The organism is Dactylosporangium sp. NPDC048998 (assembly GCF_043197855.1).
Classification (GTDB): Bacteria; Actinomycetota; Actinomycetes; order Mycobacteriales; family Micromonosporaceae; genus Dactylosporangium.
Window position 1 is genome coordinate 1 of the sequence record NZ_JBICTV010000026.1, and the last position, 56,345, is coordinate 56,345.

Here is a 56,345-nt window from a genome sequence, read left to right on the forward strand (position 1 = left end):
TCCTCGGCCGCGTCGCGCTGCCACCGCCGCGACGACTCACGCTCCTGGAAATCCGCGGTCGACACCCGCCCGTAGAACGCGAACCGCAGGCCGCCTACGCCGTCCGGAGGCCGCCGACGCATCCGCCCAGCGGGACGCGCCTCGCTCATCCATCGCGTCAGCAGATCATCGCCGTCTACATCGGAGTCGACCGACACCCGCACGCTCCGAACCACGTCAACACCACCAAGAAACGGGGCACACTGAGGGCCGGCGCGCCGCTCGCAGTCGGGCGAGCCCGGATCGCGTCGCGAAGCCGGCCGGGAGCACGCCGATCGTGACTTGCACGAGTGGCACCGCGGCACCCACCACGTACCGCCTCATACGGCATGAGCATGCCGACACCGAACCCGCCCGGACAGGGCCGAACGTCCGCGTCCGGCCGGGACCGCGACGTGGCCACGGCTGATGGTCGTGGTTGAGACAGGTGGCCCGCGCCGATCAGCTGAGGATCTTGGCCTTTCTTCTCTTCGCTCGAACTCTTCCTGACTGAGCGAGTGAGCCTCGACCTCGGCCAGTGGCTTGTGTGCGTCGTCGCCGCGGCGTCGGTGATCGTGCTCACCGAGGCGCGCAAGGCCGTCCTGCGCCGCGCTCGACGCTGACGACGCGACCGGTCCGCCACTGCCCGGCGATCTCGTACCGTTGCTCCACGCGGATGTGGGCGGCATCGACGCGGATGACGTTCCACGAGCGGGGCACCCCCCGCAGCCGTGTGCTCGTCGCGGTCCCGGCCACCACCTCGGCCAGCCGGTGCCCTGACGGCAGGTCGATCGCGCGCATGGCCGGTACGTGCGTGTGCCCGGCCAGGACGACGTCGACGCGCGCGGCGGCGGCCGCACGCATCAGCGCCGCGCGGCCGAGCATCCGGGCCAGGCCGGCGGCCGACGGCGGGTGATGGAGCGCCAGCAGGCGGAGCGCGCCGGCCGGCGCCGACCCGAGGAAAGCCTCGACCAGTGCGGACTGCTCGCCGCTCACCCGCCCGCTCTTCCAGCGCCAGCGGGGCATCGTCTGCAGCCCGAGCGCCCTCACGCCGGGCAGGTCGAGCCGTGGGTCGAGCTCGGCATCGATCCACGTGCGGTAGCGGGCATACGGTGCGACGAGGCGGCCGAGCGCGAGTAGCGGGATGTCGTGATTCCCGGTCACCACGAGGCGGGGCGCCGGAAGCCGCTCGAGGACGGCGCGGGCTTGCGAGAACTGGCTGGTCCGCGCGCGCATCGTGCAGTCGCCGGTGACGACCAGCAGCGCGGGAGCGGTGGCCGAGACGTCGTCCACCAGCGTCTGCACAACTTGGGGCGGGTGTGCCCCGATGTGCAGATCCGACACGTGCGCGATGACCAGCGGCGGCCGGGCCGGGCTGGCGTTCACGGCCGGCCCCGGCTGGCGGGGAAGGCGAGCCGGCCGAGCCGGCGCCAGTCCAGCGGGGGCCGCGGCCGGCGGCCCGGCCGGTTGCGTGGCACTCGGACCCGCAGCGCGCCGGGCCGGATGCGGCATCGGACCGGCGTGGAAAGCCGGGCCGGCTCACCATCGACACCGGCCGGGATCCACGGCGTGTCCGCGTCGACGACGGCCTCGTCGGTCGTGCAACGGGTGAGCCCCTTCGAGCGGTCGCCGCGCATGAGCCGGACCGCGTCGGAGGCGCTGTTCGCGCTGACGGCGAGCACGCCGAGCACACCATCGGTGAGGCGTTCGCGCCGGCCCGTGCCGATGACGTCGTTGACCGCGTACGGGTTGTTGCTCACCAGGATCGCCTGCGGCCCGGACACGAGCGTCTGCCCGGCGCGCAGCCGCAGGGGCGGGTCGTGTCCGGCGGTCAGCAGGTCGGGCAGCAGCTCCAGCGCGGTGCCCGCCTTGTCGTCGCGGTAGGCCGGGCTCTGCACGAGCGCGGCGTAGACGCCGAACGAGGCGTTGTTGACGAACATCCGGTCATTGACCAGCCCGACGTCGGTGCGGATCTCGACGCCGTTGGTGAGTGCGTCCAGGCAGCTCGCCGGGTCGGCGCGGTCCAGCCCGAGGTCCATCGCGAAGTGGTTGCGCGTGCCGGCGGGGATCACCAGGAACGGCAGGTCGTTGTCCACGGCGACCGCGGCGACCGCGGCCTGGGTGCCGTCGCCTCCTGCCACACCGAGCAGGTCGGCGCCGGCGCGCACGGCCCGGCGGGCGAGCGCGGCGACGTCGGCGGTGCCCGCCTCGTCCAGCAGCACGACCTCGGCGCCGAGCGCGCGGGCCTTCCGCGCCAGGTCGCATCGCTGCACCTTCCCGCCTCCCGATCGGGGGTTCATGATGAGGAACGGGTGCCGCGGCGGCGAGACCCCCGACCCACGGGCGTCCTCGGCCCGGCCGGTCCGCCACAGCGCGGCCCCGCCCGCCGCCGCCGCCGCGATGCTCAGCGCACCGCAGGTCAGCACCAGCCACAGCAGCCCGGCCTGCACGTACAGCGTCACCACCGTCACCGGCGCGGCGATCGTGACGGCGGCCGCGGCGAGGCGCCGCAGGCCGCGGCGGGCGAGGAACCACCACAGACCCGCGACTCCGGTCGCCGCGCCGGCGGCTCCGACCGCGAGCAGCCCGATCCCTCGCAGGCCCGCGACGCCGACGAGCAGTCCGATGGCCGCTGCGGCAGCGGCGAACGCCGCTCGTGCCAGCCACGTCGTGGCACGGCCGCCGGTCGTCGAACGACCCTGGTCCATTCGCGTACCGCCTTCCCCAGCCAGTGTCTCTCGCCCTCGCGGCCGGGCCGGTTGGCGTAGCGCGGATGAGGCCCACGGGCGGCGCCGGCCGCGGCTGGCACCGCCGCCGGCTCGCCGCCGTTCACCCGCGGCGGGGGATGAGCCGTGGCCAGTGGTAGCTGATCCTGAGCCTGGAGTGAAGTGTCCACAATCGAAGGGTGTGGCCGATGACCGGCAAAACGGCATGGGCGGGACTGGTGCTCTTCGCCGGTGCGATGCTCATCGTGGTCGGTGCCGTAAACGTCATCGAGGGCATCGTGGCCCTCGCCAACGCCAGGCACGTCGTGGTCACCGAGGACACGCTGTACTTCTTCAACATCTCCGGCTGGGGCTGGACCGTACTCGTGCTCGGCGTGCTGCTGCTCGCCGTCGGCATCGGCGTGCTCACCGCCCAGACGTGGGCCCGGGTTGCGGCCATCGTGGTCGTGGCCGTGCACGCGGTGGTACAGGTGCTGTGGATCGCCGCCTACCCGGTCTGGTCGATCCTCATGCTGGCACTGGACACCGTGATCCTGTACGCCCTCACCGCCCGCTGGGAAGAGGTGCGGCGCATCACCGGCGCCGAGCGGCCCCAGCACTGACAGGGACGGTTCGACCCGACTGTCTCCAGCACCGTCGCCGCCGCCGACGATTTCGACGAGCTGCGCCGCTACTGGTGCGCCGCGAACTACCTCACCGTCGCGCAGATCGACCTGCAGGACAATCCGCTGTCGCGCGAGCCGCCGCGCCCGGAGCGAGGTCAGCCGGAGGCCGCGTACCGCGCCCGGAACGCGAGGAACGTCTCCGCCGCGCCGATCACCAGCGCACTGATGCCGGTCAGCAGCACCAGCGCGTGCGGCGACAAGGCCGGCCGGGCCAGGAACAGCGCACCGACGGCGATCGACGCGACGCCGACCACGAGCAGTCACACCCGGGTCGAGCCGCCGGCGAACACCCCCAGCAACATCTCCTCCATGCCGCTGAGCACCCACGCCAGGCCGACGAGCACCGACACCGCCAGCATGCCGACCGCCACCTCCCGCAGACACACCACGCCCACGACCACCAGCAGCAGCCCGAAGACGCCGTCCACGACCCGGCGGCTCAACACGCCGTGCCCTTCGCCCCGGCCCCGAAACGCGCCGGCGACGCGCATCAGCCCGATCGCCAGCAGCCACACCCCGGCAAGCACACCCAGCAGCCGCAGCGTGGCCTGCGGCCAGGCCAGCACGGCGATCCCGAACGCCACGGTCAGTCACCATGTCGACCGCCAGCAACCGCCAGAACGGCGCCGTCACCGGCCCACGAACGCCAGGTGCGGTCGCCGGACGCCCGGCGCTTCCCGGGACGGTGGTCATCGCCGCGCCCCGGGATCAGGCCCGCTGGCGCATGCCACCGCTCAACCCGAGCTGCGCCGACTTCGCCCGCTGGTACTCCGACTCGCTCAGCACGCCACGCTGCCGCAGATCGGCGAGCTTGGCCATCTCGTCCGCCGCGCTCGGGGCGCCGGCCACCTCGCGCACATACTGCCGCAGCTGCGCCTCCTGCTGCCGGGCCCGCGCGGCGGCCCGCTCGTTCATCGACCGGCCCCGCACGATCATGTACGTCAACGCCCCGATCCACGGCAGGACGATCAGGAACACTGTCCAGGCGGCCTTGCCCCAGCCGGACACCGAGTGATCCCGGAACAGGTCCGTAAGGATCATCACCATCAACCAGATCCAGGCGAACACCAACATGAACCACACGGTTGCCAGCAGGGCTTCGCCGAACGACATGGTTATCGCTACCTTCCCCCTCCAGGCTCGTACATCCCATGCACGTGCCCATCCCCCGCCATGGGTGAGACGCTAACGAATGACGTCGATGTCACGGCAGGGTATGACGAGTCCGAGTGCGGCGGGATATCCGACGAAGCTGCTGGATCTGGATCGCGGTGCCCACACCCCATCAGCGCCGCCGCACGACCACCGTCGCGTAGCCCTGCCGGCCGACCGTGGACACCTCGGCGGCCGGAGCATGTCGCCGGCGGCGGGCAATGCTTGGCGCAGGCGGCGCTCGTCTTTCTACTTGGCCGGCCGCCGCAATCCGACCGGCTGGGCGGCGACAATCTGCCGGTCGCGCCGACGCCTATCGTTGCGACGGCCGGCCGAAGTCGACCCGCACCGTCTCGAAGCCCTTGAATCGCTGCGCGGCCGCGAACGTCGCGTAGATCCGCTGGTCGGCCTCGGTCAGCTCGACGTCGTCGGTGAACGGGGTGAGCAGCGCCCGGGGCCACAGGCGGTGGTTCGCGATCATGTTGATCTCGGCGCAGAGCATCAGCACGAGTGCTTGCAGATAGATCCAGGCAAGCGCGGCGAGCACGAGTCCGAACGTGCCGTAGAGCGCGCTCGCGTGGCTGAGCCGGGCGCCGACGTATCGAGCGCCGACGGTCTGCAACACCATCCAGGCGGTCGCGGCGATGATCCCGCCAGCGAGGACCTGGCGCACACGCAGCGTCCGGGCGGTCAGCAGCTGCATCGCCGCGGTGCACAGGCCGACATTGATCATGAACGTCAACAGGTAGCCGAGGAGCTGCATTCCGGGCCCGGACCGGCCGGTGAGCTCGTTGGCGAAAGCCACGAAGGTCGCCGCCGCCGCCGACAGCAGCACCGCGCCGCCGAGCATCACCAGCAGCCCGAGGCTGCGCAGCCTGGAGCGGATCGGATTGGGCTGTTCGTTGCGCGGGACACCGTAGATGTGGTTGAACCCGGCCTGCGCGGCCTGCATCGCCCCCAGTCCGCCGTACAGTGCACCGAGGATGCTGAGTACCAGACGCGTGCCGCTGCCGCGCAACCCGCTGACGTTGCGCTGCAACTCCGGCCCGATGACCGGCAGATCCCCCAACGCCGTCTGCACCAGTTGCTGGTGCAGGGCAGGGTTGGCCTCCAGGAAGAAGCCCAGCGCAGTGAGGAACAGCAGGGTCAGCGGGAACAGCGAGATGAACCCGTAATAGGTCACCATCGCGGCAAGATATGGACCACGGTCGTCGACGAACTTGTAGACCACCGCCAGCGGGAATCCCAGCCAGGCGTGCCGACGCTGGTAACGATCCAACCACGCGACCACGGGCGACCGACTACCCCGTCGCCCCAGCGTCACGCCCGGCTGTCCGCTCATCGCCGCTCCGTTAGGTACCCATCGGTGCGGGTAGCGGTCCGATCGATGCCGCTCAGACGGTTGGAAGCACTCTTTGGCGGGCCGGCGCGGACCCGGGTCATCCTGTTGTTCGCCGGCGTGTTCGCGATGGGCTCCGCCGATCTCGGCATGCTTGGCGCGCTGGCCCGGGAGCTGGAGGGCGCCTTCCGAATCGGCCACGCGCAGCTCGGCCTGCTGGCGACCATGTCGTCCGGGGTCGGCGCGCTCGCCGCGATCCCGATGGGGGCGCTGGCCGACCAGGTCGTCCGGGTACGGCTGCTGATCTACACGATCGTCCTGTGGAGCGTGGCCCTCCTCGTCGGCGGGGCGGCCCAGTCGTACCTGTGGCTGCTGCTCTCCCGGCTCGCGTTGGGCGGGGCGGTCGCGGCGGGCGGGCCGCTGCTCGCCTCCCTGACCGGTGATCTCATTCCGGCCGACGAACGGGCGAAGGTGTACGGCTGGATCCTGAGCGGCGAGATGATCGGCGCGGGCATCGGGCTGATCATCGGGGCCAACATCGGCGCCGCGGTGTCCTGGCGGTACGGATTCTGGCTGCTCGGCCTCCTCGGTCTCGGGCTGGCCGTCGCCGTGTACCGGTGGCTGCCCGAACCCGCCCGCGGCGGGGCGAGCCGGCTGCCTCCCGGCGCGCGCGAGATCCCGCTGACTGCCCCCGTCCGGATGCGCGGCAACCCCCTGGCAGTACCACATGACACCGGGGGCGCCGACGTCCTGCGGCAGGCCTGGCGGTCGCTCGGCCGGGCAATCGCCTACATCCTGCACATCCCGACGATCCGGATCCTCATCGTCGCGTCGTCGGCCGGGTACTTCTTCTTCGCCGGCCTGCGCACCTTCAGCGTGGTCTTTGTGCAGAGCTGGTCCGGCGTCAGCATGCGCGAGTTGACCGGTCTCGTCGTGGCGGTGGGTGCGGGCGCACTCGCCGGCACGGTGCTCGGCGGGCGGCTGGCCGACCGGCTGCTGCACAGCGGCCACCCGAACGCCAGGATCATGGTTCCGGCCGTGGCGTACACGGCGACGGCGCTGCTGTTCGCGCCCGGCCTGGCGAGCGCGTCGGCGGCATTAGCCCTGCCATTGCTCATCCTGGGCGCGGCGATGCTGGGCGCGGCGAACCCGCCGTTGGACGCGGCCCGGCTCGACATCGTCACGCCCTGGCTGTGGGGCCGCGCGGAGAGCGCACGGACGGTCCTGAGCCTCACCGCGCAGGCGCTCGGTCCCGTGTGCTTCGGCCTCGTCGCGGACGCGCTGGCGGGCCGGGGCGCGACGAGCCGGACGACCAGCCTGCGCGACACCTTCTTGATCATGCTCGTTCCGCTGCTGGCCAACGGGCTGATCATGCTCTCGGCGCGGCACACCTACCTGACGGACAAGGAGGCGGCACACCGAGCCGGCGCCACCGAGTGCGCCCCGGCCGCCGACTGACGACGGCTTCCGACCACTGACTGCGCGGTCCCGTCCAACCTGGATGGAGGTCGTTCCCGAAGGGCAGTCCAGAAGGATTGGACGCGCTCTACGGGGGTATGCCCGGTCCCATCCTTCCCGGGTGGCGTCCCGCATCCGGCGTTGTGGACGCTGACCAGTGCTACGCGCGACGTGACCTGTTGAACGGCGCCCGCTGAGTGGAGGGGGTGCCGAGCATGGCTGAGCAAAGGGCACAGCAGGAGACGGGGGCCGGCCGGGGGGACTCCTCCCCCAGGTGGGCCAGCGGCTTCACCGTCTTCGCAGGTATAATGATGATCATCGTTGGCGTGTTCCACATGGCCGCGGGCCTGGCCGCGATCGTCGAGAACAAATTCTTCGTGGTCACGGCGGACTACTTGTACGCGTTCGACGTGACCGGCTGGGGATGGATTCACCTCATCGTGGGCCTCGTGGTACTTCTGGCCGGCTTCGCGGTGTTCTCCGGACGGCTGTGGGCCCTGGCCCTGGGCATCGTCCTAGCCGGACTGAGCGCCATCGCGAACTTCCTGTTCCTTCCCTACTACCCGCTGTGGTCGCTGCTGATCATCGCGCTGGACGTATTCGTGATCTGGGCACTGGCCGTGCACGGCTGGAAGGTCAAAGCGTGATGGCCGGCCCTGCCGGCATCGGCGCCGACGATGTTGATCCGCCCCGGTCGGGCACCGTAAGGGCGTCGCCGCGTCGAGCGCTACCGCGTAACCGGTCCACCGGTTCACGCGGTGTCGAACGGCGCAGGGCCGGGCGCGGCGTCATGGGTGTGGTAGTCACCCGCGAAGGACACCGGCGACCCGCCGACGGCGGTGAACTCCTTGCCGTAATGTTGCGCGGTCACCGGATCTCCCCTTCTCACGGAGTACGTGACGCGATGCTCTTCGATGTCGACATCGAGCACCGACCCGTGGATGAGGAGCGGGAAGCGTAGGCGACGGGCCCGGGTGGGCAGCATCGGGGAGAACTCCGGGCCGTGCGGCGAGCGCCAGCGGTATCCCGCGAAGCCGTACACGACCGCCATCCAGGTGCCACCGGCCGACGCGACGTGGACGCCGTCGCGGAGATTGCCGGCAGTGTCGGCCGTGTCGACCGCGGCGGCGTCGACGAGATACTCCTCGGCGCTGCGGTACTTGCCCACGTCCGCCGCGGCGATCGCCTGGATGCACTCGGACAGTGAGGAGTCCCCCGTGGTGAGTGGATCGTAGTAGTCGAAGATCCGTCGCCGCTGGTGCGCGGTGAAGCGGTCGGGCAGCAGCACCGTGGCGAGCACGACGTCGGTCTGCTTGATCACCTGGTGCCGGTAGATGACCAGTGGATGGTAGTGCAGCAGCAGCGGATAGCGCTCCAGCGGCGTTGCGGCGAAGTCCCACGGCGCCTGGTCGAGGAAGCTGTCATCCTGCAGGTGAACGCCGGCGGCCTCGTCGTGCGGAAGGTACATCCGCTCGGCCGCACGTCGCCAGGTGGCCAACTCCTCGTTGCGCAGGCCGGTGCGTTCGACCAGTCTGCGGAAGTCAGGTGGGGGACTGCACTCGTACGCGATCCACGGCGTCGGCTGCCAGGGTCAGGTTCTCGGCCGCCATGAGGTTGGTGAACAGGTTGTTGTCGACGACCGTGGTGTACTCGTCGGGCCCGGTCACCTTGTGGATGACGAACCTGCCGCCGTGGCGCTGGGAGAAGAAGCCGAGGCCGGCCCACATACGGGCCGTCTCGACCAGCAGTTCGACGCCGTGTCTGAACAGCAGGTCGGCATCGCCGGTGACCTTGACGTACTGGTCGAGGGCATAGGCGATGTCGGCGTCGATGTGGTACTGGGCCGTCCCCGCGGCGTAGTACGCCGACGCCTCTTCGCCGTTGATGGTGCGCCACGGGAACAACGCCCCTGCGCAGCCGACCTCGCTGGCCCGGCGGCGGGCCGCGGGCAGCATGCGGATGCGATGCATGAGCAGACTGCGTGCCACGTTCGGTGACGTATGTGTCAGGAACGGCAGCACGTACGCCTCGGTGTCCCAGAAGTAGTGCCCTTCATAGCCGGTGCCGGTCAAACCCTTCGCAGGCACCCCGTGCCCCTCGCTGCGCAGCGACGCCTGCAGGATGCTGAACAGGCTGAAATGCAGCGCCTGCTGGGCGGCGGGCGCTCCCTCCCAGACCACCTCGCTGCGCTGCCAGAACTGTGTGACCGCACGCTCGTGGTCGGCGAGCGCGGTCGCGTAGCCGATGTCGCGGGCTCGGTACAACGTCACCCCGGCGCGGTCGGCCAGGTCCGCCGCATCCTCGGCGCCGTAGTGGTAGGCCAGCCACTTGGTGAGCGTGACGGTCTGCCCGGGCCGCCGTGCATCGGCCTCGAAGGCGACGTCGGCGCGGTGGCCGTCGAGCTTGGTACGGACGTGTGTGACGGTCCGCTCGTCGAACTCGTGACCGGGCCTGCGGCGCACGACGGCCGGCTTCAACTGGTTGGTCCGCGGGCGGTCATGCCGCGTCGTAGCGAAACACTCCATCGGCGTCGGTGACCTTCAGCCGACCCTGGGCCACAAGCATGTCGAGGTGGGCGGCCGTTTCGGCGACGGCGAGCATCTGGTTGAAAGGGTCGAGGTCGGTGAAGGAACGCTGGCGCCTGGTCCAGGTCAGCCGTCGCGCCGCCTCGTAAGCCGTCGCTCCGTCCTGCACGACCTTGCAAGCATGGTCCAGTCGCTCGGCGTGATGGTGCAGGAGTTCGTCGACGCGCGTGTGGACGCTCGGGCCGACCGGGCCGTGCGCCGGCAGCAGCCGCTGGTCGGGCAGCGACCGGACCAGCCGCAACGAGTCCAGATAGTCCCCCAGCGGGAGCGCCGTGTCCACCGCCTCGAAGCCGATGGACGGCGTGATGTGGGGAAGAACGTGGTCGCCAGCGAACATCAGCTGCGCGTCGCGATCGATGAAGACGACATGCCCACGGGTATGCCCAGGGGTTGCCACCACCCGAAGTGTCCTGGTCGGCAATACGACGTCCGTTCCCCCAGCCAGCCAGTCGTCCGGCGCCGCCCAGTCCGCCGGATCATGCGGCGCCAGATCGGCCCGGGCGCGGAGCGCTTCGACGATCTTGCCTGCGCCGCATCGAACCAGCGCCTGCCAGTATCCGGACATCGGTCGGCTACCGGGAGTGGACAGTACACCGATAGCGGGTTCCTCCCCCTCGCCGAGGCTCACTGCCGTGCCGAACTCACGCCGTACGGCCACCGCCATCGTGTAATGGTCCCGGTGCACGTGGGTCACGAGAAACCGCCGTACGTCACCAAGGCCCGCGCCCAGGGCGGCGAGGGCCGCATCCAGCGCCTGTCTGGCCTCCGTGATGGCCCAGCCGGAATCGATCAGCACGAGGCCGTCGTCGCCGGTCAGGGCGTACACGTTCACCGATCGCAGGCCGTCGTGCGGTAACGGCAGCGGGATGCGATACGCCCCCGCGGCCACCTCGAACACCCCTGGACGCGTCCAGTCTGAGGCCACATCGTCGGGCTCGACCCGCATTGCTGCTGCGCCCGTCATCTACCGTTCTCCGCCCATCACTCGTGACATTCCTCCGAAAGCATGATCAACCGTATCGAGCCTGGATACCCCACCGACCGTGCGCCACCGGTACCGCTCAGACGCCAAGGCCGTCGTTCTCCTCGCTTCGGCGGTCCCGACCTGTTCGGTGGTCGGTTGGAGCATCGCCAGGAGCTACCCGGCCGCACGGGAGTCAGCACCAATCGGCGAGGACGGCACCGACGTCTTCCGCCTCCTCGGGCAGTGGCCGGAGGCGCGGGGCGGTACGCGAGAACCTGGGCGCCGGCGCTGCCTGCCAAACACCGCCGGGTGCGACGATCGTCGAGCGCGCGGTGAGATGCGGGTGCGCGGCGGCCTCCGTGAACGACAGCACGGGGGTCACGCAGGCATCGGTCGCATCGAACGCCTCGGTCCACTCGTTCCGGGTCCTCGTCGCGAACACCTCGGCGAACCGGGCCCGCAGCTGCGGCCAGCGGTCCCGGTCGTGCTGCGCCGGCAACTCCGCGGAATCCAGACCCAGCCCTTCGAGCAGCGCGGCGTAGAACTGCGGCTCCAGTGCGCCCACCGCGACGTACCTGCCGTCGCGGCAGGTGTAGGTGTCGTAGAAGGGCGCGTGGCCGTCGAGCAGGTTCGTGCCGCGTTCGTCGGTCCAGGCTCCCTGGCCGAGCATGCTCCAGATCATCTGGACGAGCAGGGACGCACCATCGACCATCGCGGCGTCCACGACCTGGCCCCGGCCCGAGCTCTGCGCCTCCCACAGGGCTGCCAGCACGCCGACGACCAGGAGCATCGACCCGCCGCCGAAGTCTCCGACGAGGTTCAGCGGGGGAATCGGGCGCTCCCCTGCCCGGCCAATGGCATGCAACGCGCCGGTCACCGAGATGTAGTTGATGTCATGACCGGCCCGCTGGGCCATCGGACCGTCTTGGCCCCAGCCAGTCATGCGCGCGTACACCAGGCGGGGATTGCGCGCGTGGCAGTCAGCCGGCCCCACGCCCAGCCGCTCGGTGACTCCCGGCCGATACCCTTCGACCAACACGTCCGCGTGTTCGACCAGGCGGAGTACTTTCTCCCGCCCGGCGGGGTCCTTGAGATCGGCGGACACCCGCCGGCGACCGCGCAGGAGGGGATCAGGTGCGTCGGGGTCGCCGATCTGCAGTCCGCCGGACGGCCGGTCGATCCGCACCACGTCCGCACCCAGGTCGGCGAGCAGCATCGCCGCATGCGGACCCGGGCCGATGCCGGCCAGTTCCACGACCCGTAGCCCGGCGAGCGGTCCGTGGTGTGCTGTTGTCAACTCCCCTCCCCGAGGGCGAAGGTGTGGTGGGCACTCGGGAACCGGGGCGGCCGCTTCGCTAGGAACGCCGCAACGCCCTCGCGACCGTCGGGATCGGCCGCACGCTTTCTGATCGACAGGGTCTCCCGGCGCAACGCTGCCTCCGCCCCCGGAGTGGCGGCCTCCCGCATCAGCCGCTTCGCGGCCACCTGCGCCGTCCGCGACCCCGACCGCAGGTCGTCGACCACGCGCTCGACCGCGGCCTCGAGCTCGTCGTCCGGATGGACCTGGGCGACGAGCCCCATCGCGTGCGCCTCGTCGGCGGTGACCCGCGGGTTGAGCAGCGCTAGGTGCAGCCCGCGGTGCAGGCCGACGGACGCGGTCAGCAAGGAGCTCCCGCCGTCCGGCGAGAAACCGATCCCGGTGTACGCCAGCGTGAACCGAGCGGACGCACTGGCGATGACCAGGTCGGCGGCCGCGGCAAGCGCCACGCCTGCGCCGGCGGCCACCCCGTGGACGACCGAGACGATGATCGCGTCCATCCGATGCAGGTCACTGACGACGCGGTGCAGAGTCTCAGCCAAGTCGTCGACCGTCTGCTCGATGTCCTCGGCGGCGGCGAAGGCGGAGATGTTGCCGCCGACGCTGAAGGCCCGGCCCTCGGCGGACAGTACGACGACGTGGACGTCGTCAGCGCGAGCGCGGCGCACGGCCCGGGCGAGCGCGTCCGCCAGGGACTGGTCAAGCGGATTGCCTCGCCCCCCATCGCTGAGCCGGATCCGGGCGACGCCGTCCCGCTCCTCGTAGGCCACCAGGCTCACCAGCACTCCTCCCTCGGTGGTCGGCACCGAATGCTCACAGACCCAGGTCCCGGCCGATGATCTCCTTCATGATCTCGGTGGTCCCGCCGTAGATGGTCTGGATCCGGGCGTCGACGAAGGCACGAGCGACCGGGTACTCCCGCATGTACCCGTAGCCCCCGTGCAACTGGAGGCAGCGATCGGCCACCTTCACCTGCAGCTCGGAGGCCCACCACTTCGCCTCGGCGGCCTGCACCGGGGTGAGCTTGCCGCGGGCGTGCAGCTCGACGCACCGGTCGACGAAGACCCGCGTGACATCAACCTGGGTGAACAGCTCGGCAAGCAGGAATCGGCTGTTCTGGAAGCTGCCGATCGACTGCCCGAAGGCCGTGCGCTCGGTGACGTACTCCAGGGTCCGAGCGAGGACCCCTTCGGCGGCGGAGACGGCAGTGACCGCCAGCGACAGCCGCTCCTGCGGCAGATTGCGGATCAGCTGGAAGAACCCCTGGCCGTCTTCGGTGCCCAGACGGTTCGCCACCGGGACGCGGACGTCGGAGAAGTGCAGTTCGCTGGTGTCCTGCCCGTGCAGGCCGAGCTTGTCGAGGTTGCGCCCGCGCTCGAAGCCGGGCATGCCCCGCTCGACCACGAACAGGGTCAGCCCTCGATGGCGGTCCGGGGAAGTCCGCGCCGCGACGACGACCAGGTCGGCGTTCTGCCCGTTGGAGATGAACGTCTTCGCACCGTTGAGCACGTAGTGATCACCGTCGCGCACGGCCGTGGTCGCGATGCCCGACAGATCACTGCCCGTCCCGGGTTCGGTCATGGCGATCGCTCCGACCAGCTCACCGGATGTGAGTTCGGGCAGCCAGCGGGCCTTCTGCTCATCGTCGGTCAGGTCGAGAAAGTACGGGCCGACGACGTCGTTCTGCAAGGCCAGGCTCAGCCCAGCCGACGCGTAGCCCGCGCGGCCGAACTCCTCGTCGACGATGGCGTTGAACCGCCAGTCGTCGATGCCGGCCCCGTCGTACCGCTCCGGGGTGGAGAACATGAGCAGGCCGGCATCGCCGGCGGCGCGGAAGAGCGAACGGTCGACGATCCCACGCGTCTCCCACTCCTCGTCGTGCGGCGCCACCTCGGCCGCGATAAACGAGCGGACCGTCTCGCGGAACAGCTCGTGGTCGTCGTCGTAGACGGTGCGCGGGATGCGGTCAGCCATGCTGCCCTCCGGGAAGGAAGAGGTCGATCTTGAGGTCGGCTTCCCTGGCGGTGCCGTAGCGGTACGGCGCGAAGTCGGTGACGCCTACCGCGCGCAGCACGTCCTCGTCGATGAAGCACTGGCCGGTGACTTCAGCCGCGGGCCGCACGAGCAGCGCATGTGCGGCGTCGGCCATGATCTCCGGGCGGCGGGAGATCGCCATTGCAGCGTCTCCACCGACGATGTTCTGCACGGCGGCCGTGGCGATCGTGGTGCGCGGCCACAGACAGTTCGCGGCAACCGGACGCGGATGGCGCTGACCGGCCAGCCCGACGGTGAGCATCGTCATGGCGTACTTGCTCACCGTGTAGGGGGCGTGGGCCGCGAACCACCCGGGGTCGAGGTTCAGCGGCGGGGACAGCGTCAGGACGTGCGGGTTCTCCGATTCGTAGAGGTGCGGCAATGCCGCACTCGTCAGCAGGAACGTGCCGCGTGCGTTGATGTCGAGCATCAGGTCGTAGCGCTTGGGCGACACCTTGCCGATCGGTGACAGGTCGATCGCCGAGGCGTTGTTGACCACGATGTCGATCCCGCCGAACTCGGTGACGGCGCGATCGACCGCCGCGGTGACCGACTCCTCCTTGCGGACGTCCCCGACGACTGCCACTGCCCGACCGCCGGCGGCCTCGATCTCCGCGACGGCAGTGTGGACCGTGCCCGGCAGCCGTGGGTCGGGCTGGTCTGTCTTGGCCAGCAGGACGACGTTCGCGCCGTCGCGCGCGGCCCGCAGCGCGATCTCCAGGCCGATGCCGCGGCTTCCGCCGGACATGAGGATTGTGCGCCCCTTGAGTGAACCCGTCGCGACGCTCACCGGTACTCCTCCCCACGGTCGGCCTTGCGCACGAGCGACTCCGGTGGTGCGAACCGGTCGCCGTAGCGTTCCGCGAGCTGGCGGGCTCGTGCGACGAAGCCAGGCAGGCCGTCGTCGTACTGGTTGACGTACTGCAGGACGCCGCCGGTCCATGCGGGGAAGCCGATGCCGAGGATGGAGCCGACGTTGGCGTCCGCCACAGAGCGCAGGACTCCCTCGTCGAGGCAGCGGATGGTGTCGAGGGCCTCGGCGAAGAGCATCCGCTCCTGCATGTCCTCGAAGGGAACGTCGGTGTTCGTGCCACCGAACGCCGCGGCCAGCCCCGGCCAGAGGCCGGCCTTGCGGCCGTCGGCGTAGTCGTAGAAGCCGGCGCCTGCCGCCCGGCCGCGGCGGCCGAACTCGTCGATCATCCGGTCGATGACCGTGGCCGCCGGGTGCACGGGCTTCTCGATCCCGGCGGCACGATAGCCCGCGATGGTTTCCTCGCGGATCTTGCGCAGCAGGGTGAGGGAGAGCTCGTCGAGCAGCGCGAGCGCACCGACCGGGTAGCCGGCCTGGGTGGCGGCCTGCTCCACCGACGCGGCAGGCACGCCCTCGCCGATCAGGGCGACCGCCTCATGGACGAACTCGATGATGACCCGGCTGGTAAAGAAGCCCCGGCTGTCGTTGACCACGATCGGTGTCTTGCCGATCTGGTGGGCGATGTCGACGGCCTTGGCGAGGGTCGCGTCGCTGGTCTTCTGTCCGACGACGATCTCCAGCAGCGCCATCTTGTCCACCGGGGAGAAGAAGTGCAGCCCGATGAAGTTCTCGGGATCCGGCACGCCCTCTGCCAGCTCGGTGATGGGCAGCGTCGAGGTGTTCGAGGCGATCACCGCGCCGGTCGCGAGATGCGGGATGGTCTCCGCAATGACCTTCTTCTTCAGCTGCGGGTCCTCGAAGACCGCCTCGATCAGCAGATCGGCGCCAGCGGCGTCGGCCGGGTCGACGGTCGGTCGGATCCGGGCGAGCACCGCGTCGCGTTGCTCGGGCGTAGTCTGCCCGCGCTCGACCGCCTTGTCCAGCAGCCGTGCGCTGTAGCCCTTGCCCCGATCGGCCGCCTCCAGTGACACGTCCTTGAGGACGACGTCCAGCCCGGCGAGCGCGCTGACGTAGGCGATGCCGGCCCCCATCATCCCGGCGCCCAGCACGACCAGCTTCTGCGCGCGGTGGGGCGGATAGCCGTCGGGCCGGCTGGCGCCGCGGTTAATCGCCTGCAGGTCGAAGAACATCGCCTTGATGATGTTCGCCGAGATCTGCCCGCAGATGAGCTCCGCGCAGCAGCGAGACTCGATGGTCAACGCGTTGTCGAAGTCGACCTGGGCGCCTTCGACCGCAGCGGCCAGCAGGTTGCGCGGAGCCGGAGCGGGCGCACCCTGTGACCGCTTACGGAGCAGCGCCGGCAGGCTGGGCAGCATCGCGGCCAGCGCGGGGCTGGCCGGCGTACCGCCAGGAACCTTGTACCCGGGGCGGTCCCAGGGCTGGCTCGCCTCGGGGTTGGCCGCGATCCAGCGGCGGGCCGCCGCGGCCAGCTGCTCAGCGTCGGCGACCACCTCGTCGACCAGGCCCTTGTCCAGCGCTGCGCCGGGGCGGAACTTCTTTCCGGTCAGGAGGATGTCCTGCAGCGCGGTCTGCAGCCCGAACATACGAACCGTGCGGGTGGTGCCGCCGCCGCCGGGCAGCAGGCCGAGCGTCACCTCCGGCAGACCGACGGTGACGTTGGGGGCGTCGACGGCGATGCGGTGGTGGCAGGCCAACGCGATCTCGTAGCCACCGCCGAGAGCGGCGCCGTTGATGGCGGCGACGACCGGCCGGCCGAGGGTCTCCAGCCGGCGCAGCGCCGCCTTGACCCCCTCGAGCAACGCGACCACGTCGGGGGCGTCCTCGGGGCGGGCGCGCATCATCATGCCGAGGTCGCCGCCGGCGAAGAACGTCTTCTTGGCCGAGGCGATGATGACGCCGCTGATCCGGTCGCGCTCGGCCCAGAGGCGGTCTACGACGACGGGCAGCTCGCGACGGAACCGCTCGTTCATCGTGTTGGCCGACTGGTCGGGGTCGTCCATGGTGAGGGTCACGACGCCGTCGGCGTCGAGGTCCCACCGGAACATGGGGTGCTCGAACTCGCTCACTGCTGGAACTCCTGTAGGTGTGGCGGGGGTCAGAGGCGTTCGATCAGGGTGGCGACGCCCATGCCGCCGCCGATGCAGAGCGTGACGATTGCGCGGCGCGCCTGCCGGCGCTCCAGCTCGTCCAGAGCCGTGCCGATGAGCATCGCCCCGGTGGCGCCGAGCGGGTGGCCCATCGCGATGGCGCCGCCGTTGACGTTGACCTTCTCCGCGGGGAGGTTCAGGTCCTTGGCATACTTCAGCGGGACAGCGGCGAACGCCTCGTTGATCTCGAACAGGTCGATGTCGCTGACCGTGAGGCCCGTGGTGGCCAGCAGCTTGCGAGTGGCCGGGATCGGGCCGGTGAGCATGATCGTCGAGTCGGCGCCAGACGTGGCGGTGGCGACGATCCGCCCCCGTGGGGTGAGCCCGTGCGCCTCCCCGATCCGCTCGTCGCCGACGAGGACCAGCGCGGCGCCGTCCACGATGCCCGACGAGTTGCCCGCGTGGTGGACGTGGCGGATCCGCTCGACCCAGTGGTAGCGCTGCAGGGCGACGGCGTCGAACCCGCCCTGCTGGCCCATCGCGGCGAACGACGGCTTCAGCGAACCGAGCGACTCGAGGGTGGAGTCCGGTCGCATGTGCTCGTCGCGGTCCAGGACGACGATGCCGTTGCGGTCTCGGACCGCGACGACTGACTTCTCGAAGTATCCGCCGGACCATGCGGCGGCCGCCCGCTGCTGCGACTGCAGAGCGTAGCGGTCCACGGTCTCACGGTCGAAGCCTTCGATGGTTGCGATCAGGTCGGCGCTGACGCCCTGTGGGATGAAGGACGTGGAGAAGTTGGTCTCGGGGTCGTTCATCCACGCCCCACCGTCGGAGCCGAGCGGGAGCCGGGACATGGATTCGACGCCGCCGGCGATGACGAGCCGGTCCCAGCCGGACCGCACCTTCTGGGCAGCCACGTTGACCGCCTCCAGCCCAGAGCCGCAGAAGCGGTTGATCTGCAGCCCGGAGACGGTGTCGGGCAGTCCGGCGGCGAGAGCTGCGATGCGTGGGAGCACCGAGCCCTGGTCCCCGACCGGCGACACGATCCCGAGCACCATGTCGTCGATGGCACGGGGGTCGAGGTCGGGATGCCGGGCACGCAACTCGTCGATCAGGCCGACCACCAGAGAGATCGGCTTGACGGTGTGCAGCGACCCGGTGCTCTTCCCTCGCCCGCGAGGTGTGCGGATGGCCTCGTAGATGAGGGCTTGAGGAGTCGATTCGGGCACGGCTACTCCGTTCCTGCTGGAAGGTCTCATCAATCAGGGGTCGGTGACTGCCGGTCACGCTATCTAGTGAACATTCACAAGGCAAGCCCGGAGCCCTTCCGCGCGCCACTCGGATGGCGTCTGCACGAGCGCGGCGAGGAGAGCCGCGCTACTCCGCGAGCAGGAGGCCCATCCCTGCTACACCATGCACCTGCACCTGCGGCGACGGCTGTCTGCCGCCGCCCACCGCGCCGGGTAGCGAAACGCGCAGTCGGTGGATGGAACCTCCGGCCGTCACCCCGCGGTGACCTCCAGCAATCGCCCCATCGAGCGTCTAGTCATCGTTCACTTTATGGTCTACGCTCACATTCCGTCACGCCAGATGGGAGTTGTGGATGTCTCAGCACGCGATCACGGCGACGCAGTCGGACGGCGTCGGAACGATTCGGTTCAACAGGCCCGAGCGCCGAAACGCGCTGAGCCTCGAGCTCTTCGGGGCCCTCGGTGACCACCTCGACCGATGGCGGCGGGACGACAGCGTCACGGCCGTGGTGCTCACCGGTGGAGAGGAGATGTTCTGCGCCGGCTTGGACCTCGACCTCCAGTCCGGATTCACGCCCGAGTCCCGTGCGGCCTATGCCGAGGCGTGTCTGCGCGTGTACGGAACCCTTCTCGACTACCCCAAGCCGACGATCGCGGCGGTCGCCGGACCGACCCTCGGTGGTGGGTGCGACATCGCGGTCTTCTGCGACATCCGCATCGGGGCCGAGAACGGCATCTTCGGGTTCCCGCAGGTCAAATTCGGGCTCACGCCCTACTTCTCACCCCTCTGGAAGATCGTCGGGCTCAGCCAGGCGAAGCTGCTGACGCTCAGTGGCGAGCTGATCGACGCCGCCGAAGCCCTGCGCATCGGCCTCATCGACCGGCTCGTCCCCGCGGGCCAGGTGGTGGAGCAGGCGACCCGGCTGGCCCGCAGCATCGCCGAGACGACGACGAAGTCGGCGATGTTCAACAAGGAGATGATGCTGCGCTCGCCGGCCATGGACCCGATCTCGGCACTCTCCTTCGAGACCATGGCCTACCGCGAGATCGTCTGGCACCCCGACGTGGTGGAACGGATCTCCGGCGCCTACGACCGCATCCGGAGCCGGTCATGAACGCGGTCGACGCGGCCTTCCTGCGCGACTTCGCCGACCGCTGGCACGCCGCCTGGAACAGCCGCGAGACCGACGCCGTCCTCGAACTGCTCCACCCCGACGTCCTGTGGGACGAACGGATCTTCTGGCCGCACCAGATCGAGGGCCGGGAAGCCGTGCGCAGCTACGTCGACGCGATCTGGCGTTCAATGCCCGAGTACGAGCTCTCCGAGATCCAGCTGTTCACCGCGGTCGACGACGGCCGGGCGTTGTTCATGTTCCGGCAGCGTGGGGCGGCACCGGCCGGCCTCCGCACGGACCGGCGCTTCGACACGCATGGCTGCGACATCTTCCTCGCATTCCGGGACGGGCTCCTGTCCCACTACACCGCCGCCTTCGAGATCACCGACATGCTCCGCCAACTCGGCGCCCTTCCCCCACGCGGGGATCTCAAGGGCGGCGCCTACCTGCTTTCCCTCACGGGCCCCGACGACTCGAATCGACCACGCCTTCCGGCAACAACGAGAGGATGACGGCATGACCACCGCCGCAGCGGCCGAACGGGCCGAGCGCTACCGTGAGCTGGGCCTCTGGGACAACCGAAGGGTCGGCGACCTGCTCAAGGACCAGGCGGCCCGAACCCCGGACCGGGAGCTGTTCGCCTTCGAAGGGCGCCGGGTCACCTACGGCGAGTTCGACGCCTGGGTACGCACGGTCGCTTCCGACCTCGTCCGCCGCGGGGTCCGCCGAGGTGATCGGGTCATGGTGCAGCTGCCCAACTGCCTCGAGGCCCTCGTCCTCCAGGTCGCGGCGTTCCGGATCGGCGCCGTGGACATGCCGATCATCCCGATCTACCGGGAGCACGAGGTTCGGCAGATCGTGGCCGACGCCCGCCCCTCGGTGGTCGCGGTCGCGGCCGAGCTGTCAACGCGCCGGCCGGCTGAGGAGCTGGAGGCGATCCTCACCGAGCTCGGACACGAGCCTGCCGTGCGCTACGTCGTCGGCGGGGAGCGCCCCGGATGGTCCACGGTGCCTGGTCCGGGTGAGATCGCGGAGGTCGATCTTCCCGAGCCTCTTTCGGCTCAGGAACCGACCTTGTTGCTGTACACGTCGGGGACGACATCGGCCCCGAAGGGGGCGCTGCTGACGAGCGCAGCGCTGATCGCGCACCTGCGCAACTTCCAGACCGCCCTCGGCGTGGACGAGGACTGTGTCATCCTGTGCGCCACACCGCTGTCCCACCTGGGCGGTTTCGTCGCCGGGGTGATCTTTCCGGCCTTCCTGGGCGCCCGATCGGTGATCATGCCGGCCTGGCGTCCCGACGAGGCGGTCGACGTGATCGAGCGTGAGCGGGCCACCCTTGCGATGGGCGCGACCGTGTTCATCTCCGACCTGGTGCAGCGCTACGAGGCCGGAGCCGGCCGGGAGCACCGGTTGACCTTGTACGCCTGTGCCGGCGCGACCATCCCACCGGACGTGGTTCTGCGCGCGGAGGCAGTCGGGGTCCGCGCGATGCGCTGCTACGGCATGACCGAGACAGCCGGGGTCTGCGCCGCCGCGCCCGGGGACACGCCTGTCGAACGGCGTTCGCAGTGGGATGGCAAGATCCTTCCGGGCCTGGAGATCGAAACCGTGGGACCCGATCGCACGCCGCTCCCGGCGGGTGAGGAGGGCGAGCTGCGTATCCGCGGACCGCAGCTGCTCACGGCCTACACCGACCCCGAGTGCACCCGCGAGCAGATCGACGACGACGGCTGGTTCTACCCCGGTGACGTCGGAGTGGTAGACGAGGAGGGGTGGGTGCGAATGTCCGGCCGGCTCAAGGACATCATCAACCGAGGCGGCGAGAAGCTCTCGACGCTCGACATCGAGTCGGCGATCGCGTCCCATCCCGACGTGACGGCGGCCGCGGTCACGGCCATCCCCGACGAGCGGCTGGGTGAGGGCGTCGGTGCCTGGGTGGTCCTCGCGCCGGGCGTCGAGTGGACCGGCCCGGAACGACTCGTCCAGCACCTCGAGGACGCCAAGCTCGCCCGGCAGAAGATCCCCACCCGGTGGACGGTGGTGCCTGCACTGCCGACCACGGCGAGCGGGAAGATCCAGAAGCACGCCTTGGTCAAATGGGGCCTGCGGAGCTGACGGTCCGCGCCACGTCCCAGCGCCTAACGAGAGATAGGGCCAGTTCATGGTTTCCAGTGGCTCCGACGCCGCCAGGCCCCCCCGGGGCCGGCGGCGCACGGAGGAACGTCGTGCCCAGCTCGGCGAGATCGCGGCGCAGCAGTTTCACCGACTCGGGTTCCACCAGGTCTCGATGGCGGGCGTCGCTGCGGCGATCGGGCTCACGGCGCCGGCGATCTACCGACACTTCCGGAACAAGGAAGAGCTGCTCGCTGCGGCGATCGGCACCGCACTCGACGCGGTTGATGAGGCTCTCGCTGAAGCGAAGGACGCGGCACTGCCCGAGTTCTTGCAGGTCGCAGCCGCCGTTGCGGTGACCCGGCGCGAGGTGTGGATTCTCCTGCAGCGGGAGATGCGTCATCTCGGTGTCGAGCAGCGCGGGCCGCTCGAGGACCGCTTCGCGTCGATCGTCCGCCGCTTCACGACGGTCATTCAGGCGGAGCGGACAGACCTAGGTGCGCCGGAGGTCCAGCTCCTCACGACGGCAACCCTCGCCGTCCTGGCGAGCCCGTCGGTCTATCGGCGCCGGCTGCCCGAGGATGAGCAGCGAGCGATCCTCGCGGCCGCCAGCGAGGCGGCCTGCCGCGCCAGATGGGTGAGCCCGACCGGAGCTGCGCCGCCCGACCGGCCATCTGAGGGGCAGCAAATCCTCGAGCCCACGCCCAGTCGCAGCGAGGAAGTTCTGGGGACGGCGATTCGGCTTTTCTCGGAGAAGGGCTACCAGGCAGTGAGCCTGGACGAGATCGCAGCCGAGCTCGGCATGGCCGGACCTAGCCTCTACTACTACTACGCCACGAAGTCAGACCTGCTGGTCGCCGCCTTCGTGCGGGCCACCGAATGGCTGGCCGCGCAGCGAACCCGAGGATCTCGCCCCCCCTCGCTGGACGAACTCATCAACACATACATCGACCTGGGCATAAGGGAGCGGCTCCTCTTCGGCGTCTATGTCTGGGAGGCAGTGAACCTCCCGCCGGAGGCGGGACGACGAATCCGAGCCGGGCTCGACGCCGACATCGACGCCTGGTGCGTTGCGCTCGGGCGCACCCGGTCCGGACTGACCGCCCCACAGTGCCTTGTCCTCGTGCACGCCGCCCGAGCCGTCGTACACGACGTTGTCCGCCTCGGGCACTGGCACGACCGTCCCGACATCGCCGAGGTGCTCCGCACCCTGGTCCACGGCGCCCTGGCGGCCCCACTCGAGAGGTAGACCACCGTGTCCGACTACAAGTACCTACTCACGTCCGTCGAAGATGGCGTCGGCGTCATGCAGCTCAACCACCCCGAGAAGCGCAACGCGCTGGGTTGGGAGCTGCACGACGAGATCATCGCCGCGCTCGACGCCTGGGCCTACGACGACGATGTCGCGGCTGTCCTGATCATCGGCAACGAGCAGTACTTCTGCGCCGGGTGGGCCCTCGACGTGCTGCAGGGCACCAGTGGTAACGACCGCACCCGGTTCACCGACCTCGCCCTCAAGCTCATGGTGGCGATCTACGACTTCCGCAAGCCCACGATCGCGGCCGTTGCGGGAGTCGCTCCCGGCTACGGCATGGACGTGGCCAACATGTGCGACATCACCATCGCGTCGGAGAACGCCGCCTTCGGCTCCACCCAGGTCAAGTACGCGATGAACGGCTTCTACCACGGCATGCTCCGCAAGATGAACACCCAGCGGGCGCGACGGATGTTCTTTACCGGCGACCCGATCGATGCCCAGGAGGCCCTCCGCGTCGGCCTGGTCGACGAGGTCGTCCCGGAAGGCCGACTGCGGGAGAGCGCGCTCCGACTGGCCAAGCAGATCGCCGAGCACGGAGCCGAGCTGACGACGGTGCTCAAGGAGGTCGCGCTGCGGGCCACCAACATGGACCACATCGGCGCCACCGCCTACGAGCTGCGGGTCACGCACGACCTCGTCCAGCGCGGCCTGTTCACCCGTCGGATCGCCGAGGGCCTCGACCGTCTGCGGGCCGGCCGGAGTAAGGCGACCGAGCGGCTCGCCGCCCGGTCCTGAAACCGGCCCATCGCTCTTCCCAACTCTCAACGGAGGCACGAGCGCGTGCGGATCGGCATGCAGATGTCCTACAGCGGCGGTTTCGCAGCGACCGCCGACCGGATCGCGGATTTCGAGGCCGCAGGACTGGACGCGGTCTTCGTCGGGGAGGCGTACTCCTTCGACGCGGTCAGCCAGCTCGGGTACCTGGCCGCACGGACGACAGCCGTCGAGTTGGTCTCCGGCATCCTCAACGTATATTCGCGCACCCCGGCGTTGCTCGCGATGACCGCAGCAGGTCTGGACTACGTGTCCGGCGGCCGGTTCACCCTGGGTGTTGGTGCCTCGGGCCCACAGGTGGTGGAGGGTTTCCATGGCGTGCCCTACACCGCTCCCCTGGCAACCACGCGAGAGGTCGTGGAGATCTGCCGTACCGTGTGGCGGCGCGAATCGCTCCAGTTCGACGGGGAGCGCTTCCACGTACCGCTCGACCGTGAACACGGCGGCACCGGTCTGGGCAAACCACTCAAGTTGATCAACCATCCCGTCCGGGACCGGGTGCCGATGGTCCTCGCCGCCATGGGCCCGAAGAATGTGGCGCTCGCCGCTGAGCTGTTCGAGGCCTGGGAGCCGCTGTTCTTCTTCCCCGAGGGCAGCAGCGCCGCGTTCGCCGAGGCGCTCGCCGCCGGCACCGCCAAACGCGACCCTTCGCTCGGCGCCTTGCAGGTGGTGGCTGACACCCAGTTGCTGATCACCGAGGACCCCGAGACCGAGGCTCAGGCACTGCAGCAGGTGCGTAGCCACCTGGCGCTGTATGTCGGCGGAATGGGCGCCCCGGGCCGCAACTTCTACAACGACCTCGTCGGCCGCTACGGCTTCGAGGCGGCGGCGGCCCAGGTCCAGGACCTGTACCTGCAAGGGCGGAAGCGGGAAGCCGAAGCCGCGCTACCCGAGGAACTCGTCCGCGGCGTGTGCCTGGTCGGTTCCCGGGCTCGCGTCGCCGAACGTGTGCAGGCCTTCGCCGAGGCAGGCGTCTCCATGGTCAACGCCCAGATGCTCGGCGGGGACCACGCTGGGCAGGTGCGGTCCGTGGCCGTCTTCAAGGAGCTGGTCTCGTGAGCGGGTCCACAGAGGACGTCGTCCCGCAGGTCCGCGTCGAAGGACTGGGCTCGGTCCGGCGCATCGTGCTGGACCGCCCGGACCGGCACAACGCCCAGACACCACGCATGTGGGCCGAACTCGCCGCCGCAGGACGGATGCTCTCCGCGGACCCGGCGGTCTGCTGCGTGGTACTGGTCGGAAACGGAGAATCCTTCAGCTCCGGGATCGACCTGGAAGAGATCCGTCGCCCCGACGGCTTCATCCGCCGGCTGGCCGCCCACCCGCCCGGCGACCCTGACCCGATGCTCGCCGACATCGCCGTCGCGCAAGAGTCCGTCCGCTGGATCCCCCGGGCACCGTTCCTGGTCGTCGCCGCGATCACCGGCGCCGCCCTCGGGGCGGGGTGTCAGCTGGCGCTAGCCTGCGACGTGCGCATCGTCGCCGACGACGCACGCTTCGCACTGGCCGAGGTGCGCCACGGACTGCTACCCGACCTCGGCGCCACGGCTTGGCTGCCGCGGCTCGTCGGACGGGAGCGTGCCCTGGACCTCATGCTCACCGGCCGAGAGTTCAGCGGCGCCGAGGCCGTCACCCTCGGCCTGGCCCTGCGCGCGGTGCCCGCCTCGGATGTGCTGAGCACCGCCGAGGAGTACGCCTCGGTAATCGGGAGTCTGCCGCGGGCGGTGCCGGCACACCTCAAGGCCGCGGTCGACGCGGCCGGCGTCGAACAAAGCCTGGCGATCGCCGCCTCTGGACAGGCGGCGGCCATTCGCGCGAACCCTGCGTTGCGTGATGGTTGACGACCTGGCCGGGCTGCCCGCCGTCGTCACGGGCTCCTCACGCGGGCTCGGCCGAGCCTTCGCGGACGCGCTCGCCCAAGCCGGAGCGCGCGTCGTGGTCAACGGGACCAATCCCGAAACGACTCGGGCCGCCGTTGCCGCCATCACCGACCGGGGCGGCACCGCAGTCGCTTGCGTCGGATCGGTCGCCGACGTCACCTTCTGCGCACGCCTGATCGAGACGTGCGTCGAGGAGTTCGGCGGGATCGGACTGCTCGTCAACAACGCTGGCCTGACCCACGACCGGTCGCTGACCCGCATGACCGTCGAGGAGTTCGACGAGGTCATCGCCGTCCACCTGCGCGGTACCTGGGCGTGCAGCGCGTCCGCGGCACGGGCCATGCGGGCAACGGGCGGCAGCATCGTCAACATCACGTCCGGGGCGGGGCTCTTCGGCACCTTCGGACAGTCCAACTACGCGGCGGCGAAGGCGGGGATCGTCGGACTGTCTCGTGTAATGGATCTCGAGCTGACACGGCAGGGCATTCGAGTCAACGCCCTCGCGCCCATCGCACGCACCGACATGACTGCCGTCTTCGATACCGGGCAGGTCGCGCACCGGTTGGCCTTCCCACCTCCGGAAACGGTCGCACCGGTAGTCACCTACCTCGCATCCGACGCGAGTCGGCACCTGCACGGCCAAGTGCTGTCCTTCGACGGCACGGAGCTATCAATCTGGTCCCACCCCACGGCCACCTCCACCTGGAGGCGGACGGGACTCTGGACAACCCAGGAGTTCGCATCAGTACTCACCCTGGACGTGATGCAACATCCAAATCCCGATCGCTGGGGAAGCGGGATCGTGACCGATTGACATCTATCAGCACCCAGCTGCCACTCCCTATCCGTCCTTGCCGACGCGCAGGGCATGTTTGGGTCACCCGCCAGGGCTACCACCGTCGTCGACCCGTACTGCGACCACCTGCGCCGACGCCTGGCCGTCGCTCGCCGCACACCATTGCGAGCAACCACAAGGCGGAGCGGGATGCATCCATGGGCAGAGCGGTACAATTTCAAGCCGCTTGAGCTTGCGAAGAACGTTGCATACGCTCGACGCATGCATCCCTGTTTCAGGCAGGGATGCTATGGGTGGGGGTTCACATCCCCCCCACCGACACGACCTCGTCGACGCGATCCAGCACGTCGGTGCGGTGGGTGATCAGCAGGACGGTGCGGCCCTTGGCGGCGTCCAGCAGGTCGTCGAGCAACTCGTTGGCGGTCTGTTCGTCGAGGTGCTCGGTCGGCTCGTCCAGGATCAGCACCGGGAAGCCGGCCAGCAGCGCCCGGGCCAGGGCGAGACGGCGCCGCTGCCCGCCGGAGACGGCCGCGCCGTGCTCTCCGACAAGCGTGCCGAGCCCGTCGGGAAGGGACCGGACCCACCCGGCGAGCCGCGCGGCGGTCAGGGCCGCCTCCAACTCCTCGCGGGTTGCCTCGGGCCGCGCGATGCGCAGGTTTTCCTCGATGGTGGTGTCGAACAGGTAGGCGTCGTCGCCGAGATAGCCGATCACCCTTCGCACGTCGTCGCCGCGCAGGTCGCGCAGGTCGACTCCACCGAGCGTGACCCGGCCCGCGGTGGGGTCCAGCCAGCGCAGCAGCAGCGCCGCGACGGTGCTCTTCCCAGCGCCGCTCGGCCCGACCAGCGCGATGCAGCGGCCGGGCCGCAGCGTGAACGACAGATCGTGCAGCACCGGCCGATCGGCCACCCACGCAGCGGCGACATGCTCAACGCACACCGTCGGCGGCTGTCCGGCGCTCCCGACCGAAGCCGCGATGGGCACAGCGACGGGCGACGCCACCGCTGACGCGACGGGCACAGCGACGGGCGACGCCACCGCTGACGCGACGGGCAAAGCGGCCGGCGACGCGACGAGCAAAGCGGCCGAAGACGCGACGGGCAGCGCTACTGGCAACGCCACCGGTGACGCGACGGGCAAAGCGATCGACGCTAGCGGCGCCGCAACCGGCAAAGCGACCCGCGACCCAACCGGCAAAGCGGCTCGCGACCCAACCGGCAGAGCGACCGGCGACGCCGGGTCGGGTGCGGGGTCCGGGACCGCCTCGATCTCGGCGAGGCGGCGCAGGGCGGCCCGCGCGGCGGCGAGGCCCTGCGCGGCGACCGGCACGGCGGCGACGGTCTCGAACACCGCCAGCGGCGTGAGGACGACGACGGCGAGCAGCTCGCCCGGCAGCGCCCCGGAGCGCACCGCGACCGCGCCCGCGGCGAGGCCGGCCAGCACGCTGAGGCCCGAGCAGGCCGCGGTAACCGCGGCCGAGACGCCGGCCAGGGCGCTGGAGCGGCGGGTCGCGGCGAGCAGCTCCCGGTCGGTGCGCTCCAGGGCGGCCAGGGCCGTGCCGGTGGCGCCGGCCGCGACCAGGTCGGGCAGGCCGTGCACCAGGTCGGTCGCGCCGGCGGCGAGGGTGCCGCGCAGCGGGGCGAGCCGGGCGTCGGCGCGGCGGACGAGCGCGGACTGCAGCAACGGTACCCCGACGCCGGCCACGAGCAGGCCGGCGGCGAGCGCGGCGCCGGCGACGGGCAGCAGGGCGCCGACGAGCAGCACCGAGGCCAGGCCCGTCACCGCGGCCACGACGATCGGCAGGCACACCCGCACGACGAGGTCGACGACCGCGTCGACGTCGGCGGCGAGGCGCGCCGCGAGATCGCCGCGGCGGAAGCCGGCCAGCCCGGCCGGCGCGAGCGGCACCAGCCGCCGGTAGGCGCGCACCCGCAGGTCCCCGAGCATTCGCAGGGCGGCGTCGTGCCCGGCCAGCCGCTCGGCATAGCGCAGCACGCCCCGGCCGATGCCGAAGGCGCGCACGGCGACGATGGCGACCATGAGGTGCAGCACCGGCGGGTGCTGGGCGGCGCGGGAGATCAGCCAGGCCGAGGTGGCCATGAGCCCGACCGCCGCGCCGGCGGCGCCGAGGCCGGCCAGCACGGCCAGGGTCAACCGCCCCGCCGCCGCCCGAGCCGGGCCCATCACCACGCGCAGAACGCCCATCAGGACACCGCCGCCCGGGCCGGGCCCGCCACCACGGGCAGGACGGCCATCAGGACACCGCCGCCGGGGTCAGCGGGATCTCGCGGTCGGCGGCGGCGAGCAGGGCGGGGCGGTGCGCCACCAGGATCACGGTCCGGCCGGCGGCGTGGGCGCGGATCGCGGCCAGGATGCCGGCCTCGGTCGCGGCGTCCAGGCCCGCGGTCGGCTCGTCGAGCAGCACCAGCGGCGCGTCGCGCAGGAAGACCCGGGCGAGGGCGATGCGCTGCCGCTGCCCGGCGGACAGGCCCGCGCCGTCGTCGCCGATGCGGGCGCCGAGGCCGTCGGGCAGCGCCTCGACGAAGTCCAGCGCGCCGGCGCGGGCGGCCGCGCTCCGGACCGCCGCGTCGTCGGCCTCCGGCGCGCCGAGGCGAATGTTGTCCGCGATCGTGCCGGCGAACAGCCAGGGCCGCTGCGGCAGCCACGCCACCCCCCGGCGCCAGCCATCCGGATCCACTGTGGACAGATCGGTGCCGCCGACCGCCACGGTGCCGCTCTGCGGTGTGGCGAAGCCCATCAGCACCGACAGTGCGGTCGACTTGCCGCAGCCGCTCGGGCCGGTCAGCGCCACCAGCTCGCCGGGGCGCACCTCGGCGCTGAACGGCGGCAGCGGGGGGCGGCCGGCGTGGCGTACCACCATCCGGTCGAACCGGATCACGCCCGTCGGCGGCGGGGCCGCGCCCCGCTCGGGCAGCGGGGTCTCCAGCACCGCGAAGACGTCGGCCGCGGCGGCGAGGCCCTCGGCGCTGGCGTGGTAGTTGGCGCCGACCTGGCGCAGCGGCAGGTACACCTCCGGGGCCAGGATCAGCACCAGCAGCGCGGTGGCCAGGCCGAGCCGCCCGTCGACCAGGCGCAGCCCGATGCCGACCGCGACGAGCGCCACGGACAGGGTGGCCAGCAGCTCGAGCACGAGGGAGGACAGGAACGCCAGCCGCAGCGTGCGCATCGTGACCCGGCGCTGCTCGGCGCTGATCCGGGCGATCACCTGGGCCTGCCGCCCGGCCCGGCCGAAGACGCGCAGCGTCGGCAGGCCGGCCACGACGTCGAGGAAGTGATGCGACAGCCGGCTCAGCAGCCGGAACTGCCGCTTGTTGGCGGCCTCGGTATGCAGCCCGACCAGGGCCATGAAGACCGGGATGAGCGGCAGCGTGACGGCCATCGTGCCGGCCGCGACGAGGTCGGCCGGCGCGACGCGCACAAGCAGGATGACGGGCACGAGCGCGGCGAGGACCAGCTGCGGCAGGTACCGCGCGAAGTAGGCGTCGAGCGCGTCGAGCCCCCGGGTGGCCAGCGTGGCGACCGTCCCGCTCGGCGGCGCCGCGGCCGGGCCGAGCGCCGCCACGTGGGCCAGCAGCCGGGCCCGCAGCTGGTGCTTGACCGCGGCCGCGGACCGGGCCGCGGCGGCCTCCTGCGCCCAGGCGACGGCCGCCCGCGCGGCGACGACCGCGGCCAGCCAGCCCAGCGCCGGTGCGATCCGGCGCAGGTCGGCGCCGTGCAGGTAGACGTCGGTGATGGCGTCCGCGAGCAGGGTCGCCTGCGCGACGAGCAGGGCGGCCAGCGCCGCGCCGAGCGCCACGGACAGCGCGAGATAGGTCCGCGCGGCCCGGGCGTGGCGCAGCAGCCGGGGGTCCAGCGGCTTCACGGGTGGGCCGCCGGGATGTGCTCCACCCGCAGCCGGCGGCGGAACACCCAGTAGGTCCAGGACTGGTAGCCCAGCACGATCGGCGTGAAGCACACCGCGACCCAGGTCATCACCTTCAACGTATACGGCGAGGAGGCCGCGTTGGTCACCGTGAGGCTCTGGCCGCCGTCGAGGGTGGTGGGCATGACGTCGGGGAAGAGCGTGACGAACAGCGCCGCGACGGCCAGCACCAGGGTGACGGCGGTGGCCAGGAACGCCCAGCCCTCGCGCCGGGCACGGATGGCCGGGAGCGCCGCGACCAGCGCCACCGCGGCGGCCGCGGACAGCGCCCAGCCCCAGGCGTCGTCGTGGGTCAGCTGGGTCCACAGCAGGAACGCGCCAGCCAGCACCACCGCCGGCAGGCTGAGCCGCCACGCGAGCCGGCCGGCCCGCTGCCGCACGTCGCCGTCGGTCTTCAGGGCCAGGAACACCGCGCCGTGCAGCGCGAACAGCGACAGTGTGGTCAGGCCGCCGAGCAGCGCGTACGGGTTGAGCAGGGTGAGCCGCGAGCCGGTGTACTCGTGCCGGGCGTCCAGCGGCACGCCGCGCACGATGTTGCCGAACGCGACGCCCCACAGCAGGGCGGGCACCAGGCTGCCACCGATGATCGCGAGGTCCCAGCGGCGCCTCCACTGTGGACTGTCCACCTTGCCGCGGTACTCGAACGCCAGGCCACGCAGGATCAGCGCCACGAGGATGATCAGCAGCGGCAGGTAGAAGCCGGAGAACAGGGTGGCGTACCACTCGGGGAAGGCGGCGAACGTGGCGCCGCCCGCGACGAGCAGCCAGACCTCGTTGCCGTCCCAGACCGGGCCGATGGTGTTGATGAGCAGGCGCCGCTCGCGCTCGTCGCGGCCGAGGACCGGCAGCAGCATGCCGACGCCGAAGTCGAAGCCCTCCAGGAGGAAGTAGCCGGCCCAGAGCACGGCGATCAGGATGAACCAGACGGTGGTGAGTGCCATGTCGGCGCCTGCCTTCAGTACGCGAACGCGAGCGGACGGTCCGGCTCATCTTCGCCGGGGGGTACGACAGTTTCCGGTGCGCCGGCCCGGGCGTAGCGCAGCATGAGCATGAGCTCGACGATCGCCAGCGCGCCGTACAGCACCGTGAAAACGATGAGCGAGGTCGCCACGGTCGCGGTGGACACCGCCGGCGAGACGCTCTGCGAGGTCTTGAACAGCCCGAAGACGGTCCACGGCTGGCGGCCCACCTCGGTGAAGATCCAGCCGAACGAGTTGGCCAGCAGCGGCATCGCGACCGTGGCGATCGCGGCCAGCCACAGCAAGCGCCCGGCCGGGCGGCGCCCCTTGCGGGTGCTCCACAGCGCGAGCGCGGCCACCGCCATGGCGAGCCCGCCGAAGCCGATCATCAGGCGGAACGACCAGTACGTGACCGGGACGTAGGGCACGTAGTCGCCTTCGCCGTACTTCTGGGCGTACTGCCGCTGCAGGTCGTTGATCCCCTCAACCTCGCCGGACGGGCTGCCGGTGGCCATGAACGACAGCAGCGACGGGATGCGCACGCTGGCCACCTCCTCGCGGCCGTCCAGCGACCCGATCGTGAACACCGAGAAGGACGCCGGCTTGCTGGTGTCGTAGAGGGCCTCGGCGGCGGCCATCTTCATCGGCTGCTGCTCGGTCATGATGCGGGCCTGCAGGTCGCCGGTGATGAGCACGCCGACGCCGGCGATCAGCACCACCCAGCCGCCCAGCCGCAGGCCGGGCCGGAACACCTCGACCTGGTTGCCACGGCGCAGGTGCCAGGCGCTGACCGCGAGCAGCAGCGCGCCGGCGGTCAAGAAGCAGGCGGTGATCGTGTGCGGGAAGGTGACCAGCGCGGTGCTGTTGGTGAGCACGGCGCCGATGTCGGTGAGCTCGGCCCGGCCCCGCTCGGCGTTGACGGTGTAACCGACCGGGTGCTGCATCCAGGAGTTCGCGGCGAGGATGAAGTACGCCGACAGCATCGTGCCGATCGCGGCCAGCCAGATCGTGGCCAGGTGCACCCGCTTCGGCAGCCGGTCCCAGCCGAAGATCCACAGGCCGAGGAACGTCGACTCCAGGAAGAACGCGAGCAGCCCCTCGATGGCCAGCGGCGCGCCGAAGATGTCGCCGACGAACCGCGAGTACGCGCTCCAGTTCATGCCGAACTGGAACTCCTGCACGATGCCGGTCACGACCCCCATCGCGAAGTTGATCAGGAAGAGCTTGCCCCAGAACTTCGTGGCCCGCAGGTACTCCTCCCGCCCGGTGCGCACCCACGCGGTCTGCAGCCCCGCCACGAGCGCGGAGAGGCCGATCGTGATCGGTACGAAGATGTAGTGGTACACGGTGGTGATCGCGAACTGCCACCGGGCAAGATCGAGGGCGTCCATGACGCAGATTCTGCGCACCGCCGCCGCGGCGGATCAGGGCCGAAAGTCCCATCAGCACCGGGCCGCAAGGGGCACCTCCGGGCGGGTTTCGCGGGCCCGCGCCTACTGCGCCGCAGGCCGGCCGCGCAGCCAGCGGTACTCGACCTCGGGCCGGCCCGCGCCGCGGTAGCGCAGGTGCCGGGCGACCGCGCCGGCCTCGGCGAGGTACTCCAGGTATCGGCGCGCGGTCACCCGGGATGCCTGCAGCGCCCGGGCCACCTCGGCGGCCGACATGCCGGCGGCGGCCCCGCGCACCAGCCCGGCCACCGCGGTGAGCGACTCCGGGCTCATCGGATTCCTTCCGTGGAGACCCCCGCCTTCAGTCGGGGGAGGCCCGCTGCGACGATGTGCTCGCCGGCCACGCCCCCTTCGACGAGCGCACCATGCTCGAGCACGACACCCCACGTCCCGAGCAATCGAGCGCGCCGGTGCCGCAGCCGGCCGCCGCCACCGGCTGAACACCGCGGCAGGTGCGTGTCCCGGTCCCAGCACGCCGGGGCACGCACCAAGCCATTTCGGCAGTTTCGCCCTATTTCTACGAATTATCCGGTAGAAGCCCGCGACGGCCGGCGACTGACCCCTGGTAGTCGCCGCGGAACCGCGCCCGGTTCCCGGCGGTTGGCCATCTCACTCGCCGGCCACCGAGCGCCGGATGGCGCCGGATCGTGGTTCAGGATGGAGCGCATGCGACTGCCCGCGACCACTCGCGCGGCCCTGGCCGCGACCGCCGCCGCCCTGCTCGTCATGCTGCCGCCGGCGCGGCCGGCCTTTGCCCACGACCGGCTGCTGTCCACGGACCCGGCCGACGGTGCGAGCGTGACCACGCCGGTCACCGCGGTGACGCTGACCTTCAACGAGCCGGTCAAGTCGAAGTTCAGCACCATCGTGGTCACCGGCGCCGACGGCGCGAGCCACGCGCAGGGCGCGCCGCGGGGTGTGGACGCCACGCTGATCCAGGCGGTCAGCGCGCTGCCGCCGGGACCGGTGCGGGTGGCGTGGCGGGCGGTCTCCGCCGACGGCCACCCGATCCAGGGCCAGTTCACGTTCACCAACGCGGCGCCGGCGCCCACGAGCGCCGCCGCGTCACCGAGCCCGACCACGGCGGGGGCGATCGCGACGGCGTCAAGCCCGGTGGCCGCCCGGCCGGCCGCGGGCGGGCGGGACTCCTCGACGGCCGTGTGGTGGATCGTCGCCGCGGTCGTGCTCGTGCCGGCGGCGGGCGGTGGCTGGCTGTGGTCCCGGCGGCGACGCGCGGCAGGCGGCTGACCGGCGGTCAGCGGCGTTCGGCCTCCGCCGCGGCCGCGCGCAGGAAGGCGTTGTACCGCGCCAATTCGTCCTCCTCGCCGGTGGCCTCGGCCCGGTCCGCGGCCCGGTCCAGGCGGCGCTGCTCGCGCTCGTCGGCGCGGATCCACCGGACCACGAGCAGCAGCAGGATCGCCGCGGCGGGGATCTCGCCGAAGCTCCACGCCAGCCCGGCGCCCAGGTGCTGGTCGGCCATGAGGCTGTCGGCCCAGGCCGGGTGGACGGCGGTGTACCAGCCCGGCGCGATCACGGTGCGGGACTGCATGAGGGCGAGGCCGAGGAAGGCGTGGAAGGCCATGCCGGCGAAGTGCAGCAGCACCAGCAGCGGCGGCGGTACCGCGCGCCGGCCGGGGTCGACGCCGATGAGCACCCAGTAGAACAGGAACCCGGCCGCCACGAAGTGCGTCAGCATCGCCAGGTGCCCGAGGTGGTAGCGCATCAGAACCTCGAGCAGGTCGCTGAAGTAGAGCGCGTACAGGCCCACCACGTACAGCGCGAGCGCCACGAGGGGATGCGACACCAGCCGCGCCGGCCGGCTGTGCAGGGCCAGCATCAGCCAGTCCCGGGCGCCCCGGACCGCCGGGTCGGCCGGCGGGCGCAGGGTGCGCAGGGCCAGGGTGATCGGGGCGCCGCCGACGAGCAGGATCGGCACCACCATGCCGAGCACCATGTGCTGGGCCATGTGCGCGGAGAACAGCACGTAGGCGTAGCGGGCGAACCCGCCCACCGTGAACAGGCCGAGCAGCAGCATCCCGCCCAGCCAGCTCGCGGTCCGGGCGGCCGGCCACCGGTGCCCGCCCCGCCACAGCCGCCACACCCCGATCGCGTATCCGCCGATCCCGGCCGCGACCACGGCCAGGAAGAAGGCGTCGACCAGCGGCGGCCAGAACACCCGCACGGCGCTCATCGGCGCGGGCGCGGCGAAGCCGAGCAGGTCGGTCACCGGATCGGTCTGGACCGGGTCGGTGGGTACCGGCGTCGGGGCGCGCGACAGGGCCACGGCCAGGCCGAACGTGACGGCGAACAACAGCAGCTCGCCGGCGGCGAGCCGGCGGAACGCGCCCGGCCGCCCGGCCCGCAGGGCGGGCAGGGCGCGGGCGCGGTGCACGGCGCCGAGGATCCCGGCCGAGACGAGCGCGGCGGTCTTGCCCAGCACGAGGAGGCCGTACCGGGAGTGCCACAGCTCCTCGACCGCGCCGAGCCGGACAACTGCGTTGGCCAGGCCGCTGAGCGCGACCGCCACCCAGCACCCGAGGGCCAGGCGGCTGTAGCCGGCCGCGGCGACGCCCAGTACCCGGTCGGAGCGCAGTACGAGCAGCGCGGCCAGGCCGCCGGCCCACAGCGCGGCGGCGACGATGTGCACGGCGAGGCTGGTCACCGCCAGCTGATGGTCCCCGGCCCCGGCGGCGTGCCCGGTCAGCGCCGGCGGCACCAGCCCGGCACACGCCAGCGCGGCCACCACGCCCGCGGCCGTGCGGGTCAGCACCACCCGGCACCCCAGCGCCACCGCCGCGGCGAGCACCGCCTGGGTCAGCGCGGACTGGCCCTGCGCCACCGACCAGGCCAGGCTGCGCACCCCCGCCCACGACACCTGGCCGACCGGCACACCGAGGAGGTCCGACAGTGTCAGCGGCAGCATCACCGCGCTCGCCAGGGCCCAGCCGCCGGCCCACCACGAGGCGCGGCGCAGCAGCCGGTACGCGGCCGGCCCGACCAGCTGCCCGCGGCCGTGACGCTCGGCGCCGCCGCTGCCCTCACCGGCCTCGCCGGCCGTGCCGGGTGGGGCGGCGCTGCCGGGCAGCAGGAACGCCGCCGTCACGCACCAGCCCACCGTCAGGGTGCCGAACACGTCCACCGCCGCCCGGGTCACCGGCAGGCCCCACCGCGTCCACGCGCCCGGATCCGGCAGGCCGGGGATGCGGCCGCCGGCGACCGCGCCGCCGAAGCGCAGAGCCACGATCAGCGTCAGCAGCAGCCCGGCGACCGCGACGACGGCCAGGAGCAGCCGCCGCGCCGGGGAAACGGACACATACCGGTGCAGTAGCGTGAACATCGTCCGGGTGGTCGTCGCCGGGGCCGATCCGGTTCCCGCGACCCGCGAAAGGTCAGGAAGCTCACGGCCCGGGGGCCGTCACCGCGGGTGCTGTTCCAGGTACTCGGTCCAGACCTTCTTCGGCACGGTCATGATCCAGGAGTTGATGACGAGCTCGTTCAGCTCGTCGACGTCGAGGGCTGCCAGTCGCGCGCACACCCACTGGTAGCGCATGTCGGACGGCGGCGGCAGCAGGAACTTGTCGGGCTCGTTCTCCACCAGCGCGGCGCGGGCCTCCTTCGGGTAGCCGAAGCCCATGACGGTCTCGTCACGGGACAGCGACAGGAAGACGATCCGCCCGACCCGCCACTTCAACCGGTCCCGCACCACCACCTCGTAGGCGCGCGGCAGCGTCGAAGTGATCGTGCGGATGTCGTCGACGTCGACCATGCGTCCGCCTCCCGGGGCCTTCCGGATGCTGTACCGTCCGCGAGTATGCCATCGACACACCGTGCGCGTCAGGCGGGGGCGCGGGCTCCCGCCCGGCTAGGATCGAGCGATGAACACCGATTCGCCGACGACCGAACGGCATCGGGTCGACCCCGGCTACACGCACCGGCCCAAGCGGCTCACGCCCGGGCCGCTGCTCGAGGCCGCGGGTGCCCGCCTGAAGTGGTACGACCTGGCCGAGGCCGGCCAGGAGCTACGGGCCGACGAGCGCGCGGCCGCACGCGACTTCGTGGTGTCCGAGGCCCGCGCCGGCGCTCTGGACCTGACCGACGAGCTCGGATTCGTGGTGCTGCACCGTGCCGGCCTGGGCCAGCTGATGTCGGTGTGCTCGTGGCGCGGCAACAACGAGCTGTGGCTGTCCATCTACGGCCGCGCCGAGGGGCTGTTCACGGCGCTGCCCGGCGGGGCGCACCGCCCGACGTACTGCGTCTGGGAGATGGGCGCGGTCTGGCACGAGTCGCAGGCGTGGAGCCGCTACCTGTACTCGGCCCGCGACGCCGCCGCCCGCGACGCCTACCTCGGCGACCTGGCCGCGGGAGCCGTCGCGGATCACCCGCACTGACGACGACCTGGGAGGTCAAGCAATGCCGCAAGACGCACGTCACGACTTCGACTTCCTGCGCGGCACCTGGCAGGCGACGAACCGCTCCCTGCGCAAGCGCCTCGTCGGCTCCGACGAGTGGAACGAGTTCCCGTCCACGCTGCGCTCCACGCCGCTGCTGGACGGCGTGATGAACGTTGACGAGCTGACGATCCCCGGCCGGGACGGCGGCGTGACCCTGCGGGTCTTCCATCCGGACACCGACGAGTGGTCGGTGTACTGGGCGGCCGCCGGCGCCCGCACCGTCGACACCCCGGTCGTCGGGAAGTTCCGCGACGGGGTCGGCGAGTTCTACAGCGACGACACCTGGGAGGGCACGCCGGTGCGGGTGCTCTACAAGTGGGACGCCCGCGACCCCGAGAACCCCCGCTGGGAGCAGGCGTTCTCGGTGGACGGCGGGGAGACGTGGGAGACCAACTGGATCGCGTCGTTCACCCGCGTCAGTCCGTGACGGGATCGACGTCCGCGCTTGTCAGGGCTACGGCCTCGGCGAGCGCGGCGTCGCACGCCTCGGGGGTGGCGGCGCGGCAGATCACGTAGGCGTAGCGGCTGAGGAAGCCGCGCGGTGGCAGCCGTACCACCGCGCCGGGCGCGACGAGCGCCTTCGCCTCCACCAGGCCCGGCACGGCGCCCGGCTCGGGCAGGCGTACGCCGGTGATCCGGCCGTCGCGGTCCGGGTTGGCGAACCTGATGCCGACCGTGCCGCCGTCGTGGCGCTCCAGCGCCGGGGCCGCCCCGACGGCCAGTTCGACCGCGACCCGCCCGGGATCCACGCCGGTGGCGAGCATGCCGACGTAGGGGATGAGGTCGCCGCCGAGGCGCGCGTTGATCTCGATGACGCACGGGCCGCGGCCGGTCAGCCGGATCTCGGTGTGGGTGATGCCGTCGCGGACGCCGACCGCCCGGTGTGCTGCTTCCAGGACGCCCCGCACCTCGGGATCGTCCAGCAGCGGGTCCACGGCGGTGACGGTGTGCCCGGTCTCCTCGAAGTACGGCGGGAAGCCGATCCGCTTGCGGGCCACCACGAACGGCTCGTACCGGCCACCGTGCACGGCCCCGTCGATGCTGAACTCGGGGCCCTCGAGGTACTCCTCGACCAGGACGCCGCCCTCGTACGCGGGTGCGCCGCCGTGGGTCGCCGTCTCCGCGATCATGAAGGCGGCGGCGAGGTCGCCGGGCCCGTCGGCCTTCACCACCCCGATGCTGGCCCCCGCCCCGCGCGGCTTGACCACGACGGGGTAGCCGAACGCCTCGGCCGCCTCGGCGGCGGCCTCGGGCGTCAGGACATAGGCGAAGCGCGGCTGCGGCAGGCCGGCGGCGGTCAGCGCGGTCCGGGTGCGGTGCTTGTTGCGGCACGCGTCGGCGCCGTCGGCGGTGAAGCCGGGCAGGCCCAGCGATTCGGCGATGTGGGCGGTGGCGGTGACGAGCGTCTCGTCGTAGGTGAACACGCCGGCGACGCCGTGCTCCGCGTGGATCTCGTGGGCGGCCTTGACCAGCAGGTCGCGGTCCGGCACCAGCCGGTCCTCGTCGAGCAGCGGCACCACGGTCGCGCCCCGCACGTAGGCCGCCTGCCAGGTCGGCGGGGCGCTGTCCAGCAGCCACAGCGGCCGCCGCCGCGCCGCCGAGGCGAGCAGATACTCCCGGTACTGCCGGCCGCCGCTGCCGACGACGAGCACGGTGCGCTGGTCTTCCACGGTTCCTCCCATCATGTCGCGCGGCCGGCCAGGGCCAGTTCGCGTTCCCGTTCGGCGGGGCTGGTCTCGATGCGGCCGAGCGCCAGCCGCAGCAGCGGCGGCGCCATGACCGAGGTGACGATCGCGACGAGGACCACGACCGTGTAGCCGTCGGTGCTCAGCACGCCCGCGTGCAGCCCGACCGAGGCGACCACGATCTGCACGACGCCGCGGGCGTTGAGACCGGCGCCGAGCGCGAAGGCGCTCCAGCGGTCCATCCGGATGAGCGTCGCGCCGAGGAACGCACCGGCGAACTTGCCGGCGACGGCGACGGCGATGACGGCGACCGCGGTGGCGGCGACCGCCGGACGGGCCAGCGCGGTGAGGTCGATGCGCAGCCCGGCGGTGGCGAAGAAGACCGGGGCGAGGACGTTGAGCACGACCGTGCGCAGCGGGGCGAGGCGGGCCGGGTCGACCAGGCCGGTCGAGGCGACGACGACGCCGCACAGGAACGCGCCGAGCAGCGCCTCCATCCGCAGCGCCTGGGTCCCGGCCGCGCACAGCAGCACGAGTACCGCGACGACGGCCACCGTGACGCCCGGCTCGGCCGATCGCGCCGTGGCGCGCAGGACGACCTTCACCGCCGGGCGCAGCACGACGACCGCGAACAGCACGATGCCGGCGAGCAGCGCCACGCTCGTGGCGACGGTGCCGGCGTGCACGCCGGTGGTGGCCATCGCGGTGACGACCGACAGCAGCAGCCAGCCGGCCACGTCGTCGACGCTGGCCGAGATGATGGTGAGCTGGCCGAGGTCGCGGTGCAGGAAGCCGAGCTCGGTGAGGATCTTCGCGATCACCGGCAGCGCGCTCACGCACAGCGCCACGCCGAGGAACATCGCGAACAGCGTGCGGTCGCCGGACGGCGGCAGGATCGCGGCCGGCAGCACGAACCCGAGCGCGACGCCGAGCCCCAGCGGGAGGATGAGGCTCGGCACGCTGACCGCGGCCGCCCGCACGCCCTGCCGGCGCAGCAGGCCGATGTCGAGGTACATGCCGGTGACCCCGACGAGCAGGAGCATGCCGAGCTGGCCGACGCCGTCGAGCATGTCGAAGTGCTTGGCCGGGAACAGCCATCCCGACAGGTCCGGCGCGACGTGGCCGAGCAGCGACGGGCCGAGCAGCACGCCGGCGCACAGCTCGCCGACGATCTGTGGCATGCCCAGCCGGGCGGCGAGCCGCCCGAGCAGGACGGCGAGGGCCAGCAGGGTCCCGATCTGGAGCAGGAACAGCAGCAGCGCGGGCGCGGCCAGGGGCGGCGCAGGGCTCATGCCGTCACCTCCGCTTCGCTCCGGCAGCGGCACGAGCTGCACCTGCGTTTCCGATGAGCGGCCACTCCGCTTCGCTCCGGACCGCTCATGCCGTCACCTCCTCCAGGGCCTCGACGCCGCTCGCGGCGTGCGGCGGGAAGCGTTCCCACTCTTCGTGCAGCACCACGCGGCCGTCGTCGAGCAGCTCCGGGGTGCTGCGGCAGCGCCCGGCGACGACCCGGCCGTCGCCGAGGACCATGGTGTAGGCGAACTCGAGCGAGCCGTCGTCGGCGCAGCGGCCGGCGAGCGAACCGCGGCGCACGCCGGAGCCGGACAGCTCCGCCCACAGCAGGTCGCCGTCCTGGCGGTACGTGGTGATCGCGCCGTCCGGGCCGTGCCCGCGGGCCCGGAACCGGCGCCCGTCATAGTTGATCATCTCAGCTCCAGGGTGCAGCACTTCACGGCGCCGCCCGCCTTGAGCAGCTCGCTGACGTCGACGCCGATCGGCTCGAAGCCGCGCGCGGCCAGGGCGGCGGCGAGGGCGGTGGCCGGCTCCGGCAGCACCACGTGCCGCCCGTCGCTGACCGCGTTGAGCCCGAAGACGAGCGCGTCCTCCTCGCCGGCGACGATCGCGCCGGGGTAGAGCCGCTCCAGCAGTGCGCGGCTGCTGGCGGAGAACGCCTCCGGGAAGTACATGATCTCCTCGTCGGACAGCACCGCGAGCGCGGTGTCGAGGTGGTAGAAACGCGGGTCGACCAGGGTGAGCCCGACGACCTCGATGCCGAGGTGCTCGCGCGCCTCGTCGTGGGCGCCCGGGTCGGAGCGGAACCCCGTGCCGGCGAGGATCCGCCGGCCGATCGTCAGGAAGTCGCCCTCCCCCTCGTTGACCAGCGCCGGCCGGTGCACGGCCCGGTAGCCGTTGGCGGCGAACCAGGCGTCGTAGGCCTCGGCCTCGCCGGCCCGCTGGACGTGGCGGAACTTCGCCAGGAGCACCCGGCCGTCGACGACGGTGGCGCCGTTGGCGGCGAACACCATGTCGGGGTAGCCCGGCAGCGGGTCGATGTAGGCGATCTCATGGCCGAGCCCCGTGTACACGTCGCGGATGCGTTCCCACTGGGCGATCGCGAGCGCCGGATCGACGGGCTTGTCCGGGTGCATCCAGGGGTTGATCGAGTAGGTCACGTCGAAGTGGGTGGGGCGGCACATGAGGTACCGGCGGGGCCGGGGGGTGCGGTTCGGCACGGACGCTCCTGTCGGTCACGGGATGGCGGGTCAGTGCACGCGGCGGTCGGCCGTGGTGCCGCGGTGGCGGATGTTCCACAGGCTGCGCCGCAGGTAGGTGCGCTGCAGCCAGCGGTCGGTGCCGTCGTGCTTGGCGGCGAAGACCGACCGGGCATGCAGTCCCTTGCGGTTGTTGATGAGCAGCGCCGTGCCCGGCTCCAGGTGCACCCGGTGGGCGACCTCGATGCAGGTGCGCTGCAGCTCGGCGAGCGCCGCCTCGGCGTCGGCGGTGAGCCCGCGCACGCCGTTGGCGGACACCGCGATCTCGGGGCAGTGCGCCGGCCCGGACACGATCGGGACCGGTTCGGAAAGGACCTCGACGCCGCCGGCGATGTCGCGGACGTAGCTGCCCGGCGCGTTGAGCCGGAACAACGGGGCCCGCAGCGTCGCGAGGACCCGCTGGTCGAGGGCGCGGGACACGTCGCGGGCGTCGGCGTAGTAGGTGACCGCCTCCCTGCCGGCGTCCTGCCGCAGGCAGTGCAGCACCAGGAAGTCCGGGTTGGACACGTCGTAACGGCCGGCGTCGTCGTGGACGATGTCGTTGTGGAAGTTGAGGAAGACCACCGAGCTCTGGTTGGTCTGCGTGGTCGCGCCGGTGGCCACCGGCACCACGTCGTGCACCAGCCGGCCCGCCTTCTCCGTGGTGAAGCCGACCGGCTCGCCGAGGAGCTGGCTCAGGCCGAGCAGCACGCCCTCGGCGACGAATGTGCGCTTCTCGCGGCTCGGCCCGCCGTCGGTCGGCGTCGGCGGCACCTGCGGGTCGACGGGCAGGTTGCGCACCAGCGCCACGCCCGGGGTGTCGACGTGCCGGCCGAAGTCGAGGATCTCCTGCAGCTGCTCGACGGGCAGCGCGGCGAACGCGACGTAGAAGCGGGCCAGCGACCGGTCGATGTCCTCCATCGGGTTGGGCAGCGGCAGCAGCGCCGCGCCAATGCGGTCGCGGACGTCATCGGTCAACACGATCTCGCCGAAGGTCCGCGCCGGGCTCGGCCGCGCGGTAATCGGGTCGCTGATCGGAGTGGTCGTCATTTCCTGTTCTCCTCTCGGTGCCGAGCGGCGGCTCGGGCAGCCACAGGTCCTCCCGGTCGAGCTGGGACACGTCGTACTTGCCCAGCGCGCTGATCAGGAGGCGCAGTTCGAGTTCCAGGCACCGCACGAGGCGGACCAGGCCGTCGGCCGGGTCCTCGTCGACCGCGAGCAGCGCGGCCCGGCCCAGCCCGACGGCGGAGGCGCCCAGCGCGAGGCATTTCAGGGCCCGGCCGCCCTCCCAGATGCGGCCCGAGACGTTGAGGCCCCCGGGCCGGGCGCTGGGCAGGGCGCTGGGCAGGGCGCCGTCGCGCGGCCCGGCCAGGCGGCGCAGGCACTCGGCCAGCGGCAGGCCGACCTGGTCGAGGAAGACGGTCGGCGCCCAGCCGGTGCCACCCTCGGCGCCGTCGACGGTGACCGCGTCGGCGCCCGCCCGCCAGGCCACCTCGGCGGCCGCGGCGACGTCGCGGCCGGGGTGCAGCTTCACCCACACCCGGGCGCGCGGATAGTTGTTGCGCATCAGGCGCACCTGGTGGCGCAGGATCTCCGCGGTGAAGGTGCCCGGGCTGCTGGAGCGCAGCACCGTCCCGGCGCCGAAGGCGTCGTCGACGACGTAGCGGCGGCGCACCGCGGCGGCGGCCTCGGGCGTCATCATCGTCATGCCGCCCAGCCCCGGCTTGGCGCCCTGGCCGACCTTGAGCTCGAAGGCGAGCCGGCCGGTGTCGAGCAGGCCGGTGGCGTAGGGGTCGCTGTAGACGAGATTCCACACCTCGGCGTCGGCGTCCTCGGTGCTCTGCTGCACGACCACGCCGCCATGGGTGCCGTGGCCGCCGCCGGCCGCCTCGGTGTAGGCGCGGATGCGGTCCAGCAGCATCCGGCCGTCGGATGCGTCGCCCGCCGAGCGGCCGTAGCCGCGCATGGGCACCACGTTCTCGCCGATGACCATCGGCAGGCCGAGCCGGCCGGCCTGGGTGCTCGCGGCGACGCCGAGGTCGCCGCCGGCCACGCGAGTGGAGCCGAACGCGCAGACGAACACCGGCAGCGGCGCGGTGAACCCGCCGACGCTCGACGTCAGGTCGACGTCGCCGTACATCGGCTCGCGGCCGAGGTCGAACAGCTTCTCCAGCCGCCCGGGGACGAACACGGGCGGCACGATCCGCATCCGGTCGAGCTCGTCGCCGTCCCCGGCGGGTCCAGCGCCGAACAGCGTGCGGCCGTAGCCGTCGAAGCCCGGGAAGACCGCGGCGGTGCCCTCCCGGGCGCGGGCCCGGATCGCGGCTTCCGGCAGATGCGGCGCATGAATTCCGGTCACGCGCCCTCCGCTTCGCTCCGGCCGCGCGACCTCCGGGCTGTGCCCATGGTGACCGGCCTCTCCGCTTCGCTCCGAACCGGTCACGGTGACGCGATCCCGGGCAGCTTCGGATAGGCGTTGGCCTGCCACACCGCGTCCAGGCCTGCGAGGTAGCGGGTCACCCGTTCCAGGCCGAGGCCGAATCCCGCGCTGGAGGGCAGGCCGTCTCGGGCGATGTCGAGGTACCAGGCGTACTTCGCCGGGTTCTCCCCCGTCTCCCGCATCCGCTCGATGAGCCTGCGGTACTCGTACGTGCGCTCGCCGCCGCTGGCCAGTTCGCCGAAGCCGTCGGCGGCGATGAGGTCGAAGTTGCGCAGGACGCCGGGCTCGGTGTACGACTCGCCGTCGGTGAAGCCGCGGGAGCCCTTCGGGTAGTCGACGATGAAGAACGGCCGGTCGGTCTGCTCGGAGATGAGCCGCTCGCCGACCCAGTCGATCTCCGCGTCGGTGCTCTGCAGGTGCCCCAGGTCCCGCAACGTCTGTACCGCCTGGGCGTGGGTCATGCGCAGGAAGTCCTCGCGCAGCAGCGCGGCGAACGCCTCCGGGTCGCGGCCGAGGGCGGCCAGGTCGGCCTTCGACTCGCGCAGCGTGTAGGTGACGATGTGGCGCAGCAGGCCCTGCACGACATCGAGAACGTCGTCGCGGGTGGCGTCGCGGACCTCGACGTCGATCTGGGTGAACTCGACGAGGTGCCGGCCGGTCGTCGCGGTCTCCAGCGGCTCGAGCCGCACGTTCGGCGCGATATAGAAGATCTTGTCGAACGCGAGCAGCGAGGCCTGCTTGTAGAGGATGACGCTCGTCATGATCTTGTAGTGGTGCCCGTAGAAGTCCACGTCGAGCTGCTTGGCGCCGCGCACGCCCGGGTCGGTGACCGGCCCGATGACCGGCGGCATCATCTCCGTGAACCCGTTGGTGAACAGGTACTCCCGGGTCGCCGCGGTGATCGAGTTCTGGATCCGCAAGGCGGCCTGGGTGACCGGCGAGGTCAGGTGCTCCCGGGGCGACGGCGGCAGCTGCCCGGGCGAAAGCTTCACATTCAACGGCGTCTGCGTCATGGCGCACTTCCCTCGTGCTGCGGTAGCGGGCGGTGGCCGGGCGCCTCGTCGAGGACGCTTCCGGCCGCGGAACAGTCGAACTTGTGCTGCATGAACCGCAGCGACGCCAGCAGGTCGGCGGAGGACACCCGGCCGGCACCCGAGGGCCGCACGAGGTCGCCGAGCGGCAGGTCGCCGATGCGCTGCCACTGCAGCCGGCCGTCACCGTCGACGTAGCCGCGCGCCTGGCCCGGGTTGTCCGGGTGCAGGCAGAACGGCACGTCGAGCTGGCCGCCGGCAAACGCCTTGAGCAGCGCCCGGCCGATGTCGTCGTCGAGCGACAGGACGTTGCCGACCAGCGCCCGGGCCTGGGCGAGGATGCCGGTGTCGGGCGCCTTGACGGCCCCGAGCTCGGTACGGGCGACCGTGGCCGCGTGTTCCAGCGCGGTGACGTTCTCCGCGATGGTCGGCAGCCGGTGCGCCTCGGCGGTCGTCTTCACGATGAGCCGGCTGGCCCCGGACCGCACGGCGAGCCGGGCCGACTCGGCGAGCAGCCGCAGCGCCCCGGCCGGCGTCCTGGGATAGACGCCCATGTACGTGTAGATGACCAGGTGGGTGCGCGGCAGTGGCAGGTACTCCCCGACGAGCGTCCGCAGCGCGGCGACGGCCTCCTCGTCCTGCTCGGGATGGGTCTGCTGCGCGTAGCTGAAGGAGATGCACCGCACCCCGTGCTGGGCGAAGAACATCCCCTCCAGCAGGCTCAGCGCGACCAGCATCGCGGGCGGGCACAGCTGGCCCATCATGCAGCCGCCGAACGTCTCCAGGTGCGGCTCCCGGGTGGGCCGGCGCGCCTCGGCGAGGATTTCGCAGCAGCGCCGCCAGTTGTCCACCGCCTCGCGCAGCGGCATCCGGCTGTACGGCAGGCAGTACGACACCGGGCCGCCCTCGGTCGCGTGCAGCCCGTGGTCGAGCAGCGCGCGGATGATGTGCCGGGCGTCCGCGGAGCCGTGGCGCACCTGCACCGGGAAGAGTGGGTTGACCGCGTCGTCGAGGATCGCCGCGGTGACCGCCGCGTCCTGGTCGACGAGCGGGTACCCGTTCAGCTCGGCCCCGGTGGCGATGGCCTCGCGGGCCGCCCGGTGGTCGCCGAGCCGGGTGTAGCTGTCCAGGGTGATCGTGCCGACCGTGGCCGCGCGCGCCTTGCGGGTGGCGATGAGCCCTTGCCGCATGCGCGCCGGGTCGCTGAACCCCATCCGGGGCTGGACGACGAGCCGGCCGCGGTCGTGGTGCTGCGCGACGATGTCGCCGAACGACGCGGCGCGCAGCGGGAGCACGGCGGTCATCGCGCCCCGATCGGCTCGCCGGAACCCGAGCCGGAGCGGTCCAGTTGGGCGCCGCCGTCGGGTACGGCGGCGTCGGCGGCGATGCGGTGCACCATCGAGCGGAACGTGGTGATGCCGCCGGCGTCCTCGAACACCGAGTCGAAGCCGGCGTCGATGAGCCGCTCGGCGGTGCTCCGGTCGGCCCCGCCGGTGGCGTCGAGCCGGCCGCCGATCACGGCCGGCAGCGCGGCCAGGCCGGGCACGGCGCGCAGCGCCCGGATCAGCCGCAGCCCGTCGTGCACGCCGTGGCCGTTGATGCTGCTGATCACCAGCAGGTCCGGCGCCTGCGTCACGCACGCGGCCAGGATCGTCTCGTCGGGGGTGCAGGCGCCGAGGTTGATGACCCGGCACCGCATCTCCTCGAGCACGAGCTGCAGGTAGACGAGGTTCCAGGTGTGCGCGTCGGAGGACAGGCTGGTGAGCACGACGGTCAGCGGGCGGGCCCGAACGGTCTCGAGGGCCATGGCTAGCCGACCGCCACCTCGGCGGCCTCGCCCACCGGCCGCACGTCGATCTCCACCAGGGCGGCGGCCGCGTCGGCGAGGCGCAGCGCCTCGGCCGGGGTGTCCGCGACGACCATCACGTCGCCGGCGCGGTCCCAGGAGCTGCGCAGCCCGTCGAACCGGGCGCCCGGCGCGGCGCTGATGTCGCACTCCACGACGCCGGCGGTGGCCGCGGCGGCCGCCACCCCGCGTACCTCGGTGACCACGCCGGGCGGGGTGGTCAGGAACCGGATCGCCGCGGCACCGGCGGCGCGCTGCGGCAGTTCCGGCAGCGGCCGGCCCTTGAGCAGGGCGTAGTAGGCGTGCAGCAGCTTGATCGGGTAGGCCCGCGCGATGAGCATGACGAGCCCGTCGCCGGGCAGCCGACCGGCGCATTCGACGAGGTACGGCGTGTCGCCGGAGACGATCCATTCGCAGTGCACGATGCCGTCGCGGAAGTCCACCGCCTCGACGACGAGCCGGGTCTGCGCGACGATCCGCTCGGTGAGCGCGGCCGGGAGGTCGGCGGGAACGACGTGGCCCGACTCGACCGGCCGGTCGCCGGGGAACAGCCGCTTGCCGGTGACGTTGGCCCACACGCCGGCGCCGTCGCGGACGAGCATCTCGCAGCTGTACTCGCTGCCGTGCACGTAGCGCTCGGCGAGCATGCGCAGCGGCATCGGCCGGTCGGGCACGCGCACGCCCTCGTCCTGCACGATGCACTCGGCCCACGCGGCCTCGACGTCGGCGGGGTCGTGGATGATGCGGGTGCCGACGGCGGCCTGCCGGTTGGCCGGCTTGAGCACGACGGGCGCGCCCAGCTCGCGCATGAGCGCGCGGACCTGGGCCGGGCTGTCCACCGCGACGCTCTCCGGGTTGGCCACCCCGGCGGCTCGGCTGACCTGACGCAGCATCGCCTTGTCCCGCAGCAGCTGGGCGGCGGTGGCGCCGGCGCCGGGCCGGCGGTAGCGCTCGGCGAGCCGGGCGGCGAACGGCGTGGCGTACTCGGTGAGCGGGATGACGGCGGCCGGGTCGAGGTCGCGGTGGCGCAGGTAGAACTCGTCGGCCTTGCCGGGCAGGCCGTGCTCCCACTCGATGAGGGTGCGCACGTACGGCGAGGCGTCCAGGTCGGCGCGGGCGTTGCGCTTGCGCACGACGTCGGGCTCCTCGACCCAGATCACCGAGTCCTCGGGCTGCAGGCCGGCCAGCGCGGCGGCCGCGCCTGCTACGTAGCCCACAATGATGATCGTCTCGTTCATCCCGCGTCCTCGACGTAGTACCAGTTCTCCGGGTTCTGCAGCCCATACGGGTTGACCGGGGCGAATCCGCGCAGGTGGGAGGCGACCTCGAAGACACGGCGGGGCGTCGTCGGCAGCAACAGCACCGGTACCTGCTCGGCGAGGTACTCCTGGTACTCGTACAGCGCGGCGAGGTCGTCGGTGGTCACGGTGCGGGCGATGAGCTCGTCGGCGCGGGCGTCGCGGTAGTTGCTGAAGTTGGCGGTGGCGTCGCTCTGGAACAGGTTTTCGCCGGTGGGCAGGTTGTACTGCCACCCGCCGCCCCAGTTGGAGATGTCCCAGGGGCGCCCGGGGCCGGGGCCGTCCTCGGCCACCAGCACTGAGCCGATGACCGCCTCCAGGCGCAGCTCGATGCCCGCCTTGGCGGCGTCCGCGGCGAACTGCTTCATCAGCCGGGCCAGCGCCGGGCGGCCGTCGGCGTAGCGCAGCGACAGGCTGAGTTCGGTGCCGGCCGGGATACCCTCGCCGGCCTCCCCCGGCCCGGTGCCCGGCCGCACGCACACCGCCGGGGTGCGGCTGACGTCCCAGCCGTTGTCGGCGAGCAGGGCGCGGGCCCGCTCCAGGTTGAACGGCCACCGCCCGTAGCCGGTGCGCAGGTCCGGCGCCACGAACTCGTTGCGGGGCAGGATCGGCACCGGGCCGGTCTGCGCCCAGCCGTAGCCGCGGTAGATCTCCCGCTCGCCGTACTCCTGGTCGATGCAGCTCTGCAGCGCCTGGCGCAGGTACGGCTGCCGGATGAGGTGCCCGGAGATCGTGGGGTTGGAGAAGTTCAGCGCCATGAAGTTGATGGCGAACGTGACCTGCGGGTGCAGCGTGTAGCCGGCGCCGAGCGGGTTGGGGCCGCCGACGGTCGGGTCGCCGTCGGGCTGCTCGCCCGCGCCGAGCGGCAGGAACCCGACCTGGATCGAGTCCTCGCCGCGCGGGCCGCGCTCCCGCATGACCTCGAACTGGGCCTCGTCGGTGTCGGTCGGCACCTGCCGGAACTCGTCGAGGTGCGCCGGGTTGGGGCCGCTGTAGTGCTCGTTGGGCACGAACGTGACGGCGGCGTCCAGCGTGAAGCTCTTGAGCCGCCAGGGCCCGTTGACCACGCTCCAGATCGGGCTGTCCGCCCACCGGGTGCGGTGCTCGTTGCCCTCGGCGACCGGGTTGCCGTTCTCGGCCATCAGGTAGTCGTAGACCGCCTCGACCTGGTCCGGGTCGTTGGAGGCGTCGGCCGGGCCGTCGGCGGTGCGGTCCCACGCCTTCGGAAACGGCGTGATCATGGTGAGCTGGTTGAACAGCACCCACCGCTTCGAGTACACCTTGTCGAACGTGAACCGGACCGCGTCGTCGGCGACCTTTTCGAAGGAGACGAGGTTGTCCGGGAAGTAGCCGGCGACGTAGAGGCCGAAGCGGGTCGCCTTGCGGCGCAGCATGTGCATGAACAGCATGACGTTGTCGGCGCAGACGGTCTCGCCGTTGGACCACTTCCACGGCTTGATCCGCACGGTGCAGGTGCGCCCGTCCGGCTCCCAGACCGGCTCGTCGGCGAGGCTGAGGTCGAAGTCCATCTCGAGCGAGCCCCGCCGGCCGTACCAGTACAGCGGCCGGTACATGAGCATCTGGAACTCGTAGATGCTGCGGCTGCCGTACCGCTCGGCCGGGGTGAACGGGAAGATGACCGCCGGCGGGAAGCCGGCCATGCACGCCCACGTGGCCACGCCACCGCGGACCGGCACGGCGTCCGGCCGGCTCGCGGCGCCCTCCACTTGCTTGTCCATCGATACCTTCCTTGGCGGCTGGGAGCCCGACGGCCGCGTCACGCGGCGCTGGCTTCGAGGATCTTGGCGGTGGCCGGCCGGGCGGCGGCGCGCACGATGCTCAGGTAGAGCACCGAGACGACCGCGATGACCACGGCGGAGAGGGTCCAGAACGCGGCCGGCACGCTCCAGGCGTCGGCCAGCAGCGACAGCACGACCGTGGTGGTGATGCCCATCGCCAGGCCGGAGGCCTGCGCGAAGCCGAAGATGCGGCCCGCGCGCTCGGGCGGGCTGGCCCGCATGAGCAGCGTGCGCGCGGAGATGCGGGCCAGCGCGAAGCACAGGGCGGCCAGCGGCATCGCGCAGATCAGCGCGATGTAGTGCAGCGGCTCGAGCAGGACCAGCAGGTTGCAGGCGATGGCCCCGAGCACCGCGAGCGTCAGCCCCCTGGTCCGCTTGGCGAACCAGCCGTAGGTCGCCGCGCCGATGAGGAACCCGACGCCGGCCAGCGCGTCGACGATGCCCAGCAGCCCGGGCCCCTTGTTGAAGGTCTGCAGGATGAGCACCGTCAGCAGGGCGTTGGACACCATCGTGCCGATGTTGCCGCTGCTGTACAGCATCGCGAGGCGCCGGATCGGCAGGTCGGCCGGCGGCGCGGGCTCGGCGGGGGCCGCCTCGGTCAGCACGGCCGGCGCGGTCTCGACGTCCGGTGCGGCCGGCGCGCCGGTCGCCGCCGGCTTCGGCCCGACGAACCAGGTGAGCACGGCCGAGGCGACGAAGGTGAGCGAGTTGAACATGAACAGCGGCGTCGGGCCGAACGCCAGGACGAGGAACCCGGCGCCTGCGGAGGCCAGCAGCATGCCGGCGTTCGTGGCCATCTCGTAGTGGCTGTTGAACTTGCCCAGGCGCTCGTCGGCGACGCGCTCCTTGATGAGGGCGTTGCTGGCCGGCATGAACAGCGCCGTGGTCGCGGCGAGCAGGAAGTTGGCCAGGTAGGAGCCGAGCGTGGCCGCGCCGCCCATCCACAGCCACAGCGGCAGCGCGACGGCGCACGCGGCGCCGACCAGGTCGGCGGTGATGCACAGCTTCCGCCGGTCGTAGCGGTCGACCAGCCGGCCGAAGATCAGCGCGAGCGCGACCTGGGGAACCGAGACCGCGATGAACAGCCAGCCGACCGCGAGGGTCGTGCTCTCGGCGCGGAAGACGAGGATCGCCGCTGCGGTGATCTGGAACGCGTTGCCGGCCGTCGTGACGAACGCGGCGGGGACGAGCAGCCATTCGGTGAGTCGGGTGCGGCGCGCCGTCGCCGCCCGGATGGCGGGCGATCCGTCGATGAGCATGCAAGACCTCAGCTGTCTTCAGAAGGTGGTGGCGCCTGGTCCGGGTCGGTGGTCGCGAAGCCTTACCGAGCCGGACCAGGCGTTCGGGGGTTCCCGTCAGCCGGCCGCGCCGGCCGTACGCAGGTCCAGGCCGGGCAGCGTGAACGCGCCGGTGTGGGTGACGCGGTACGCGCCGGCGTCGAACGCGATCGGCACGCCGGCCCGCTCGGCGAGGTCGGCGAGGATCGGTGACGCACCACTGACCAGGGCCCGGGCCTGCAGGAACAGGTCACCGACGCGTTCGCGCAGGGCGTCGGCGTCGAGGCCGGCGGCGAGCGTGCGGGCGGCGAGCGTGCGCAGCCGGCCGGTGTGCTGGACGATGAGGTCGGCGGCCCGGGCGAGGCTGAAGCTGTCGAGCTCGTAGCAGGAGGCGAACCGGTCCACGATCGCCGCCGCGAAGACCGGGGCCTGCGCGGACACCGGCAGCGGGTCGCCGCCGGCCTCGGCCGTGAGCTTGGCCAGGTCCGCGGCCAGCTCGTTCCACGGCGTGACGAGCCGCTCCCCGGCGATCTTGTCGAGCGTGGCGCGGCTGAAGTTCGTCCGGGCGTGCTCGGGCGCGGACACGCACAGGTAGAACCGCACGACGTCGCGGGGCACCTCCGCGACCAGGTCCCGAGCCCACACGACGTGGCCCTTGCTGGTGGAGAACTTCTCGTGCTCCAGCTCGTAGAACTCGTTGATGTGCAACGTGTCGGTGAGCGCGTAGCGGCCCTCGTGGGCCATGAGCTCGGCGATGTGGACCAGGCCCCAGACGTACAGCGGGTCGAAGCCCATGAAGACGACCGCCCGGGCGCCGCGCTCGGCCCGCCACGCGTCGTCGACCGCGCCGATCTCCTCGCCGGTCCCGTCACCACGTTGCCGCTGTGCCCAGCCGGTGCAGTAGATCGACGCGGGCATACCGTCCAGCCAGGCGTTGAGCGTCTGGCCCTCGACCTCCGGCCACGGCGCGGGCCAGCCCCACTCGACCGGGTAGGTGATCGGGTAGTCGGGCAGCGGCTTGGCGAGGATCTCGCGCATCAGGGTCACCACGTGGGGGCGCCACCGGCCGGCCCGCTCGGCGTGGTAGGCGATGAGGCGCTGCCGGTACTCCTCCATCGGGAACACGAGGATCCGCGCCTCGCGGTAGGTCACCGGCTCGCCGGGGTCGAGGATCGAGTACGGCTCGATCAGCCCGTCGAAGTCGATCGGGTGACCGCAGGTCTCGCAGAACCCGCCGCGGCTGTCGTCGAGGCAGGTGGGGCAGGCCCCGCCGACGAAGCCCTCGACCAGGAACTTCCCGGACCGCTCGCCGTAGGGCAGGCGTACCGTGCGCAGCTTGAACTTGCCGGCGTCGTAGAGGCGCTGCACATAGTCGTAGACCAGGGCCCGGTAGCCGTCGTCGGTCGGCGAGAACCCGTCCAGCGCGATCCCCATCGCCTCGAACGTGGTGCGGATCAGCTCGCTGGAGCGCGCGACGAGCTCCGGCGGGGTGGTGCCGAGGCGTTTCGCGGTGGTCACCACGTAGGTCTGCATGTCGTCGGTGCACGAGGCCCACACCACCGGCCGCCCGGTGGCGCGCAGGTAGCGGGCGTGGACGTCGCCGCCCACGTACGGGCCGGCGACGTGCCCGACGTGCAGGTCGCCGTTGGCGGTGGGCGGTCCGGCGATGATGACGGTGAGTGGCTGCTCTGACCCGGGTTCAGACACGGATTCGGACATCAGCCGCGGCCCTCCTGCCCGGCGTCGTGCCGGTCGAGGAACTTCACCGACATCTCCCGGTCCCACCAGATCGCGTAGAACTCGAAGTCCTCGTCGCCCTCGTTGATGACACGGTGCGACACGCCGGGCGCGTGGTGCTCGACGTCGCCGGCGCGGAACGGCCGGCGCTCCCCGCCGGTCTCGATCTCGGCCGCGCCGCGCAGCGCGATGAAAATTTCGGCCTCGTGGTGGTCGTGGGCGCCCGTGGCGCCGCCGGCCGGCACCACCACCCAGGCCCCCTCGAACGGGGCGTTCACCACGTCCCACGGCATGAGGCGCTGCCCATAGGCGCCGTTCTCGAACGGCATGGCGTCGCGTTCCAGCGGTCTGATGTCCATGTCAGCTGCCTTTCAGCGTCACGCGGCGGCGGCCGGTGCGGTGATCCGGTCGGCCGCGCCGAGGTGGGCGGCGCGGTGGGTGAGGATGTCGTCGACGATGTCGTTGGCGCGGTTGGCGAGGATCGACAACAGCGAGTCGGCGATGCCGTGCGTGGCCTCGTTGACGCCCTGCAGGTAGCAGGCGGCGGCGCTGGGCCGGTTGACGATGAGCCGGTAGTCTCGGGTCACCGCGATGTCGGTCAGGCCGAGCGACCCGGCCAGGCGGCGGACCAGCGCGGGCATCTCCGGGGCGAAGCCCGTGCCGAGCAGCACGAGGTCGGTGGTGATCTCCTGCACGGCGCCGGTGCGCCAGTCGGTCAGCTCCAGCACGATCTCCTCGCCCTGTTCCCGGGCGGCGGTGATGTCGTGCATCGTGATCATCTTCAGCCGGTTCCGGCCGGTGAGCCGGTCGAGGTAGAACTGCCGGTAGAGCGTGTCCATCGTGCCCGGGGCGAGGCCCGCGTAGTTGGTGTGGTGCATCTGGGCCAGAATCCGGCGCCGGGCCTCGGGGCCGGCCTCGAAGAACTCGTCGACGAACGACCCGTAGTACAGCTCGTTGGTGAACTTGCTCGACTCGTACATGTTGAGGCCGATCGAGCGGGTCAGCAGCGTCGGCCGGGACTCCGGCAGGTCGCTCTGTACCGCACTGAACAGCTCGGCCGCGCTCTGCCCGGCGCCGACCACGACGACGCGGTACGCCCGGTCCTTCGGCAGCCCGGCGATGCGCCGCAGGTATTCGGTGCTGTGGATGACCCGGCTCGGCGCGATCCCGCGCAGCTGCTCCGGGACGCGCTTGTCGCGGCCGCCGCCGATCACCAGGTAGCGGCTGTTGATCGTGTCGCCGTCGGCGAGCTCGGTGGCCCAGCCGGCCAGCGTGCTGCCCTCGAGGATCGGTCGCACCTCGACGCATTCGCGTCCGTGCTGCACCTCGACCAGCGACAACGCGTCCGCGGTCCACTTGAGGTAGCCGGCGAGCTCGATCCGGTACGGCACGAAGCTGCCCATGTTCACGAACTGGGCGAGCCGTCCGACGGCGTGCAGGTAGTTGAGGAACGAGAATCGGCTGCGCGGGTTGCGCAGCGTCACCAGGTCCTTGAGGAAGGACACCTGGGACAGCGCCTCCGGCAGCAGCATGCCGGGCTGCCAGGAGACCTCCTGGTCACGTTCGATCACGAGCGACTCGCGGGCCAGGCCGGGAGCGATCTCCTCCAGCGCCACGGACAGGGCGAGGTTCGCCGGACCTGCTCCGACTGCCAGTAGCTCGACGTCATGTTTGACCATCGTGTCTCCGCCGTCGTTGGGGTTTGGGTTGTGGACCCGGGCAACTACAACGCGGCGCACCGTTGAACGGAACCTTTGGTTCATGAAGAACAATCAATGGCGGCGGGGGCCACTTGGCCCGTAACCGCTTCGCCGGAAAGCCGACAATCGATCCACATTGGACGATGTCAGGCTTGTGACAGTGTGCCGCACACATCCGGAAAACCGTTACAGAACACCACGGGATCGGCGTGGATCTTCAGCCGAGGGGTTCCGGTAGGGCACTGCGCGCAGTTCAACGATCGACTCACGGTGATACGGTGCCGAATGGTCGCGACTCGCCAGCACCCCGCACTGGTGGTCCGGCCGTTGACGAACAACCACGAACAACTGTGGTGGCGCATGCCTGCTGCCGCCCGAACGGTCGCCCACGAGGCGCCGGGCGGTGCTGTGGGCCGCGAACCGCCTGAGATGACCTTGGAGAGGCCATGGGCAGGCCAGAACGACCTTTGGAGGCAACCGAGAGCCCGATCGTGGGATTCGCCCACGATCTACGGGCGCTGCGTACGGCGGCGGGCAATCCGTCGTACCGCGAGTTGGCCCGCACCGCGCTGTTCGCGCCGTCGGTGCTGTCCAACGCGGCGAGCGGACGACGGTTACCGACGTTACCGGTGACACTCGCGTTCGTGGCGGCCTGCGGCGGCGACCAGGCCGCCTGGGAGCGACGATGGCGGGCCGTCGCCGCCGACGTGACGGCCGGCGGCGAGCAGGCCCGGCCGATGTCGCGGGCGGCGGCCGGCTTCGCCCGGCCGGCACAGCTACCCGTCGGGTCGATGACGTTCGTCGGCCGGGCGCAGGCCCTGGCGGACACGGCCCGGGTCATCGGCCGGGGGGAACGGGCCAACGTACCGCTGATCATCAGCGGCCCGATCGGCGTGGGCAAGAGCGCGTTCGCCTTACGCCTGGCCGACGAGGTGGCCGCCACATTCCCGGACGGGCAGCTCTACGCGGAGGTCGGCGCCGGCGCCGGCACCCGCTCGACCAACGGCATCGTCCACGGCTTCCTGCGCGCCCTCGGCACGCCGGCCTCGGTGGTGCCCGACGACCCGATGCAGCGCCTCGGCCTGTACCGCTCGCTGCTCGCCCGGCGGCGGGTGTTTGTGCTGCTCGAGGACGTCCAGGACGAGGCGCAGGTGCGCCCGTTACTGGGCCGCGCCACGCAGAGCCTCGTCGTGGTGACCAGCCGGGCGCGGCTGCTCGGCCTCGACAGCATGCACCGCATCGACCTCGGCGCGTTCACCCGCGACGAGTCCATGGCGCTGCTCGGGCGGTTGATCGGCGCCGACAGGGTGGAGGCCGAGTACGAGGCTGCCGACGTCCTGGCCGACCTGTGCGGCGACCTGCCGCTGGCGGTCAACATCGTCGGCCGGATCATCGCGGCCCGGCCCGAGTGGGCGATCGCCTACGCCGCCGGCCTGCTCGCGGACGACGAACGCCTGCTCGACAGCCTGACCGTCGGCGACGTGAGCGTCCGGGACCGCTTCGACGCGGCGTTCCGGGCGCTGTCCCCGGCCGGCCGGCGCGCCCTGTGCCACCTCGGCGCGATCGGGTCGCGCTGGACGACCGCGATCGGGCTCGCCGGGGAGACCGGCATGTCGGTCGAGGCGGCCGACCGGGCGCTGGAGCAGCTCGTCGACGCGGGGCTGCTCACCCGGGCCACCCTCGCCGGGCGCTACTGCGTGCCGGTGATGGTCA

General features: G+C 71.7%; 52 protein-coding genes and 1 pseudogene (1 of these 53 running past the window's edge). 15 read left to right on the forward strand and 38 right to left on the reverse strand.

Annotated elements, in window-relative coordinates; all coding sequences use genetic code 11:
- From ACGFI8_RS36605 to ACGFI8_RS36615, 3 genes and pseudogenes are all read right to left on the reverse strand, one after another.
- A pseudogene (locus ACGFI8_RS36605) lies at nt 1-203 on the reverse strand (recombinase); the annotation flags it as partial.
- 394 nt (nt 204-597) lie between these two features.
- Complete coding sequence (locus tag ACGFI8_RS36610; RefSeq protein ID WP_392811669.1) at nt 598-1,404, reverse strand: metallophosphoesterase family protein; 807 nt, start codon at nt 1,402-1,404, stop codon at nt 598-600.
- Nucleotides 1,401-2,726, reverse strand: coding sequence for a diacylglycerol/lipid kinase family protein (locus ACGFI8_RS36615; RefSeq protein WP_392811671.1), 1,326 nt, complete (start codon nt 2,724-2,726; stop codon nt 1,401-1,403). Before ACGFI8_RS36615 ends, ACGFI8_RS36610 begins: the two co-directional genes overlap by 4 nt.
- A 206-nt stretch (nt 2,727-2,932) precedes the next feature.
- Between ACGFI8_RS36615 and ACGFI8_RS36620 the strand changes: the two genes are divergently transcribed.
- A complete protein-coding gene (locus ACGFI8_RS36620) occupies nt 2,933-3,346 on the forward strand; it encodes a hypothetical protein (RefSeq protein WP_392811672.1) in 414 nt (137 codons plus the stop codon).
- 158 nt (nt 3,347-3,504) lie between these two features.
- Here ACGFI8_RS36620 and ACGFI8_RS36625 read toward each other — a convergent pair whose 3' ends face one another.
- The 4 genes from ACGFI8_RS36625 to ACGFI8_RS36640 all read right to left on the reverse strand — a co-directional run bounded on the left by ACGFI8_RS36625 (nt 3,505) and on the right by ACGFI8_RS36640 (nt 5,903).
- Nucleotides 3,505-3,663, reverse strand: coding sequence for a DUF308 domain-containing protein (locus ACGFI8_RS36625; protein ID WP_392811674.1), 159 nt, complete (start codon nt 3,661-3,663; stop codon nt 3,505-3,507).
- Nucleotides 3,664-3,669: 6 nt separating this feature from the next.
- Entirely contained in the window at nt 3,670-3,993 is a 324-nt protein-coding gene (locus tag ACGFI8_RS36630) for a DUF308 domain-containing protein (RefSeq protein WP_392811675.1), read from the reverse strand.
- Nucleotides 3,994-4,117: 124 nt separating this feature from the next.
- Nucleotides 4,118-4,522, reverse strand: coding sequence for a PLD nuclease N-terminal domain-containing protein (locus ACGFI8_RS36635; protein ID WP_392811676.1), 405 nt, complete (start codon nt 4,520-4,522; stop codon nt 4,118-4,120).
- A 352-nt stretch (nt 4,523-4,874) separates the two neighbouring features.
- Nucleotides 4,875-5,903: a YihY/virulence factor BrkB family protein gene (locus tag ACGFI8_RS36640; RefSeq protein WP_392811677.1), complete on the reverse strand. Its 1,029-nt coding sequence runs from the start codon at nt 5,901-5,903 to the stop codon at nt 4,875-4,877.
- A gap of 60 nt (nt 5,904-5,963) precedes the next feature.
- On the opposite strand from ACGFI8_RS36640, the gene ACGFI8_RS36645 reads away from it, so the two are divergent.
- On the forward strand, nt 5,964-7,358 hold the full coding sequence (locus ACGFI8_RS36645; protein ID WP_392811678.1) for an MFS transporter: 1,395 nt from the start codon (nt 5,964-5,966) through the stop codon (nt 7,356-7,358).
- Between the two features lie 308 nt (nt 7,359-7,666).
- Nucleotides 7,667-8,005, forward strand: coding sequence for a hypothetical protein (locus ACGFI8_RS36650; protein ID WP_392811680.1), 339 nt, complete (start codon nt 7,667-7,669; stop codon nt 8,003-8,005).
- Between the two features lie 104 nt (nt 8,006-8,109).
- On the opposite strand, the gene ACGFI8_RS36655 is transcribed toward ACGFI8_RS36650, so the two are convergent.
- The 9 genes from ACGFI8_RS36655 to ACGFI8_RS36695 all read right to left on the reverse strand — a co-directional run bounded on the left by ACGFI8_RS36655 (nt 8,110) and on the right by ACGFI8_RS36695 (nt 18,470).
- Nucleotides 8,110-8,928, reverse strand: a complete 819-nt coding sequence (locus ACGFI8_RS36655; protein WP_392811834.1) for a glycosyl hydrolase family 65 protein — start codon at nt 8,926-8,928, stop codon at nt 8,110-8,112.
- A complete protein-coding gene (locus tag ACGFI8_RS36660; RefSeq protein WP_392811681.1) occupies nt 8,900-9,883 on the reverse strand; it encodes a hypothetical protein in 984 nt (327 codons plus the stop codon). The genes ACGFI8_RS36655 and ACGFI8_RS36660 overlap by 29 nt, the downstream gene beginning before the upstream one ends.
- Nucleotides 9,855-10,907, reverse strand: a complete 1,053-nt coding sequence (locus ACGFI8_RS36665; protein WP_392811683.1) for an MBL fold metallo-hydrolase — start codon at nt 10,905-10,907, stop codon at nt 9,855-9,857. The genes ACGFI8_RS36660 and ACGFI8_RS36665 overlap by 29 nt, the downstream gene beginning before the upstream one ends.
- A 193-nt stretch (nt 10,908-11,100) precedes the next feature.
- The gene (locus ACGFI8_RS36670) at nt 11,101-12,204 is read right to left on the reverse strand and encodes a CaiB/BaiF CoA transferase family protein (RefSeq protein ID WP_392811684.1); all 1,104 of its coding nucleotides are present in this window, start codon (nt 12,202-12,204) and stop codon (nt 11,101-11,103) included.
- Nucleotides 12,201-13,004: an enoyl-CoA hydratase/isomerase family protein gene (locus ACGFI8_RS36675; protein ID WP_392811686.1), complete on the reverse strand. Its 804-nt coding sequence runs from the start codon at nt 13,002-13,004 to the stop codon at nt 12,201-12,203. The genes ACGFI8_RS36670 and ACGFI8_RS36675 overlap by 4 nt, the downstream gene beginning before the upstream one ends.
- A 34-nt stretch (nt 13,005-13,038) precedes the next feature.
- Nucleotides 13,039-14,199 (reverse strand): acyl-CoA dehydrogenase family protein, encoded by a 1,161-nt coding sequence (locus ACGFI8_RS36680; RefSeq protein WP_392811687.1) that lies wholly within the window; start codon nt 14,197-14,199, stop codon nt 13,039-13,041.
- On the reverse strand, nt 14,192-15,049 hold the full coding sequence (locus ACGFI8_RS36685) for an SDR family oxidoreductase (RefSeq protein WP_392811688.1): 858 nt from the start codon (nt 15,047-15,049) through the stop codon (nt 14,192-14,194). Before ACGFI8_RS36685 ends, ACGFI8_RS36680 begins: the two co-directional genes overlap by 8 nt.
- Entirely contained in the window at nt 15,046-17,217 is a 2,172-nt protein-coding gene (locus ACGFI8_RS36690) for a 3-hydroxyacyl-CoA dehydrogenase NAD-binding domain-containing protein (RefSeq protein WP_392811689.1), read from the reverse strand. Before ACGFI8_RS36690 ends, ACGFI8_RS36685 begins: the two co-directional genes overlap by 4 nt.
- 29 nt (nt 17,218-17,246) lie before the next feature.
- Complete coding sequence (locus ACGFI8_RS36695) at nt 17,247-18,470, reverse strand: acetyl-CoA C-acetyltransferase (RefSeq protein ID WP_392811691.1); 1,224 nt, start codon at nt 18,468-18,470, stop codon at nt 17,247-17,249.
- Between the two features lie 374 nt (nt 18,471-18,844).
- On the opposite strand from ACGFI8_RS36695, the gene ACGFI8_RS36700 reads away from it, so the two are divergent.
- Genes ACGFI8_RS36700 through ACGFI8_RS36735 form a run of 8 tightly spaced genes read left to right on the forward strand, consistent with a single transcriptional unit; the run spans nt 18,845 to nt 26,507 of the window.
- Nucleotides 18,845-19,606: an enoyl-CoA hydratase/isomerase family protein gene (locus tag ACGFI8_RS36700; protein WP_392811692.1), complete on the forward strand. Its 762-nt coding sequence runs from the start codon at nt 18,845-18,847 to the stop codon at nt 19,604-19,606.
- The gene (locus tag ACGFI8_RS36705; protein WP_392811694.1) at nt 19,603-20,118 is read left to right on the forward strand and encodes a nuclear transport factor 2 family protein; all 516 of its coding nucleotides are present in this window, start codon (nt 19,603-19,605) and stop codon (nt 20,116-20,118) included. Before ACGFI8_RS36700 ends, ACGFI8_RS36705 begins: the two co-directional genes overlap by 4 nt.
- 4 nt (nt 20,119-20,122) lie before the next feature.
- On the forward strand, nt 20,123-21,724 hold the full coding sequence (locus tag ACGFI8_RS36710) for a class I adenylate-forming enzyme family protein (RefSeq protein WP_392811696.1): 1,602 nt from the start codon (nt 20,123-20,125) through the stop codon (nt 21,722-21,724).
- 46 nt (nt 21,725-21,770) lie between these two features.
- Nucleotides 21,771-22,970, forward strand: coding sequence for a TetR/AcrR family transcriptional regulator (locus ACGFI8_RS36715; protein WP_392811698.1), 1,200 nt, complete (start codon nt 21,771-21,773; stop codon nt 22,968-22,970).
- Between the two features lie 6 nt (nt 22,971-22,976).
- A complete protein-coding gene (locus tag ACGFI8_RS36720) occupies nt 22,977-23,774 on the forward strand; it encodes an enoyl-CoA hydratase/isomerase family protein (protein WP_392811699.1) in 798 nt (265 codons plus the stop codon).
- 45 nt (nt 23,775-23,819) lie between these two features.
- The gene (locus tag ACGFI8_RS36725; RefSeq protein ID WP_392811701.1) at nt 23,820-24,872 is read left to right on the forward strand and encodes an LLM class F420-dependent oxidoreductase; all 1,053 of its coding nucleotides are present in this window, start codon (nt 23,820-23,822) and stop codon (nt 24,870-24,872) included.
- Nucleotides 24,869-25,654, forward strand: a complete 786-nt coding sequence (locus ACGFI8_RS36730; RefSeq protein ID WP_392811702.1) for an enoyl-CoA hydratase/isomerase family protein — start codon at nt 24,869-24,871, stop codon at nt 25,652-25,654. Before ACGFI8_RS36725 ends, ACGFI8_RS36730 begins: the two co-directional genes overlap by 4 nt.
- On the forward strand, nt 25,647-26,507 hold the full coding sequence (locus ACGFI8_RS36735) for an SDR family NAD(P)-dependent oxidoreductase (protein ID WP_392811836.1): 861 nt from the start codon (nt 25,647-25,649) through the stop codon (nt 26,505-26,507). The genes ACGFI8_RS36730 and ACGFI8_RS36735 overlap by 8 nt, the downstream gene beginning before the upstream one ends.
- Before the next feature lie 283 nt (nt 26,508-26,790).
- Here ACGFI8_RS36735 and ACGFI8_RS36740 read toward each other — a convergent pair whose 3' ends face one another.
- The 5 genes from ACGFI8_RS36740 to ACGFI8_RS36760 form a co-directional block, all read right to left on the reverse strand.
- Complete coding sequence (locus ACGFI8_RS36740) at nt 26,791-28,692, reverse strand: amino acid ABC transporter ATP-binding/permease protein (protein WP_392811704.1); 1,902 nt, start codon at nt 28,690-28,692, stop codon at nt 26,791-26,793.
- 49 nt (nt 28,693-28,741) lie between these two features.
- Nucleotides 28,742-30,370 carry a thiol reductant ABC exporter subunit CydD gene (gene cydD, locus ACGFI8_RS36745; RefSeq protein WP_392811706.1) on the reverse strand — a complete coding sequence of 543 codons (1,629 nt, stop codon included), beginning with the start codon at nt 30,368-30,370 and terminating at the stop codon, nt 28,742-28,744.
- Nucleotides 30,367-31,371: a cytochrome d ubiquinol oxidase subunit II gene (cydB, locus tag ACGFI8_RS36750; protein WP_392811707.1), complete on the reverse strand. Its 1,005-nt coding sequence runs from the start codon at nt 31,369-31,371 to the stop codon at nt 30,367-30,369. The genes cydD and cydB overlap by 4 nt, the downstream gene beginning before the upstream one ends.
- Before the next feature lie 14 nt (nt 31,372-31,385).
- The gene (locus ACGFI8_RS36755; RefSeq protein WP_392811708.1) at nt 31,386-32,780 is read right to left on the reverse strand and encodes a cytochrome ubiquinol oxidase subunit I; all 1,395 of its coding nucleotides are present in this window, start codon (nt 32,778-32,780) and stop codon (nt 31,386-31,388) included.
- 102 nt (nt 32,781-32,882) lie between these two features.
- Nucleotides 32,883-33,110, reverse strand: coding sequence for a hypothetical protein (locus ACGFI8_RS36760; RefSeq protein WP_392811710.1), 228 nt, complete (start codon nt 33,108-33,110; stop codon nt 32,883-32,885).
- 393 nt (nt 33,111-33,503) lie between these two features.
- On the opposite strand from ACGFI8_RS36760, the gene ACGFI8_RS36765 reads away from it, so the two are divergent.
- Nucleotides 33,504-34,085 (forward strand): copper resistance protein CopC, encoded by a 582-nt coding sequence (locus tag ACGFI8_RS36765; RefSeq protein ID WP_392811712.1) that lies wholly within the window; start codon nt 33,504-33,506, stop codon nt 34,083-34,085.
- Nucleotides 34,086-34,092: 7 nt separating this feature from the next.
- On the opposite strand, the gene ACGFI8_RS36770 is transcribed toward ACGFI8_RS36765, so the two are convergent.
- A complete protein-coding gene (locus ACGFI8_RS36770; protein WP_392811713.1) occupies nt 34,093-36,174 on the reverse strand; it encodes a cytochrome c oxidase assembly protein in 2,082 nt (693 codons plus the stop codon).
- Between the two features lie 78 nt (nt 36,175-36,252).
- Entirely contained in the window at nt 36,253-36,603 is a 351-nt protein-coding gene (locus tag ACGFI8_RS36775) for an MmcQ/YjbR family DNA-binding protein (RefSeq protein WP_392811714.1), read from the reverse strand.
- A gap of 109 nt (nt 36,604-36,712) precedes the next feature.
- On the opposite strand from ACGFI8_RS36775, the gene ACGFI8_RS36780 reads away from it, so the two are divergent.
- Together ACGFI8_RS36780 and ACGFI8_RS36785 are read left to right on the forward strand one after the other, a co-directional pair.
- Nucleotides 36,713-37,225: a hypothetical protein gene (locus ACGFI8_RS36780; RefSeq protein WP_392811716.1), complete on the forward strand. Its 513-nt coding sequence runs from the start codon at nt 36,713-36,715 to the stop codon at nt 37,223-37,225.
- 22 nt (nt 37,226-37,247) lie between these two features.
- Nucleotides 37,248-37,715: a hypothetical protein gene (locus ACGFI8_RS36785; protein WP_392811717.1), complete on the forward strand. Its 468-nt coding sequence runs from the start codon at nt 37,248-37,250 to the stop codon at nt 37,713-37,715.
- Here ACGFI8_RS36785 and ACGFI8_RS36790 read toward each other — a convergent pair.
- The 15 genes from ACGFI8_RS36790 to ACGFI8_RS36860 form a co-directional block, all read right to left on the reverse strand.
- Nucleotides 37,705-38,958 (reverse strand): ATP-grasp domain-containing protein, encoded by a 1,254-nt coding sequence (locus ACGFI8_RS36790; protein ID WP_392811718.1) that lies wholly within the window; start codon nt 38,956-38,958, stop codon nt 37,705-37,707. The two genes, ACGFI8_RS36785 and ACGFI8_RS36790, sit on opposite strands and share 11 nt — an antisense overlap.
- 11 nt (nt 38,959-38,969) lie before the next feature.
- Complete coding sequence (locus tag ACGFI8_RS36795) at nt 38,970-40,265, reverse strand: cation:proton antiporter (protein ID WP_392811719.1); 1,296 nt, start codon at nt 40,263-40,265, stop codon at nt 38,970-38,972.
- 85 nt (nt 40,266-40,350) lie between these two features.
- Nucleotides 40,351-40,680 (reverse strand): hypothetical protein, encoded by a 330-nt coding sequence (locus ACGFI8_RS36800; protein WP_392811720.1) that lies wholly within the window; start codon nt 40,678-40,680, stop codon nt 40,351-40,353.
- Nucleotides 40,677-41,486: a dimethylargininase gene (ddaH, locus tag ACGFI8_RS36805; RefSeq protein WP_392811721.1), complete on the reverse strand. Its 810-nt coding sequence runs from the start codon at nt 41,484-41,486 to the stop codon at nt 40,677-40,679. Before ddaH ends, ACGFI8_RS36800 begins: the two co-directional genes overlap by 4 nt.
- Nucleotides 41,487-41,516: 30 nt before the next feature.
- Nucleotides 41,517-42,554, reverse strand: a complete 1,038-nt coding sequence (locus tag ACGFI8_RS36810; protein ID WP_392811722.1) for a TauD/TfdA family dioxygenase — start codon at nt 42,552-42,554, stop codon at nt 41,517-41,519.
- Complete coding sequence (locus tag ACGFI8_RS36815) at nt 42,472-43,863, reverse strand: glutamate synthase-related protein (RefSeq protein WP_392811724.1); 1,392 nt, start codon at nt 43,861-43,863, stop codon at nt 42,472-42,474. The genes ACGFI8_RS36810 and ACGFI8_RS36815 overlap by 83 nt, the downstream gene beginning before the upstream one ends.
- An 80-nt stretch (nt 43,864-43,943) precedes the next feature.
- Nucleotides 43,944-44,957 carry an asparagine synthetase A gene (locus ACGFI8_RS36820; RefSeq protein ID WP_392811726.1) on the reverse strand — a complete coding sequence of 338 codons (1,014 nt, stop codon included), beginning with the start codon at nt 44,955-44,957 and terminating at the stop codon, nt 43,944-43,946.
- Nucleotides 44,954-46,279 (reverse strand): methylaspartate mutase, encoded by a 1,326-nt coding sequence (locus ACGFI8_RS36825; RefSeq protein ID WP_392811728.1) that lies wholly within the window; start codon nt 46,277-46,279, stop codon nt 44,954-44,956. The genes ACGFI8_RS36820 and ACGFI8_RS36825 overlap by 4 nt, the downstream gene beginning before the upstream one ends.
- Complete coding sequence (locus ACGFI8_RS36830) at nt 46,276-46,782, reverse strand: cobalamin B12-binding domain-containing protein (RefSeq protein ID WP_392811730.1); 507 nt, start codon at nt 46,780-46,782, stop codon at nt 46,276-46,278. The genes ACGFI8_RS36825 and ACGFI8_RS36830 overlap by 4 nt, the downstream gene beginning before the upstream one ends.
- Nucleotides 46,783-46,784: 2 nt before the next feature.
- Nucleotides 46,785-48,059 carry an ATP-grasp domain-containing protein gene (locus ACGFI8_RS36835; RefSeq protein WP_392811731.1) on the reverse strand — a complete coding sequence of 425 codons (1,275 nt, stop codon included), beginning with the start codon at nt 48,057-48,059 and terminating at the stop codon, nt 46,785-46,787.
- Nucleotides 48,056-49,858 carry an ABC transporter substrate-binding protein gene (locus tag ACGFI8_RS36840; RefSeq protein ID WP_392811732.1) on the reverse strand — a complete coding sequence of 601 codons (1,803 nt, stop codon included), beginning with the start codon at nt 49,856-49,858 and terminating at the stop codon, nt 48,056-48,058. The genes ACGFI8_RS36835 and ACGFI8_RS36840 overlap by 4 nt, the downstream gene beginning before the upstream one ends.
- A 38-nt stretch (nt 49,859-49,896) precedes the next feature.
- A complete protein-coding gene (locus ACGFI8_RS36845) occupies nt 49,897-51,177 on the reverse strand; it encodes an MFS transporter (protein WP_392811733.1) in 1,281 nt (426 codons plus the stop codon).
- 96 nt (nt 51,178-51,273) lie between these two features.
- Complete coding sequence (locus ACGFI8_RS36850) at nt 51,274-52,914, reverse strand: class I tRNA ligase family protein (RefSeq protein WP_392811734.1); 1,641 nt, start codon at nt 52,912-52,914, stop codon at nt 51,274-51,276.
- Nucleotides 52,914-53,291, reverse strand: coding sequence for a cupin domain-containing protein (locus ACGFI8_RS36855; protein WP_392811736.1), 378 nt, complete (start codon nt 53,289-53,291; stop codon nt 52,914-52,916). Before ACGFI8_RS36855 ends, ACGFI8_RS36850 begins: the two co-directional genes overlap by 1 nt.
- Before the next feature lie 18 nt (nt 53,292-53,309).
- Nucleotides 53,310-54,611 carry a SidA/IucD/PvdA family monooxygenase gene (locus ACGFI8_RS36860; protein WP_392811737.1) on the reverse strand — a complete coding sequence of 434 codons (1,302 nt, stop codon included), beginning with the start codon at nt 54,609-54,611 and terminating at the stop codon, nt 53,310-53,312.
- Between the two features lie 512 nt (nt 54,612-55,123).
- Here ACGFI8_RS36860 and ACGFI8_RS36865 point away from each other — a divergent pair.
- Nucleotides 55,124-56,345, forward strand: partial view of an NB-ARC domain-containing protein gene (locus ACGFI8_RS36865; RefSeq protein WP_392811740.1) — the 5' portion only. Its footprint extends 62 nt past the window's final position; the window shows 1,222 of its 1,284 coding nt (coding positions 1-1,222); it begins with the start codon at nt 55,124-55,126; its stop codon lies beyond the right edge, outside the window.

What these genes read in the sequence shown, in the direction of transcription:
- ACGFI8_RS36615 (WP_392811671.1), bottom strand. Translation starts at nt 2,726, where the DNA reads ATGGACCAGGGTCGTTCGACGACCGGCGGCCGTGCCACGACGTGGCTG.
- ACGFI8_RS36620 (WP_392811672.1), top strand. Translation starts at nt 2,933, where the DNA reads ATGACCGGCAAAACGGCATGGGCGGGACTGGTGCTCTTCGCCGGTGCG.
- ACGFI8_RS36635 (WP_392811676.1), bottom strand. Translation starts at nt 4,522, where the DNA reads ATGTCGTTCGGCGAAGCCCTGCTGGCAACCGTGTGGTTCATGTTGGTG.
- ACGFI8_RS36640 (WP_392811677.1), bottom strand. Translation starts at nt 5,903, where the DNA reads ATGAGCGGACAGCCGGGCGTGACGCTGGGGCGACGGGGTAGTCGGTCG.
- ACGFI8_RS36650 (WP_392811680.1), top strand. Translation starts at nt 7,667, where the DNA reads ATGATGATCATCGTTGGCGTGTTCCACATGGCCGCGGGCCTGGCCGCG.
- ACGFI8_RS36660 (WP_392811681.1), bottom strand. Translation starts at nt 9,883, where the DNA reads ATGGAGTGTTTCGCTACGACGCGGCATGACCGCCCGCGGACCAACCAG.
- ACGFI8_RS36665 (WP_392811683.1), bottom strand. Translation starts at nt 10,907, where the DNA reads ATGACGGGCGCAGCAGCAATGCGGGTCGAGCCCGACGATGTGGCCTCA.
- ACGFI8_RS36680 (WP_392811687.1), bottom strand. Translation starts at nt 14,199, where the DNA reads ATGGCTGACCGCATCCCGCGCACCGTCTACGACGACGACCACGAGCTG.
- ACGFI8_RS36700 (WP_392811692.1), top strand. Translation starts at nt 18,845, where the DNA reads ATGTCTCAGCACGCGATCACGGCGACGCAGTCGGACGGCGTCGGAACG.
- ACGFI8_RS36705 (WP_392811694.1), top strand. Translation starts at nt 19,603, where the DNA reads ATGAACGCGGTCGACGCGGCCTTCCTGCGCGACTTCGCCGACCGCTGG.
- ACGFI8_RS36710 (WP_392811696.1), top strand. Translation starts at nt 20,123, where the DNA reads ATGACCACCGCCGCAGCGGCCGAACGGGCCGAGCGCTACCGTGAGCTG.
- ACGFI8_RS36715 (WP_392811698.1), top strand. Translation starts at nt 21,771, where the DNA reads ATGGTTTCCAGTGGCTCCGACGCCGCCAGGCCCCCCCGGGGCCGGCGG.
- ACGFI8_RS36735 (WP_392811836.1), top strand. Translation starts at nt 25,647, where the DNA reads ATGGTTGACGACCTGGCCGGGCTGCCCGCCGTCGTCACGGGCTCCTCA.
- ACGFI8_RS36740 (WP_392811704.1), bottom strand. Translation starts at nt 28,692, where the DNA reads ATGGGCGTTCTGCGCGTGGTGATGGGCCCGGCTCGGGCGGCGGCGGGG.
- cydB (WP_392811707.1), bottom strand. Translation starts at nt 31,371, where the DNA reads ATGGCACTCACCACCGTCTGGTTCATCCTGATCGCCGTGCTCTGGGCC.
- ACGFI8_RS36755 (WP_392811708.1), bottom strand. Translation starts at nt 32,780, where the DNA reads ATGGACGCCCTCGATCTTGCCCGGTGGCAGTTCGCGATCACCACCGTG.
- ACGFI8_RS36760 (WP_392811710.1), bottom strand. Translation starts at nt 33,110, where the DNA reads ATGAGCCCGGAGTCGCTCACCGCGGTGGCCGGGCTGGTGCGCGGGGCC.
- ACGFI8_RS36765 (WP_392811712.1), top strand. Translation starts at nt 33,504, where the DNA reads ATGCGACTGCCCGCGACCACTCGCGCGGCCCTGGCCGCGACCGCCGCC.
- ACGFI8_RS36770 (WP_392811713.1), bottom strand. Translation starts at nt 36,174, where the DNA reads ATGTTCACGCTACTGCACCGGTATGTGTCCGTTTCCCCGGCGCGGCGG.
- ACGFI8_RS36775 (WP_392811714.1), bottom strand. Translation starts at nt 36,603, where the DNA reads ATGGTCGACGTCGACGACATCCGCACGATCACTTCGACGCTGCCGCGC.
- ACGFI8_RS36780 (WP_392811716.1), top strand. Translation starts at nt 36,713, where the DNA reads ATGAACACCGATTCGCCGACGACCGAACGGCATCGGGTCGACCCCGGC.
- ACGFI8_RS36785 (WP_392811717.1), top strand. Translation starts at nt 37,248, where the DNA reads ATGCCGCAAGACGCACGTCACGACTTCGACTTCCTGCGCGGCACCTGG.
- ACGFI8_RS36795 (WP_392811719.1), bottom strand. Translation starts at nt 40,265, where the DNA reads ATGAGCCCTGCGCCGCCCCTGGCCGCGCCCGCGCTGCTGCTGTTCCTG.
- ACGFI8_RS36800 (WP_392811720.1), bottom strand. Translation starts at nt 40,680, where the DNA reads ATGATCAACTATGACGGGCGCCGGTTCCGGGCCCGCGGGCACGGCCCG.
- ACGFI8_RS36810 (WP_392811722.1), bottom strand. Translation starts at nt 42,554, where the DNA reads ATGACGACCACTCCGATCAGCGACCCGATTACCGCGCGGCCGAGCCCG.
- ACGFI8_RS36820 (WP_392811726.1), bottom strand. Translation starts at nt 44,957, where the DNA reads ATGACGCAGACGCCGTTGAATGTGAAGCTTTCGCCCGGGCAGCTGCCG.
- ACGFI8_RS36825 (WP_392811728.1), bottom strand. Translation starts at nt 46,279, where the DNA reads ATGACCGCCGTGCTCCCGCTGCGCGCCGCGTCGTTCGGCGACATCGTC.
- ACGFI8_RS36830 (WP_392811730.1), bottom strand. Translation starts at nt 46,782, where the DNA reads ATGGCCCTCGAGACCGTTCGGGCCCGCCCGCTGACCGTCGTGCTCACC.
- ACGFI8_RS36835 (WP_392811731.1), bottom strand. Translation starts at nt 48,059, where the DNA reads ATGAACGAGACGATCATCATTGTGGGCTACGTAGCAGGCGCGGCCGCC.
- ACGFI8_RS36840 (WP_392811732.1), bottom strand. Translation starts at nt 49,858, where the DNA reads ATGGACAAGCAAGTGGAGGGCGCCGCGAGCCGGCCGGACGCCGTGCCG.
- ACGFI8_RS36845 (WP_392811733.1), bottom strand. Translation starts at nt 51,177, where the DNA reads ATGCTCATCGACGGATCGCCCGCCATCCGGGCGGCGACGGCGCGCCGC.
- ACGFI8_RS36850 (WP_392811734.1), bottom strand. Translation starts at nt 52,914, where the DNA reads ATGTCCGAATCCGTGTCTGAACCCGGGTCAGAGCAGCCACTCACCGTC.
- ACGFI8_RS36855 (WP_392811736.1), bottom strand. Translation starts at nt 53,291, where the DNA reads ATGGACATCAGACCGCTGGAACGCGACGCCATGCCGTTCGAGAACGGC.
- ACGFI8_RS36860 (WP_392811737.1), bottom strand. Translation starts at nt 54,611, where the DNA reads ATGGTCAAACATGACGTCGAGCTACTGGCAGTCGGAGCAGGTCCGGCG.